Annotated in this window: 50 protein-coding genes and 1 pseudogene (1 of these 51 running past the window's edge); 19 read left to right on the top strand and 32 right to left on the bottom strand. The window is 68.4% G+C overall.

What is annotated here, in order from left to right; all coding sequences use genetic code 11:
• On the bottom strand, positions 1-10 hold the 5' end (the start) of the coding sequence (locus VF106_RS24075; RefSeq protein ID WP_330842079.1) for a radical SAM protein. 1202 nt of this gene lie to the left of the window's left edge; only the first 10 of its 1212 coding nucleotides appear in the window; it begins with the start codon at positions 8-10; its stop codon lies beyond the left edge, outside the window.
• 151 nt (positions 11-161) lie between these two features.
• On the opposite strand from VF106_RS24075, the gene VF106_RS24070 reads away from it, so the two are divergent.
• The 4 genes from VF106_RS24070 (at position 162) to VF106_RS24055 (ending at position 3643) form a co-directional block, all read left to right on the top strand.
• Positions 162-1679, top strand: a complete 1518-nt coding sequence (locus VF106_RS24070) for a helix-turn-helix domain-containing protein (RefSeq protein WP_330842078.1) — start codon at positions 162-164, stop codon at positions 1677-1679.
• 39 nt (positions 1680-1718) lie between these two features.
• Positions 1719-2798 (top strand): asparaginase, encoded by a 1080-nt coding sequence (locus tag VF106_RS24065; RefSeq protein ID WP_330842077.1) that lies wholly within the window; start codon positions 1719-1721, stop codon positions 2796-2798.
• Positions 2791-3261, top strand: coding sequence for a PPC domain-containing DNA-binding protein (locus VF106_RS24060; RefSeq protein WP_330842076.1), 471 nt, complete (start codon positions 2791-2793; stop codon positions 3259-3261). The genes VF106_RS24065 and VF106_RS24060 overlap by 8 nt, the downstream gene beginning before the upstream one ends.
• 157 nt (positions 3262-3418) lie before the next feature.
• On the top strand, positions 3419-3643 hold the full coding sequence (locus tag VF106_RS24055) for a hypothetical protein (protein ID WP_330842075.1): 225 nt from the start codon (positions 3419-3421) through the stop codon (positions 3641-3643).
• A gap of 667 nt (positions 3644-4310) precedes the next feature.
• Here the strand turns inward: VF106_RS24055 and VF106_RS24050 are convergent.
• The 4 genes from VF106_RS24050 to VF106_RS24035 form a co-directional block, all read right to left on the bottom strand.
• Complete coding sequence (locus tag VF106_RS24050) at positions 4311-4589, bottom strand: hypothetical protein (RefSeq protein WP_330842074.1); 279 nt, start codon at positions 4587-4589, stop codon at positions 4311-4313.
• Between the two features lie 658 nt (positions 4590-5247).
• Positions 5248-6111, bottom strand: coding sequence for a hypothetical protein (locus VF106_RS24045; RefSeq protein WP_330842073.1), 864 nt, complete (start codon positions 6109-6111; stop codon positions 5248-5250).
• Positions 6112-6119: 8 nt separating this feature from the next.
• Positions 6120-7157: an NBR1-Ig-like domain-containing protein gene (locus tag VF106_RS24040; RefSeq protein ID WP_330842072.1), complete on the bottom strand. Its 1038-nt coding sequence runs from the start codon at positions 7155-7157 to the stop codon at positions 6120-6122.
• Positions 7158-7252: 95 nt separating this feature from the next.
• Positions 7253-7588 (bottom strand): magnesium transporter CorA family protein, encoded by a 336-nt coding sequence (locus VF106_RS24035; RefSeq protein ID WP_330842071.1) that lies wholly within the window; start codon positions 7586-7588, stop codon positions 7253-7255.
• Between the two features lie 337 nt (positions 7589-7925).
• Between VF106_RS24035 and VF106_RS24030 the strand changes: the two genes are divergently transcribed.
• Positions 7926-9119: a hypothetical protein gene (locus tag VF106_RS24030; RefSeq protein ID WP_330842070.1), complete on the top strand. Its 1194-nt coding sequence runs from the start codon at positions 7926-7928 to the stop codon at positions 9117-9119.
• A gap of 15 nt (positions 9120-9134) precedes the next feature.
• Here the strand turns inward: VF106_RS24030 and VF106_RS24025 are convergent, their stop codons facing one another.
• Positions 9135-11189 (bottom strand): tetratricopeptide repeat protein, encoded by a 2055-nt coding sequence (locus tag VF106_RS24025; RefSeq protein WP_330842069.1) that lies wholly within the window; start codon positions 11187-11189, stop codon positions 9135-9137.
• Positions 11190-11288: 99 nt separating this feature from the next.
• Here VF106_RS24025 and VF106_RS50955 point away from each other — a divergent pair, with 99 nt between their 5' ends.
• The 5 genes from VF106_RS50955 to VF106_RS24005 all read left to right on the top strand — a co-directional run bounded on the left by VF106_RS50955 (position 11289) and on the right by VF106_RS24005 (position 16689).
• The gene (locus tag VF106_RS50955) at positions 11289-12047 is read left to right on the top strand and encodes an AfsR/SARP family transcriptional regulator (protein ID WP_414639051.1); all 759 of its coding nucleotides are present in this window, start codon (positions 11289-11291) and stop codon (positions 12045-12047) included.
• Complete coding sequence (locus VF106_RS24020; RefSeq protein WP_330842068.1) at positions 12014-13120, top strand: IS110 family RNA-guided transposase; 1107 nt, start codon at positions 12014-12016, stop codon at positions 13118-13120. Before VF106_RS50955 ends, VF106_RS24020 begins: the two co-directional genes overlap by 34 nt.
• A gap of 96 nt (positions 13121-13216) precedes the next feature.
• Entirely contained in the window at positions 13217-13543 is a 327-nt protein-coding gene (locus tag VF106_RS24015) for a DUF3024 domain-containing protein (protein ID WP_330842067.1), read from the top strand.
• Between the two features lie 19 nt (positions 13544-13562).
• Complete coding sequence (locus tag VF106_RS24010; protein WP_330842066.1) at positions 13563-15257, top strand: NACHT domain-containing protein; 1695 nt, start codon at positions 13563-13565, stop codon at positions 15255-15257.
• The gene (locus VF106_RS24005; protein WP_330842065.1) at positions 15247-16689 is read left to right on the top strand and encodes a hypothetical protein; all 1443 of its coding nucleotides are present in this window, start codon (positions 15247-15249) and stop codon (positions 16687-16689) included. Before VF106_RS24010 ends, VF106_RS24005 begins: the two co-directional genes overlap by 11 nt.
• A 494-nt stretch (positions 16690-17183) precedes the next feature.
• On the opposite strand, the gene VF106_RS24000 is transcribed toward VF106_RS24005, so the two are convergent.
• The 5 genes from VF106_RS24000 to VF106_RS23980 all read right to left on the bottom strand — a co-directional run bounded on the left by VF106_RS24000 (position 17184) and on the right by VF106_RS23980 (position 22019).
• Positions 17184-18404 carry a ThiF family adenylyltransferase gene (locus VF106_RS24000; RefSeq protein ID WP_330842064.1) on the bottom strand — a complete coding sequence of 407 codons (1221 nt, stop codon included), beginning with the start codon at positions 18402-18404 and terminating at the stop codon, positions 17184-17186.
• Between the two features lie 47 nt (positions 18405-18451).
• Positions 18452-18769 (bottom strand): ubiquitin-conjugating enzyme family protein, encoded by a 318-nt coding sequence (locus VF106_RS23995; protein ID WP_330842063.1) that lies wholly within the window; start codon positions 18767-18769, stop codon positions 18452-18454.
• 202 nt (positions 18770-18971) lie between these two features.
• Positions 18972-19946, bottom strand: a complete 975-nt coding sequence (locus tag VF106_RS23990) for a nucleotidyltransferase family protein (RefSeq protein WP_330842062.1) — start codon at positions 19944-19946, stop codon at positions 18972-18974.
• Between the two features lie 92 nt (positions 19947-20038).
• A complete protein-coding gene (locus tag VF106_RS23985; RefSeq protein ID WP_330842061.1) occupies positions 20039-20890 on the bottom strand; it encodes a tetratricopeptide repeat protein in 852 nt (283 codons plus the stop codon).
• 13 nt (positions 20891-20903) lie between these two features.
• Positions 20904-22019, bottom strand: a complete 1116-nt coding sequence (locus VF106_RS23980; protein ID WP_330842060.1) for an NB-ARC domain-containing protein — start codon at positions 22017-22019, stop codon at positions 20904-20906.
• 173 nt (positions 22020-22192) lie between these two features.
• Between VF106_RS23980 and VF106_RS23975 the strand changes: the two genes are divergently transcribed.
• Both VF106_RS23975 and VF106_RS23970 read left to right on the top strand, forming a co-directional pair.
• Complete coding sequence (locus tag VF106_RS23975; protein ID WP_330842059.1) at positions 22193-22528, top strand: hypothetical protein; 336 nt, start codon at positions 22193-22195, stop codon at positions 22526-22528.
• Between the two features lie 16 nt (positions 22529-22544).
• Positions 22545-23192 (top strand): SEFIR domain-containing protein, encoded by a 648-nt coding sequence (locus VF106_RS23970; protein ID WP_330842058.1) that lies wholly within the window; start codon positions 22545-22547, stop codon positions 23190-23192.
• 119 nt (positions 23193-23311) lie between these two features.
• On the opposite strand, the gene VF106_RS23965 is transcribed toward VF106_RS23970, so the two are convergent.
• From VF106_RS23965 to VF106_RS23955, 3 genes are all read right to left on the bottom strand, one after another.
• Positions 23312-25249 carry a tetratricopeptide repeat protein gene (locus tag VF106_RS23965; RefSeq protein ID WP_330842057.1) on the bottom strand — a complete coding sequence of 646 codons (1938 nt, stop codon included), beginning with the start codon at positions 25247-25249 and terminating at the stop codon, positions 23312-23314.
• A gap of 1223 nt (positions 25250-26472) precedes the next feature.
• The gene (locus tag VF106_RS23960; RefSeq protein ID WP_330842056.1) at positions 26473-27084 is read right to left on the bottom strand and encodes a hypothetical protein; all 612 of its coding nucleotides are present in this window, start codon (positions 27082-27084) and stop codon (positions 26473-26475) included.
• Positions 27085-27144: 60 nt separating this feature from the next.
• Positions 27145-27960 carry a DUF2637 domain-containing protein gene (locus VF106_RS23955; RefSeq protein ID WP_330842055.1) on the bottom strand — a complete coding sequence of 272 codons (816 nt, stop codon included), beginning with the start codon at positions 27958-27960 and terminating at the stop codon, positions 27145-27147.
• Between the two features lie 250 nt (positions 27961-28210).
• Here VF106_RS23955 and VF106_RS23950 point away from each other — a divergent pair, with 250 nt between their 5' ends.
• On the top strand, positions 28211-29008 hold the full coding sequence (locus VF106_RS23950) for a site-specific integrase (protein ID WP_330842054.1): 798 nt from the start codon (positions 28211-28213) through the stop codon (positions 29006-29008).
• Between the two features lie 228 nt (positions 29009-29236).
• Here the strand turns inward: VF106_RS23950 and VF106_RS23945 are convergent, their stop codons facing one another.
• A complete protein-coding gene (locus VF106_RS23945) occupies positions 29237-29515 on the bottom strand; it encodes a hypothetical protein (protein WP_330842053.1) in 279 nt (92 codons plus the stop codon).
• Between the two features lie 373 nt (positions 29516-29888).
• Between VF106_RS23945 and VF106_RS23940 the strand changes: the two genes are divergently transcribed.
• On the top strand, positions 29889-30206 hold the full coding sequence (locus VF106_RS23940; protein ID WP_330842052.1) for a GYD domain-containing protein: 318 nt from the start codon (positions 29889-29891) through the stop codon (positions 30204-30206).
• 310 nt (positions 30207-30516) lie between these two features.
• Here VF106_RS23940 and VF106_RS23935 read toward each other — a convergent pair whose 3' ends face one another.
• Both VF106_RS23935 and VF106_RS23930 read right to left on the bottom strand, forming a co-directional pair.
• Entirely contained in the window at positions 30517-30708 is a 192-nt protein-coding gene (locus tag VF106_RS23935) for a hypothetical protein (RefSeq protein WP_330842051.1), read from the bottom strand.
• 248 nt (positions 30709-30956) lie between these two features.
• On the bottom strand, positions 30957-32810 hold the full coding sequence (locus VF106_RS23930) for a DNA/RNA helicase domain-containing protein (protein WP_330842050.1): 1854 nt from the start codon (positions 32808-32810) through the stop codon (positions 30957-30959).
• Between the two features lie 1398 nt (positions 32811-34208).
• On the opposite strand from VF106_RS23930, the gene VF106_RS23925 reads away from it, so the two are divergent.
• The 4 genes from VF106_RS23925 (at position 34209) to fxsT (ending at position 39835) form a co-directional block, all read left to right on the top strand.
• Positions 34209-34604: a hypothetical protein gene (locus VF106_RS23925; RefSeq protein ID WP_330842049.1), complete on the top strand. Its 396-nt coding sequence runs from the start codon at positions 34209-34211 to the stop codon at positions 34602-34604.
• Between the two features lie 3 nt (positions 34605-34607).
• On the top strand, positions 34608-35615 hold the full coding sequence (locus tag VF106_RS23920) for a hypothetical protein (RefSeq protein WP_330842048.1): 1008 nt from the start codon (positions 34608-34610) through the stop codon (positions 35613-35615).
• Positions 35612-37030 carry a hypothetical protein gene (locus VF106_RS23915; RefSeq protein ID WP_330842047.1) on the top strand — a complete coding sequence of 473 codons (1419 nt, stop codon included), beginning with the start codon at positions 35612-35614 and terminating at the stop codon, positions 37028-37030. Before VF106_RS23920 ends, VF106_RS23915 begins: the two co-directional genes overlap by 4 nt.
• A 309-nt stretch (positions 37031-37339) precedes the next feature.
• Entirely contained in the window at positions 37340-39835 is a 2496-nt protein-coding gene (fxsT, locus tag VF106_RS23910; protein ID WP_330842046.1) for an FxSxx-COOH system tetratricopeptide repeat protein, read from the top strand.
• A gap of 421 nt (positions 39836-40256) precedes the next feature.
• Here fxsT and VF106_RS23905 read toward each other — a convergent pair whose 3' ends face one another.
• Positions 40257-41084 (bottom strand): phosphate ABC transporter ATP-binding protein, encoded by an 828-nt coding sequence (locus VF106_RS23905; RefSeq protein WP_330842045.1) that lies wholly within the window; start codon positions 41082-41084, stop codon positions 40257-40259.
• A complete protein-coding gene (locus VF106_RS23900) occupies positions 41081-41845 on the bottom strand; it encodes a hypothetical protein (RefSeq protein WP_330842044.1) in 765 nt (254 codons plus the stop codon). The genes VF106_RS23905 and VF106_RS23900 overlap by 4 nt, the downstream gene beginning before the upstream one ends.
• Positions 41846-42086: 241 nt before the next feature.
• On the opposite strand from VF106_RS23900, the gene VF106_RS23895 reads away from it, so the two are divergent.
• Positions 42087-43094 carry a hypothetical protein gene (locus tag VF106_RS23895; RefSeq protein ID WP_330842043.1) on the top strand — a complete coding sequence of 336 codons (1008 nt, stop codon included), beginning with the start codon at positions 42087-42089 and terminating at the stop codon, positions 43092-43094.
• 64 nt (positions 43095-43158) lie between these two features.
• On the opposite strand, the gene VF106_RS23890 is transcribed toward VF106_RS23895, so the two are convergent.
• The 13 genes and pseudogenes from VF106_RS23890 to VF106_RS23830 all read right to left on the bottom strand — a co-directional run.
• Positions 43159-43929, bottom strand: a complete 771-nt coding sequence (locus VF106_RS23890) for a hypothetical protein (protein WP_330842042.1) — start codon at positions 43927-43929, stop codon at positions 43159-43161.
• A 149-nt stretch (positions 43930-44078) separates the two neighbouring features.
• Positions 44079-45047 (bottom strand): sortase domain-containing protein, encoded by a 969-nt coding sequence (locus VF106_RS23885; RefSeq protein WP_330842041.1) that lies wholly within the window; start codon positions 45045-45047, stop codon positions 44079-44081.
• Positions 45044-47830: a hypothetical protein gene (locus tag VF106_RS23880; protein WP_330842040.1), complete on the bottom strand. Its 2787-nt coding sequence runs from the start codon at positions 47828-47830 to the stop codon at positions 45044-45046. The genes VF106_RS23885 and VF106_RS23880 overlap by 4 nt, the downstream gene beginning before the upstream one ends.
• 1 nt (position 47831) lies before the next feature.
• A complete protein-coding gene (locus VF106_RS23875) occupies positions 47832-49415 on the bottom strand; it encodes a phosphate ABC transporter substrate-binding protein PstS (protein ID WP_330842039.1) in 1584 nt (527 codons plus the stop codon).
• Between the two features lie 22 nt (positions 49416-49437).
• Positions 49438-50520: a phosphate ABC transporter permease PstA gene (pstA, locus tag VF106_RS23870; RefSeq protein ID WP_330842038.1), complete on the bottom strand. Its 1083-nt coding sequence runs from the start codon at positions 50518-50520 to the stop codon at positions 49438-49440.
• Positions 50520-51509: a phosphate ABC transporter permease subunit PstC gene (pstC, locus tag VF106_RS23865; RefSeq protein ID WP_330842037.1), complete on the bottom strand. Its 990-nt coding sequence runs from the start codon at positions 51507-51509 to the stop codon at positions 50520-50522. The genes pstA and pstC overlap by 1 nt, the downstream gene beginning before the upstream one ends.
• 112 nt (positions 51510-51621) lie before the next feature.
• On the bottom strand, positions 51622-52014 hold the full coding sequence (locus VF106_RS23860; protein ID WP_330842036.1) for a hypothetical protein: 393 nt from the start codon (positions 52012-52014) through the stop codon (positions 51622-51624).
• Positions 52015-52188: 174 nt separating this feature from the next.
• Entirely contained in the window at positions 52189-53910 is a 1722-nt protein-coding gene (locus VF106_RS23855) for a PstS family phosphate ABC transporter substrate-binding protein (protein ID WP_330842035.1), read from the bottom strand.
• Between the two features lie 111 nt (positions 53911-54021).
• Positions 54022-54819, bottom strand: coding sequence for a phosphate ABC transporter ATP-binding protein (locus VF106_RS23850; RefSeq protein WP_330842034.1), 798 nt, complete (start codon positions 54817-54819; stop codon positions 54022-54024).
• Positions 54820-54835: 16 nt separating this feature from the next.
• On the bottom strand, positions 54836-55756 hold the full coding sequence (locus VF106_RS23845) for a class E sortase (protein WP_330842033.1): 921 nt from the start codon (positions 55754-55756) through the stop codon (positions 54836-54838).
• A complete protein-coding gene (locus tag VF106_RS23840) occupies positions 55753-56529 on the bottom strand; it encodes a hypothetical protein (RefSeq protein ID WP_330842032.1) in 777 nt (258 codons plus the stop codon). Before VF106_RS23840 ends, VF106_RS23845 begins: the two co-directional genes overlap by 4 nt.
• Entirely contained in the window at positions 56526-57461 is a 936-nt protein-coding gene (locus VF106_RS23835; protein WP_330842031.1) for a hypothetical protein, read from the bottom strand. The genes VF106_RS23840 and VF106_RS23835 overlap by 4 nt, the downstream gene beginning before the upstream one ends.
• A 73-nt stretch (positions 57462-57534) precedes the next feature.
• A pseudogene (locus VF106_RS23830) lies at positions 57535-57671 on the bottom strand (IS630 family transposase); the annotation flags it as partial.

Here is a 57671-nt window from a genome sequence, read left to right as displayed (position 1 = left end):
AGATCGTCACAAGGGGCCTCCTGCTCCTGGGGCGCATGACCGATGAGCTGATTGCCATGTGACCAGGACCACCTATGCTCACGGAACGGGGCAAACCTGCGACCCCGTGTGGTTGGACCCTGTTGCCCCCTCCGTGACACACGCAGCGCTGGGAGCTCGTGATGACCGACGACACGGCCGAGGACCCGGCTGGCGGCGAGGACGTCGAGCCCGCCGCGGCCCAGCTCGCTGAGGAGATCCGGCGTCGCCGTCTCGCCGCCGACCTCAGCCATGCCCAGCTCGGCGCGAAGATCGGGTACTCCCGGCAGTACGTGTCGCTGGCTGAGCGGCCCCGCAAGGGCCTGCCCTCGGCCGACCTGGTCCGCGCTCTCGACCATGCTCTGGCCGCCGACGGTGCGCTGCTCGGTCTGCGGGAGAAAGCCGACGCCGCCCGCCAAGCACGGCGCCGGTCCCGCACCAGTGTCCTGGAGGTGGGGATGCCGATCCCGGTCCCCGCCCCGCCCGCCGGCGTTCCCGGACTCGCCCTGGACACCGGGCGCAGCGCCGACAACGAGGTCGCCGTGCAGGCACCGGCAGGCCGATTCTTCGCGGGCACCGCGATCCCGGCCAGGGCGTACCCGGCCAGCGACGATGGCCGCATCCTTGCCGCCGTGCCGACCGGGTTCGCCGACGACCCGTTCCTGCGACGTCCCCGGCGTGGGCTGGTCGTCGGCGTTACCCAGGGGGACAAGCGCGGTCCCGGCCTGTTCGGGCTGGATAACCGGCAGGCTCGCCGCCGCCTGGCCGGCGCGCCCGGTCAGGCACGGCTGCTGATGTCGCGCGCCTACGCACTCGACGACCTGACTCTCGGCATCCTGTGGGCGGTGGCCAACCTCGACGAGGCACTGCTGGACGACGACGCGTCCCTGGACGACAGCAGGGGGCAAATGGCCGTCTACGAGCATTTGCCCCGTTCCGCGGCCGGACGGGAGATCGCTACCGACCTCGCGCCGGTGTCGCGGATGTGGCTGGGCTCGCAGTTCTGCGCCAGCCACATCCTCCGGCATACCGACACACTCACTGACGTCCCCGCGTTCTGGACCCGTGAGCAGCGCGGCGAGGAAGCCAGCACCTGGCTACTGTTCGCGCACAAGTACGCCTACCTGCGTCAATCCGGCGGTACAGGCGCTGGCCTCGACGACGCGCCCAGCCGAGCGTTCTGCGTCCCGCACTCGGCCGTGACCGACTCCAGCCGTCCCGAGCGGGTCCTGCTGCTCCTCGCGATGGCGCTGATGGAGTCCTTCGGCATCACCGTCGACGTCACCGCAGAGCCCGAATACGCCGCCGTTCCCGGCTTCGTCTTCGACGGCCACCGGCACGCGATCGTGGCGAACTGGGTCGGCACCGACGGCATCTGGCAGGTCGACGTCACTGACACCGCGCTGCTGCTGCGCGAGTTCGCCGACGCCACCGGCTACGCCCGTGCACACTCGATCGCCGCCGCCGACACGCCGGGCGAGCGGCTGCGGGCGCTGGCTGACTACCTCGACCTCGACTGGACCTGGCTGGTCCGCCGCTGCGCCGAACTCGGCGAATACGGCAGCAGCGGAATCGCCCAGCCCCGCAGCCGACTGCTGTCCACCGACGGTGTCGACCGAGCCTGCCTGTTCCTCGCTCAAGCGGCGCACACGGCCCACTAGGCTGCCGGATCATCCCAGCCTCGACGACGAAGGACAGCCGTGCCCGAACCCTCCAGCACACCGGCACGCCGCGTGGTCGTCTTCGGCCTGGGCGGCACGATCGCCATGACCTCCACCGCAGGCGGCGGCGTGGTGCCCGCGCTGTCAGCCGACCAACTCGTCGACGCCGTGCCCGGCCTGGCCGACACAGGCATCACCGTTGAGGTGGAGGACTTCCGCCGCGTGCCCGGCGCATCGTTGGCCTTCGACGACCTGGCTGCGCTGGCCGCCGCGATACAGGCGCGGCTGGTGGCCGGCGCGGACGGCGTGGTCATCACCCAGGGCACCGACACCATCGAAGAGACCGCCTATCTGCTCGATCTCACCCACCACCGGCCTGAGCCGGTCGTGGTCACCGGGGCGATGCGCAACCCGACGCTGGCCGGTGCCGACGGGCCGGGCAACCTGCTGGCCGCGGTCCAGACCGCCGCCAGCCCGGACACTCGAGAGCTCGGCGCGGTGGTGGTGTTCGCCGACGAGATCCACGCCGCCGCCCGCGTCCGCAAAACCCATTCCACCAGCGGCTACACCTTCGTCTCCGCCAACGGCGGCCCGCTGGGTTACGTCGTGGAGGGCCACGCCCGCGTCCTCAACCACCCGACTGGCCGCACCACCATCACCACGGCTGCCGAACCCCGTCCGGTCGAGGTCGCCCTGGTCACGATGGTGCTCGGCGACACCGGAACTCTCCTGCGCGCCGCCGCTGACCAGTGCGACGGACTGGTCGTGGCCGCGTTCGGCGTCGGCCACGTCCCCCACCGCGTCGTAGACACCCTCACCGAGCTGGCCGCGGCGATGCCCGTGGTGCTGGCCTCCCGCACAGGTGCAGGCTCGGTGCTCGCCCACACCTACGCCTTCCCCGGATCCGAATCCGACCTGCTGGGCCGCGGCCTGATCTCCGCGGGCTTCCTCGACCCGCTCAAGGCCCGCATCCTGCTGCACCACCTGCTCTCCGGCGGGCACGACCAGGCCGACATCCGCGCCGCGTTCGCCCAGGCCGGCGGCTACACGCGCCCCGACCAACAAACAGACCACGCCGACACCGTCATGCAGACCGTGCAGGGAGCCACCCGTGCGTAGCCACGAACTGACCCTCGGCCGCAGCTTCGCCGTCGTCTTCGACCACGGCGACGACTTCTTCACCGCCCTGGCCGACTTCTGCCGCGACAACGGGGTACGCCAGGGCTACATTCCCGGCTTCATCGCCGGCTTCCGCCAGGTCCAGATCGTCGGCACCTGCGACAAGCTCGACGACCCCAACGCGCCCGTGTGGACCAAGGTCCACCTGACCAACGTCGAAGCCCTCGGCGGCGGCACCCTCGCCTACGACGAGACCAATGACCGGGTCGCGCCACACATCCACGTCGCGGTCGGCCTCAAGGAACACAGCGCCACCGGCCACACCAGCCACCTACTCGGCGCCGAAGTCCAGTTCCTCACCGAAATGCTCGTCATCGAAGTCGCTGCACCACAAATGCACCGCGTCCGCCAACCCGACCTCTACGACGTCCCGCTTCTGCGGTTCGGACCCAACTCCGAGTAGGCGCCGTGCCCGACGGTCTACTCAGCTCGCCGTCCGCGCACCGTCGTGCCTAACGCTCCAGCCAGTCGGGCTTCTCCTCGAACACGTTGGGTCGGTGCCTAGCCACGTCCAGCGGTTCCCATTCCGGCAGACACCACATGTGATGGAGAGGGCTCACATGCGCACGACACCGCTGCCGAAGCCAGCGGTCAAGCTCGACCGCATCGAGAGGCAGCCGGGTGCCCACGATCCAACCGCCCTGGAACTCGATCGCCTCGCGCTTGGGATACGGCACGCGCTCGCCGATGCCCTTGTAGCCATACCCTCCAACCGTGTTGCGGCACCTCTGGCCCGCGTCGTCGACGGCCGCGCACCACGCGAAGCCTGCGACGAGTCCCGGTAGGTATCGAGGCGACCCGTCCCAAGCGGGTTGGCTGTCCTGACTCCCGGGACCATGTAGGCGATCAGGAGGCCGTTGAGGCTGATGATCGTCGGAAACCGCTTCGGGCGTTTCTTGCCGTCAACCGCGCCGTTCTCCCAGAGTTCGGCGGTCGCCGCAGACACGGCAGCGACGGCATCGACATCGCCGAACTCGAACCATTCGCCCTCGCTCTGCTGAGGCTCGAACCGCTTGTGCAGCGCACGCTCAAGCAGCAGGCCTCCTCCGTGCCGCCACAGCACCCGCACGCGGTGCAGAGAGCCGGTCCTGGACTCCGCCAGGCGATGCTCGGCGACTTCGAGTGCCCGATCTTCACCCGAGGGCCCTCCTCGCCACCGATCACATACACGTAGTCCGCTTGCATCGTTCAGTACTCTCCCGGCCTGGTCACCTACATTCGGTGACGACCGTAACGAGGAACACCGACAACCCGGATGCCGCAGGTCCAACCAGGGCATTGCCCTGTTGCACCTGGAGAATGCCCACGCCGGCACCGGCACGTGGGACACCGCCCACCAGTGGGTCCGCGCGATGACCCACGAGCCCGGTGACCATGACCGGGTAGACCGGACCGTGGCCACGGTGACCTCGTGCTATGTGCCGTCGGTCGTGATTGACACATGCTGGCGCGTCAGAACGGTGGGGCTGGTGTGGACACTCCGTCGTCGAGGAGATCTTCCAATTCTCGGAGCAGCACCGGGGCGTCTGCGGCGAGTGTCGCCTGCTTCGCCGCAATGGCAAGAAGTTGAGCGGTGATCTCAGCCCGTCGACTGGCCGCGCCCGACATTCCGGCTTGACTCGCATCGTGCATGGCGGTAGCGCCGAGGCTGTCCAGTTGGACTTGGGCGTAGTCCAGTCCGCTGCGTAGCTGTTCTACCGTGGCCTCATCGCGGCGGCGGACACCCATCATCTGGTTCCCCTCGGCATTGACCTCACCAGGATGGCGTTGGGCCTCCCCGGCAAGCTGGTGGGCAAGCTTGGGTTCAGAGCAGCCCTCGTGTGCCGCGCAAACGGTTCCACAGGGCCGGGTTGGGGTCCTCGTCGAGACCTTGCTCGGCAAGGAGAGCGGCGGCTGCCGTGATCGGTGTCGCTGGCGGTCGAGGCGCCCCCGTTACCAGACTCGTAGTGCCGCCCCCATGCGGCTCGCCCTCGGGCACGATTCTGCTCGGCGATGGCGCGTTCTTCCGTGGTCAGGTGTCCAGCAGGCCACGGGGTTCGGCACAGGATCATCTGGATCCGGCCAGCCCCAGTCCGCTGAATGAGGTCGGCAGCGATACCCGTGCTTGGTGCGTCGGGTGCACTTCGGATCCGTCGTTGCCATCGGCCACTCTCTCTGACGGTGACGGGGATGACCAACCGCCACGATGGCGGCTGGTGGCTCGGGCGGTTCGATTTGGCTCCACCAGGGCGGCTTGAACTGGCCCACCTTGCGGTTGGCGCGGCAGCGGCCGTTCACCTTACGTAATCATCGCGGCGAGATCGTTCGCCCAGCGAAACGTCCTCTCCTGCCGAGCAGCGGACGGCCACAGCGGTTGAGCTACACGCGAGACGGGCGTGTTCGCGAGAGGTCAATCGATCTTCGGGGGCAGTGGCAAGGTGCGGTCGAACTCGCCGGTCGCCCTCGTATCGACGCTGCATCGGAGTCTGCCTGGCAGGCACGGTGTGCAGTCGCCGAAGACCATCACGTAGCTGACGGTGGCGAGGTTCGGGAACCACTGCGCGCGGCCGGGGATGAACACCTCGCATTCGCCACCTGGAGGGGTGTCGGGCACTGGCAGCACGGCCGGGGTGAACGGGAGACTGGAGCTGACCGGCGGCCCGAGCCGGTAGAGCAGGCGATTGCGCCACGGGACGTCGCCGGCGTTGTGGAGGCGGGCAGTCAGCACGAAGAGCGCCACTTTGTCGACGTGCACGTCGAGAATCGAGGTCGAGTCGACCTGGATCGCGTCGTTTCCTTGTGGCACGGTCACCTCGGTCGTGTCGAGCAGTCGCTGTTTCGTCTGCTCGCGGTACTTCTCCCGGTTGATGCCGTGTTCGTCGAACAGCTTGCCGTAGTTGTGCCGCCATCCGCGGCCGACGACTCGATCCAGCAGGGCGGTCGGGTTCAGCCACCATCGCGTGCGGGAGATCTGGTTGACGACACGCGTCCACTGCTGTCGGCGCACCTGCGGTGTGACGGGCGGCAACGGCTCGATGATGAACTCGTCGGGCCTGAGCTCGACGACCTCCTCCGTGGCGTACCCAGCTCGCACCAGCGCGTCGGCGATCGCGTTCCAGGTCGCGGGTGTCAGGCGAGCCGTGCCCTGCTCGATGCGCCCGAGGCGTTGCCGGCTGAGTTTGCCCGGGTAGCCGTGTTCGTGGAGCAGGTCGACGAACGCCTGCAACGACAGGTCGCCGCGCACACGCCGCAACGCGTCACGTGCCCGGTCCATCCGATCGCTCATCGGACCGGCCAGTCGACAGCCGGGGACGTGAGGTCGTCCGGTGGCACGATGACCGTGACGATCAGGCCGAGCAGTGTGCTGGGAAAGCAGTACACGCCGTTCGGCCAGCCCATTTTCACGCACGCCCGGTATGTGCCGGGACGCCTCGGTGCTCGGATGGGCAAGCGGAGCTCGGCGCTTCCCCCGGGGTCTGTGTCGGGGATCGTGATCAGATGTGGGCTGGCCAGGCTCGCTTCCGCCGGCCCCTGCCCCACGCGGAAGAGCCACCGGTCGCGCCACGGTACGCGCCCGATGTTGTGGATCACCCAGTGTGCGACGAACTGGCTCCCTCCGGCGAGCACGATTCCCTCAGGCATCTCTTCTTCCGCCTCTCCCAGGTTGCCGGATGCGTCTTCGGCCGACGGTTCCCAGTCCCTCGCCTCGACTGGGGGCGTGGTAAGCCGTGGTCGAACTCGCTCGGCTTCCTCCAGCAGGAGGGCGTGGATGTGTGGCTCGAGCTCGTCGCCGGCGCTGACCAGCGGTTCGGCGAGGTATTCATACTCTTGGCCGACCGGGATGTGCTCAGGCAGGTTCCTCGTCAGGCGGGGTAGGTCGTGATCGTGGTCGGCGAGTGCGGCGGTAGCCCAGACGAACATGTCGACGAGGTAGCCGTCGGCGCCGAAGGCGTGGTCGTAGGCGCGGGCCAGCCATGCGGGTACCCGGCTGCCGTAGGTCAGGGTCTTGTCGCCGACGGCCCGGTTGGCAAGCCACCGTGGTGGGGGGAGTTGCGAGTGGTGTCCTCGTTCAAGGGCCAGCACGTACCGCTTGTCGACTAGATGCGGCTCGGATGTACGCCCGTATTCGGTCCTGCCGGGCCGTGCCTGCGGGTAGAGATCCGTGATCGCCATGTTCAGTAGCTCGATCGTGTGCGCGGTGTCGTCGCCCGCGGCGACCCGGAGCTGCCGCATCGCCGCAGTGAGCTCGCGGTTGACGACCAGGTGAAGCGGTAACTCCTTGCGCGGCCGACCGCGGAGCAGGTCTCGGGCACTGGGCACGGTTCCTCCAGGGTGAGCTTGTTACGTTGGTGGACAGAATTGGTATCGGTCCACAGTCGCCCCATGCGTCATCCAACGCCACACATCTTCATCAACTACCGGGGCGGCGACGAGCCCTGGGCGGCCGTGGCCCTCGACCAGGCCTGTCGACCCACCTCGGCGACGACGCCGTGTTCTTGGACTGGCGATCGATCCCGCACGGCATCCCGTTCGACCAAACTCTCCTCCACGCCGTCTGCGCCGCAGCCGTGCTCCTCGTGATGATCGGCGATCGGTGGCTCCAAACGGGTGCCGACGGCATCCGCCAGATCGACCAACCAGAGGACTGGGTACGACGGGAGATCGTCGCCGCCTGCGCCACCGGCACTGCGGCCATTCCCGTTCTTGCGGTCGTGTACCGCGTCGGCAACCGTTCGGATACCGGCGAGCATCCGCGGACTCCTGGCCGTGCGGGGATGAGTGTTCGACATGACTGCCTTCACACGACGATGGGGTGCCGACATGGTGCACGATGGTGCGCGCCGTTCGTTGCGGGCCCTGAGTTCTCGCTGGTCAGCGTGCGTGTCAGAGGTGCAGTCGCACGGCATGGTGCAGCGACCTTCTCGCCTTGCTGCGGCGTCCCAAGTCTGGGTGCCATGGCATCGCGCGATCAGCAAGGTCCGCACCACACCTGCAAGGTCTGGTGCAACCCCACGCGCAACGTCGTGGCGGCAATCTCGGTTACCGAACGCGGGGCAACCAGCTCCGCCTGGCGCCGAGGGAACTAGCGTGACGCGCGACGGTCGAGACTGGGAGGTGCCGGAGCTCAAGGGCATCCGCGCCGGCCTCGTGGTCGTACACACGATTCCCAGCGCCACGCGGCTGTGGCCGATCTACTGCATGCTCGCGCAGGCCAACTCCGGTGTCGTGTGGGACTTCGTCGTCGCACCCGACCGGTACAACGCTCCGGTGCTCCGGTTCCTCGCCGATCGCGGTGTCGTCGTCGTGTCATGGGAAGACCTGGTCAAGGGCGACCAACGCCGGTATGGCATCGCGCTGGCGGCGGCCAGGGACGGGCTGGAGCTGCTGAGGATGCCGGTGATCCAGATAGCGCACGGTGCACTACGCGAGAAGTGGACGCCGCTCTCGGCCGGCGCCGGCGTCCTGATGCCGAGGACGCGCTACGGCACCGGCGTGGACTTCGGCGTCCACCAGGGCCGTACCGTGGCCCGCTACCTGGTGCAGGCCCACCGCGACGAGGTGGACGCCCTCGACCCAGAACTGCGCTCGATCGCATGGACCCTCGGCGATCCGATGGTGGACCAGTTCGACGGGCACCTGGACATGCGGGAGAGTTTCCGCGCGGACCTGGACATCGGTTGCGGCCAACGCCTCGTCACGGTGACCTCGACCGCCGGTAGGCACTGCCTGTGGCGGGACTGGCCAGAGCTTCTCCACCGTCTTGTCACCGAGCTTCCCCAGCACCGCTACCAGGTCATCGCGATCCTTCACCCGCATCTGTGGTACGCCTTTGGCGAGGACCTTCTGAACGCCCTGCGACCCAGCCTGCGGCGAGGTCTGCGGGTCGTGCGTCCCGACGACGACTGGCCTGTGCCCGTGATCGCCGCGGACTGGGTCCTCGGCGATCACGGTTCGGTCTTCCACTACGCGACGCGCAGTTCAGCCGCACTGTTGACCGCGGCGTTCCACCACCCGTCGGTCTACCCCGGCTCGGCGCGGAGTGAACTTGGGCGGCTTGTTCCGTCGTTGTCACGCATGGACCAGATCGAAGCGCGGCTGATCGAGGTGGCGCATCCAGATGTACGCCGCCTCTACGCGCACGCGGGTGAGCGACTGAGCTCCGAACCGGGTGCCTTCGCCGCCAACGTCCGGCGTCTGGTGCACGACGTGCTCAAGGTTCGCGAGCCGACGGTGTCCGCGTGCCTACCGCCGCTCGAGGTGCCCCGTCTGATCACGGGCTGAGCTTCGTGGGCCTGCTCACGAGCGGCGCGCCGACCTGTTGCGATGCCACCGCGCAGCTCGTTGGTGCTCATGTTCGGCGACTTCGTCACCCCGTGAGCATGCCGACTGTGCCAGCAGATCCCGGATGCGCGCGAGCTCGTGGTCGGCGCGCAGCGTGGTCATTGTGCGCATCGCCTCGTACAGCAGCCGCTCCGCCGTGCTGCTGGCGTCCCTCATCAACTCCAGGACGGCCATCTCGACCGTGGTCCTGGCGGCGTTGTACCGGTCGGCGAGATCCTGGAACGTGTCGTGGGCGAGTTGGAGGTGCGACATGGCGTCCCCGGCGCTGCCCAGCGCGGTGCGGGTCCGTGCCAGGTTGACGCGAGTGAGTGCCGCTCCTCGACGCTCACCCAGCTCGATCTGCATCGCCAGCGCGCGCAGGAAGTAGTCCTCGGCTTCTGCGAAGCGCCCCAGCCCGTCATGGAGCAGGCCCAGGTTGTTGAGCGCCGACGCCTGGCCGGGTCTGTCGCCGGCCTCGTGGTGGAGGTCCAGTGCCTGTTCGAAGCAGTCCTTTGCCTCGTCGAACCGGCGCAGATCGAGCAGGCCGAGGCCGAGGTGGTTGAGCAGCAGGGTCTGGGCGACGACGTTGCCGTCCGCACGTGCCGCGCGCAACGCGTTGTCATGGGTCTGCAACCACTCGGGGTAGTGCTTGCGGTGCAGGAAAAGGCTCCACATCGCGTCGGCCATGGCGTAGATGTGTGTGTCGTGTTCCATGTGCGTGTTGCCCCGCACGAGGTCCAGGAGGTGCGTCAAGTGGGTTTCCGTCCAGTCCAGCGCCTGCTCAGCGGCGTCGAACACCGGGACTGTGGACTCGTCGAGCACCGGCTGGACGAGCCGGCGGCGGGTGGGCATCACGACCTTGTCGGCCGCTCGCGCCGCAGCGAGGTACCACTCACACGTCCGCCGTCGCGCGTCGGCGCGGGTACGTTCGTCGTCCAACGACCCGGCCAGTTCTCGGGCGTAGTCACGCACGAGATCATGGAAGCGGTATCGCTTGGCCGGTAGCTCCTCAACGAGGTGCAGGTCGGCGAGTTGGTCGAGCATCTGATCCGCGGCAGCGAGGGAGATCCCCGCCGCGGCGGCCGCCACCGGCGTGCTGAAGTCCGGTCCAGGATGCGAGCCCAGAAGGCGGAAGGTACGCGCTGTGGTGATGGGCAGACATCGGTAGGACAGGCTCAGTGCTGTGCGTACGGACATGATGCCGTCCGTGCTCAGGACGTCGAGCGGGCGACCGTCGAGTCGCATGTCCCCGACCAGTTCCCCGATGCCTCGCCGTGGCCGGACCACCAGTTGTGCCGCGGCCAGGCAGATCGCCAGCGGCAGCCCGCCACAGATGTCGACCAGGGTCGCTGCGGCCTGCTCCTCACTCAGCACACGGCCCACGCCGGCGATTCGTGTCATCAGGGCCAGTGCCGCGTCCTCAGGCAGCGGGGACAGCGCCAGTGTTTCCGCCCCCACGGCCACCAGGCCGGGCATCCTCCTCCTGCTGGTGACGACGAGCGTCGAGTGCGGCGGCCCGGGGACGAACGGCAGCACGTCGACCATCGACGCCGCGTTGTCCAACAGGACGACGAAGCGGCGATCGGCGGTCAGCGAGCGGAAGAGGGCGGAGCGCCCTGCCACCGTTTCCGGCAGCGCTGCGGGCAGCACACCGAGGGCACGCAGGAAAAGGCCGAGGATCTGCTGGGGCTCCGCCGGTCCATCGGGTGCGTGGCCCTGGAGGTCGGCGAACAGTTGTCCGTGCGGATACTGGTCCCGCACGCCCTGCAGCCAGGCGAGCGCGAGCGCCGTCTTGCCGACCCCGGCCGCTCCGGTGATGAGCACCATGCGGGTGGAACCCGTGGCCCGTCGTCCGGACGCGGAGAGATGAGCGAGTTCGGCCTCTCGTCCGGTGAAGTGGGCGGGCACTGCGGGCATCTGGCGCACCGGAGCTGGTTGCACGCTGGAAGGGCCGACGAGGTGCAGGTCGCCGTTGATCGTTTGGGCCTGCACCGCCGGCCCGAAAATACCGTTGTCGATCCGATTCACCATCCGGGAACCGCTCGGTGGGTGCGGCTCACCGTGTTGAGCGATCATCGGCCCCTCGTCCCCTGGAAGCGGCCCGCATGAGATTGTGTTCCCGTCGCACCAATGGTTGTCCGTGCGCGTGGGTGTCGGGTACCGCCGCGCGGGTCCGTCGAGGCCTCCCTGGTGGTGAGCGTGACGTATCGGATCTCGGTGTTCGGCCCGGTGACGGTCTTCGTCGACGACATCGCGCTGAAGCTGGAAGGACCTCAGTCGAGCCACGTGTTGGCCGTGCTCGCGATCCGACTGGGCACACCAGTGCGGCGGGCCGACCTGGTGAATGAGGTCTGGGCCACGAGACCTGAGCCGAAGACGGTGGACAGCAGGATCTCGCGGTTGCGGGACGTCCTGCGGCGAGCACCAGGACTGGAGATCCCCCGGGCAGACAGCAGCGGCTATTGCTTGCGTGCCGAGCGGGGCCGGATTGACCTGCACAGGTTCACCGACCTGGCCAGTCACGCGCTTTCGGCGGCACAGGAGAGCCGTCCCGATGCGGAGAAGCTGCTTCGCCAAGCCCTGGAGCTATGTCGCTCCAATGTCAAGATCGTTGTGCCGCCCTGGTGGCGGTGGACGGATCGGCGGTGGGCTGACTCGTTCCCGTGCTGTCGCCTGACGATGATCAATTCGGTGGTCAGCTCGCGGCCGTTGTGGTGTGCTACCGCGCGGCGGTGGGTTGACTCATTTCCGTGCTGTCGCCGCGAGGTTGACGAGGTCTTGTCATGTCGCCCACCGCCGTGTCCGGCCGACCGGTGTGACTTGATTGGAGCGTGGGCTCGCCCCCTGATTGAGGCATGTCCACCGGCCAGGCCACCCTGCCGTTGTTGAACACCACACTGGAGAACTGCCGCATGGTCATCATCGGGGTCGACCCCCACAAAGACGTCCTCGTCGCCGTCGCTGTGGACGGCAACGGCCGCCAGCTCGCGCTGCGCGACGCCCCAGCACGACCACGCGGATACAAGACACTGCTCGCGTGGACCGCGCAGTTCGAGCAACGCCTGTGGGCGGTGGAAGACGTGCGCCACGTCGCCGGCGGCTTCGTACGATGCCTGCTCGCCGCCGGCGAGTCTGTGGTGTGGGTACCGACCCAGATGAGCTCGGATTACCGCAAGAAGGTTCGCGCGTCGGGCAAGTCCGACCCGATCGACGCGCTCGCCTGCGCCCGCGCCGCCCTGGCCGAGGACCTCCCGGCCGCGGTACCGGACACCGAGGCCCGGAACGTGAAGATGCTGCTCGACCACCGCGAGGACCTGGTCGGTGAGATGGTGCGGATGTGCAGCCGGCTGCGCTGGCACCTGCATGACATCGACCCGGACTTTGCCGCCACCATCCCCAAACACAAACTGCACCGTCCGAAGTGGAACAAGAGTGTCCAGGAGTTCCTCGCCCGCCAGGCCGGCAGCGTCGCGGTGGCGATCTGCGTCGAGCTGATCGGCCGCATCCAAGAACTGGCCCAACGCGCCGCGCAGTTGGAGCGCGAGATCGCAGCTCTGGTCGTGATCCATGTCCCGCAGTTGCTGGCGTTGGAGGGTTGCGGGCCGCTGTCGGCCGCCCGGATCCTGGCCGAGACCGGCGACGTGCGCCGGTTCACCTCGGCCGCGGCCTACGCGATGCACACCGGCACCGCACCCATCCCCGCCTCCTCCGGAAACACGCATCGGGTTCGGCTCAACCGGGGCGGTAACCGGCGGCTCAATGCCGCGATCCACCGCATCGCGATCACCCAGAAACGCATGCACGAACCCGCCCGAACCTACCTGGACAACCGACGCGCCAAGGGAAACAGCAACACCGAAGCGATCCGCGCGCTCAAACGCCACCTCGCCCGCCGCGTCTACGCTCTGCTCAAGAACGGGCCCGACCACGCGCAGGCGGACACCACAGTTCAGGCCGCCTGATCGGTCGACGCCCGGCTGGCGAGCACCAACCTCGCGCCGTCGGCCGGGCCACGGCCTGACGCGTGACTGCCGACGCGGTCTGTCACGATCGCGGGCATGCCCGTCCCGGACACCCACCTGCGCCAGATCACCCGCTGGTGCGAACAGCGCATCCCCGAGCACGCCCGTGACCAGGTTCGCGTCGAGCACACCGTGCGCGGCTCGAACGTGACGATCCTCGAGGTTCGCGCGCCCTGGCGGGAGGACTTCGGACCCGACTGGACCCGCCGCCCGATCGCCCAACTGCGCCACGACGGCACCCGCTGGTGGCTCTACTGGCCCGACCGCAACACCCGCTGGCACCTGCTCCAAGACATCCCAGCCGAAACCTCGCCCGCCCCACTGCTGAACGTCATCGACGAACCCGGCCGAGCCTTCTGGTGACCAACCCCGTAGATCAAGCTTGACATTGAGGCAGGGGGAACCCTTCGACGGACTACACGGCCCGATCGTCACCAAGCAGCGTAACGGGTTGTGGCGGCTACGGCTGGACGTGTACACGGAGTACGCCAACCTGCGGATTCCCGCCGGTGGAGCGGCGGAGGTCGTCGACGAGCTGATCGAGTTCGCCGAGGCGTACCCGAAGCACTCCGGCATCCGGGACGCCGCGGTCCGTGCGCTGGAATGGGTGGGCCGCACCCAGGAGGCGGCAGACCTGCGGCCGCGCGACCCGCAGGGAGACCGAAACGCCCACGGCGGCCCCCGCGACGAACTGTTGGCGTACCTCGGCGCCCTACGCACAACACTGGGCCGCGCTCTGCGCTGGCATCCCGGTGAGGAACTGGCGGCCACGTTCTGCCGGCGCTCGGTGCGCATGGTGAGTGCCTCGACCGCGTATGACGTCGTCGCCGGTCAGCTGCATCTACGGAACCGCGGCCTGGTCCGGGGAGATGCTGACTGGGACGACGCGGTGGCGCTGCCACGTCTGATCGTGGTGCTCGGCGACGCTGGCTACGGCAAGACCTGGCAGCTACGCCGGCACGGCCAGGTCCTATGCGACCGGGCGATGTCGGCGTTGCACCACGGCGCGGACATCACAGCAGTCGACCTTCCCATGTGGCTGCACGCTTCAGCACTGGCCGAGTCGGTGGGTGGCCGCCAGTCCAGGGCTGAGCAGCTGGTGGACGGCGCCATCCGAACGGTCAGTGACGAGAACGTCGTCGTCAGCCAACTGTTGCGCGACCACCTAATCCGACGGTTGACTAGCGGAAACGGGCGACTGCTTGTGCTGGTGGACGCCTACGACGAGGTGTTCGACAGCAGGAGCAAGGACAGCGTCCAGGCGGGGCTGGCCTGGTTGGGGCGGCAAGTGCGAGCCGGCGACGGGCTACGCGTCATCCTCACTTCCCGGCCGGTGGGTTACGTGTGTCCGTTCTCAACGAGGGAGACGACAGTTCCCGTGCACCACGTCGAACTGGCTGCGCTCACCGTCGGTCAGGTCAGACAACTCTGGCAGACCTGGTTCACCCATCTGGGTGTGGAGGTCCCCGAGCCAAGGCTGCAGCCGTTGCTGTCCCGGGACTCGCCCCTCGCCGAGCACGTCCAGGTGCCTCTCATCGCGGCGTTCTGCGCGTGGGTGGCCCAGGATGAGGCCGCCAGTCGTACCAGGGTTGGCTTGTACGAGCAGGTCATTCGTCGCTTCATCGGTATGTGGTGGAAACAGGGGGACCAGAGTCCGCACGGTCACAACACCCGTCACGATCCCGTGCGCCAGCAGCAGATACGGCACGCCCTCGAACAGCTCGCCTGGCACATGGCCGCCGGTGAGGGCGAGTGGCGCGATTGGGTGGACAGCAAGGAGTGCGAGAGCGAGCTCCAGGAAGCCGGCCTGTCTCCGTTGCCGGGCTGGAGCAGGACCGCGGAGTTGGTGGACCTGCACGGCGTCCTGCTGCGCCTCGGCAACCGGCCAGCCAACTACTTCGACAACCCGATTGCCTGGGTGCACCCGAACGTGCACGAATATCTCGCGGCCAACAGCCTCGTCACCCTGCCAGCGCAGGAAGTCGAGTACTGGCTCGAACACGGTCACAACCGGCCGGAATGGGCCGCCACCGTCGTCTTCGCCGCCGAACTGGAGGCCGCTCAGGGTGACACGTGAACGCAAGGTCACCGAAGGACTGCGGAAGCTGGCCGCCGGTGACGATCTCGGCTGGTACACAACACTGCTCATCGACACTGGTGCACAGTCCGCGACCGAGCCCGAGGCAGTGGCGAGGACCATCCGGATGGGCGCCGCGGGGCTACTCGACGCCACGACCGTCGCCCGTGCGCTCGTGCGCATCGAAGGAGTCGACACCGAGCGGGTCGTTCGCCTGCTCGACCGCATGGCGGCGGCTGGCCACTCCAGACGGGAGGTGTGGCAGGCAATGTACTGGTGCGGCGAGCCGGGAGCAGCGCGGCTGGAGCGCGCCGTGCTCGAGGAACCCGACCCGGACGGTGCCGCTGGCCTGCTCGCGGAGCTAGACCTCGACCGAGCCGTGCAAGCCATACGGCTCCGGATCGTCGTCGACGATCGACCGGTGCACGCCGCTGACGCCAGGCCGCTACAACACCTGACGGACACCGACGTCGCCGTGTTGGCCGGCCGCTACGAAGAAGATCCCGCCTGTCTCTCCAAGGCGCAGATCCTGGGATGGACCGAACACCACCTGGCCCGCGACCTCCTGCTCGCGGACCGCCATCTTTACCACCCCGATCATCGGATCCGGCAGGTGGCATTGCACGGCCTGCGCGCGTACTGCGGTCGACGCGCCGAACCGGAGATCGACAAGCTGATCATCGGTCTGATCACCGACGACCCCGCTCCGGAGGTACGCCTGCTGGCCAGGGAAACCATGGAAACCAGGTCGATGATCTTCCCATGGGCCAGGGAGCTGTTGGCCACCGTCACATCACCGATGGACCTGGCCGACGCTGCCTCCACCACCCCGGGTGAGCTTCCCATCGACACCCTGGTCTCCTGGCTGACCACGACCGGACCTCGCCAACGGTGGGCATTGACCCTGGTCGAGACCATGCCGAGCATGCTCGCCGGCGACACAGGCGCTGCGGTCAGGCGCGCGATCGACACACTTGCCGAACGCACACTTCGAGGTGAACTAGGCGCGGAGATGGTGTTCTCACTGTGCGCCATCCTGGGACCTGGTTTCGTCGACCGCTGCGTGACAGCCATGAAGAACGACACCACCGGAAAGCTCCACGTGCTCGCGGTGTCCCTCTCCCGAGCGGTACCGAACGACGAGGACGTGTTCGAAGCACTCGCGATCCACGCCGGACGCCACCCGAGGCCCCTCGGCACCGGAGCACTCACCACCTACCAACTCGACCCCGTCCGACGCGCGCATCATCTGCTAGCCAGACTGGAGACAATGACCCAGTCCGCACCGGAGTCCGTGCGGGTGTGGTCCACGGCCCTGCGTGAGCTCCAATCACAACAGCTTGCCCAGGCGACGCACCAGTTGCGCGAACGGATGGCTGCGGCCGGCAATTACGTGCTGGCCCTACTCCCATCCACCGCTTCCGCTGTGTGAAGCATCTTGTCCAGACTGCGATGCCACAATCCGGTGTGATCGTCATCTGCGGCCTCCTCCACGAGATCGACATCACCCACTGATGCGCGACGGTGTAGCACCGCGACGCACCATCAGCCACCTCGTCCGACGCGTCAACATCCGCGATCCTGGCCGGTGTCCTCGTGACGGAGGAATGAATCGACGACGTCATCCGACTTCGACTCCCGTACGGTCAACGTGACGATGGGATGGGAGGACGCGCCTCGCCCCGGTCGTGTCTAGCTCGTTCGATCGGGCGTTCAGATATGGGGATGGCGCTGCTCTCCCATGCCCAAGGCCTCACCAGCGACAGCGATGTTGCACCGAAACGTCCTCTTCTGCTGCGGCGCGGTCGCGTCCAAACTTCCGAGGAGCGCGTGGGAGCGAATTAGGTGAGCAGTTTGGGAGCGAGACGGGCCACACACGAGGGCGACGACGGCAACAACCGCGTGACACGCTTCGGATGCGAACGCTCATGCCGATTTGATGTTTGCGCAGGTTGGACAACCCGGGCGCGGGGGCGGCGCAGGGTGCCACTCGACTTGGCCTGCTTGAATCAGGTCGTACGGGGGTGACCATCCAGGTTCTGGCCGGAGCGCGAGGACCGCGTGCTCGCCCGCGAACCATTGGTCATGGTGGCCCTTGCTCTGGAGGTACGTGGCGATGGCCATCTTCGCCGCGAGCTGCCCTATGAGGTGGAGATCCGTACCCACCGTGGTCATGGCGTGGTGGGTACGGTAACCGCTACCTGGTTCGAGGTCGGGTATGAGTCCACCAGTTCCCGCCAACGCGTCCAATCGGCATTGGTAGCAGCCGTGATCGGTCCACGGCCACAAGCGCATGAGATCTCCGTAGGCACCGTCGGCGAGGACACATGCGAGGACGGCGGGTACACTCGCGCGCCGGGCGAGGTGGCTGACGACGCGGCGGGGCAGGACGCCGTCCGCAGTGCACACGATCACGTCGATCTCAGTGAGAAGGTCACGAACAGAGTTCGTGTCGCGTACGACGTCGTGCTCGTGGGCGGTGACGCGGGTGTCGGTCCGGGTCAGCTCTAGGTCGGCGCGGAGCGCCTCGACCTTGAGTCTCCCGACGTGGCGGGAGCCGCAGACGTGGCGGGGCAGGTTATGCCACCGCAAGCGTCCCGGGTCCAGGAGGTGGAGGGCGCCGATGCCAGCGGTCGCCAGCGCGTGTGCTGCTGCTCCGCCGATGCTGCCGGCCCCGACCAAGAGAATCCGGCTGCGGCGAATGTCTTCGACCGGCCAGTGGGGAGCGAGCAGCGCGACCCCGGTTTGTTGAGGCTGGACGTCGATGTCGAGCGGTACGGCTCCCTCGGAGCTGACGTGCCACATCGCGAACTCGGGTGCTTTGACGTCCCGGTTCTCCGCGCCTTCCTCGGTCGCGCCCCTTGGCACATGCGTGATCGCGTAGTACGCCACTTTGCCGGGTTGCCGGAATCCGTTCGGCACCATCGAGGCGAAGTCGTGGAGACTGATCTTCGAGTACTTGATGAGAGCAAACAGCCAGTAAAGATTGGTCTCGGGGGGCACCCTATACCAGAGCGAGTTGGGGAAATCGTCTCCAGTTTGGAGGAAGTGCTTGGGCGGGATGTCCACCTGCTTCCTTGAGTCGTTGCCGTCGGACAGCGCTCGAATCACACCGGTGCGATCCGACCGCGACACCCGCAGTGTCACGTGGCCCCATGACGTCGCCCGGCGAATCGCGTCCGCTGCTGCGGCTGTCAGGACGACGCAGAACTCTGGCACGAGGCCTCCTCGACGAGATGGTCGTACGTCGAGTCGGTGACGATGCCGTTCTCGCTCATCCTGTCAATCAAGTTTGCCTTCATCAGCTCATATTCGATGCGCCAGCCTGAAGCTTTGAGCAACAGGTCTGTCACGGACTCCCTGCCTGTCCAGAGTTCCGGCAGGCGTAGAAGGCACAAGCTTCCGTCGCCGTTCAGGTGCCACCTGTGCTGTGTCCGAAGCAGGACAGGTGGCTCGGGTTCACGGGGGAACACGTTGGGAGGCACTATCGGGTAGCTCTGCGGGTAGTTCATGTCGAGCATCAGGCCGTTGCCCCCGGTCAGCTCGTCGAGACCGGTAGGTCGCGGACGTTCGAAGGGCCAGTCGGGTAGCCGACCGGACCAGCGGCCGGCGCCTACTGGCTCGAACCGCAGATCGGGAAAGCAAGTGGGTACCTCATGGCGGTCACGTACCAGTCGCTCCGGATCGGATTCCCACCAGGGCGTCACCGTCTGCTCACCCCTGCGGCCGGTTGTACATGGCTTGGGCGCTTATCAAGGCCGGTCCTGTGACTGTCGTCTTTCCACTCGCGGCTGGTGCCGGGAAGTCGGTTCCGAACACCTTCTGCCACAGGCGGAGCGCCTCGTCGGTGTTTCCTCGGTGTTCAGCCACCTGCGCCGCATGCGCGAACGCGGCGTCCTCCTCGAGCGTAGTGCGCAGCACGACAACGTCGAGGTCGGGCTGGATCGTGCCGCAGTGTCCGGCTGGGTCCTCGATCGGCTGGTTCACCCTGGTCGCGGCCGCCGTGAAGAATCGGCTCAGAGCGTCCGGCCTGGACATATCGAGTGGCAGGCACTCCAGCGCGAGCACCTCCATGACCAAAGAGTTGATCTTCACGTCCCCAGGAACACCGTGCCGCCAGTTCTTGAGCACTCGCACCATCGGCCGGTAGTAGGACCAGGCGTTGTGGCGCTGCTGGACCAGGTTGATCAGATGCTCGGGGTCAGCGATGATCCAGCCGCTGCGGTGGGCGTCCGGGATGAGGAGCGTGTCATCGGACTGGCGAAGCACGGGCATCACGTCGACGGTGAACGCCTCGAGGTCGTCGGGATCGTCGATGAAGCACTTCACGGCCCGGTTCTTGCCGGCGGCGTCGGCACGCCGGACAAGTTCGTCCACCGAGCCGCCGGGATTCCCGAGGAGGTCCTTGGCGCGGGCGCGGGCGTGCTCGATGGCTTCGGCGGCTGACGTCCCTGGATTTCCCCAGGTCGGGTGCTCGGCGACGGAGTACTCGATCACCATGTCCACGTCGTGGACGGGATCGAGCTGCGTTGATCGCCGTAGTGACCCTGACAGCCACGCGACCTCGACGTCTGGCTCTGCCTCGAACGCCTCCTTGAACGTGGTGGCGCGGTCTCGCGCCACTTTGACCAGGTTCGGGTCGGCGTCCACCACCTGCTGGTAGTCGTCGAACGCGGCTTCGATGTCCACTTCATGGCCTCCTGTCCGTGCGTAGCCGTCCAGCGCGCAGGCTAACCGGCAACACCGACAAAAGACGGGTTGACACGCTTCGAGGTTGCGTGTTAGTCGGCGTCCGCAGCGCCGGCTTCGTACGTGGCCAGCAGACGTCTGGCGATCTCGGCGTTCGCGTCGTCGGGGGCGAATAGGTCCACGCATTCGCGCAATCGCGCGGTGCCTGCGGCGAGATCACCGGAAGCGCAGAGGGCGTGGCCGAGTTCCCGGATGGTGAGGGCAGCCCCATAGTCGTCGCCGAGGTCCCGGCGTTCGTCGAGAACGCGTTCGTACAGTTCGATAGCGGCCGTGAATCGTCCCGCGTCGCGGTGGACGTTGGCCGCGTTGTTCCTGGCCCACGCCCGCCCTCGTCCGTAGCCGGTTTCCTCGAAGGCGGCGATCGCCTCCTCGGCGTGGGTGAGGGCCTCGTCGAGATCTCCGGCGTCCCGGTGGATGCCCGAGAGGTTGTTGTGCACGATGCCTGCCTCTTGAAGAGCTCCGCTTCGGTCACACGCGGCTAGTGCTCGCAGGCACAGCTCCACGGCCTCGTCGTACCGCCCCTGTTCGCGGCACGCGTGCGCGTAGCGGCCTGCGACCCAGGCCTGGCCTTCGTCGTCACCAAGTTCGGTCCAGATGGTCAATGCCTCGCGGAAGCACTCCTCGGCCTTCTCATGCTCCATCCGTTCCCGGTGGGCGATTGCGAGACGCCCGAGCAGACTGGCGACACCGTCGCGTTCTCCGGCCGCTCTAGCGGACGCGACCCCGAGGGTGTGAGTGGTGACCCAGTCGTCCCAGGCCTTCTGCCGGTAGAAGAACTCGAACAGCGCAGCGGCGATCCGCCACGCGGTGCCGTGCTCACCGGTGCCGGCCGCCCGCCGCACACAGGCCACCAGGTTAGGTTGTTCCTCCCGCAACCAGGCCATCGCAGAGGCGATATCAGCGAACGCAGCGCCTCCCCCCCTCGGCTGAGGGTGTCCCGGGGTGCCGGGCGTCCAGGACAGCGTCCGCGTTGACGGCCGTGCCGAGATACCAGACGAGCACGCGCTGCAGGGCCCGGTGGCGCTCATCCGCGTCCTCTTCTGCTTCCGCGCGCTCGATGGCGAAGATCCGCAGCAGGTCGTGCATCCGGTAACGGTCCGGCACCACCTGGTCGATCAGGTTCGCCTGACGCAATCCGTCGAGCGTCTTCCGCGCGAGGGCCCGGCTCGTTCCGACGAGTGCCGACGCCGCTTCGGAACCGATCGTCACTCCGGGTGCCAAACCGAGGATCCGAAACGCCCTGCGCTGGTCCAGCGTGAGATGCCGGTACGACACGGAGAACACCACGCGCAAGGCCGTCGTCTCGTCGTCGGTGTCGAGCACGTCGAGCACATCCGCCTCATTCGACAACTCTTCAACGAGGTCGGCGACCTGCGTGTAGTAGCCGCTGGCGATGCGTTCGCCGGCGATGCGCAGCGCCAGCGGCAGGTAGCCACAACGCCTGGCCAACTCCTCTACGGCCTGGTCGGCACCGGCACGCTCGGCGCCGATGACCCGGCTCAGCAACTCCACCGCCTCCGAAACAGGCAAGGGCACCGTGTCCAACACAACGGCTCCCTCCCTGATCGTCAACCCCCTCAACATTGCGCGGCTGGTGACCACCACCGTGCTCGTCCCGCCCGGGACCAGCGGCCTGACCTGGGCAGCATCGGCCGCGTTGTCGAGCACGACGAGCATCCTGCGAGTAGACATTGCCGTGCGGTACGCCGCCGCTCGCCCTTCCAGCGGACTTCCCTCGAACGCACCCGCCAACCCAAGGGAGGCCAGGAAGCCATCCAGCACCTCTCCAGGTTCGGCAGGTGGACCGGCCGGATCAAAGCCGCGGAGATCGGCGAACAGCACACCGTCGTGGAAGTGCTCCTTGTTCCGATGAGCCCAATGCACAACCGTGGCCGTCTTGCCCACACCCGGCAACCCGACCACGCAGTACATCGACGGCGAGCTATCCAACCGGGTGGACTCGTCGAGCCGGGCCAGCAGCGTGGTCTGGTTGACGAAGTTCGTCGCCGCCATCGGCAACTGCTGCGGCACGGGAACATCCCCGGAGCCGTACTTGACGACGACCGTCCCCACCGAACCCGCCTGCAGGACAGTCCGCGCGGAACCCGAGAAGTCGTTGCGTACGCCGTGTTCCGCCACCGAACCGCCTCATCTCTCGTAGGCTGTGCCCCAGAAAGGATGGTGCCGTGCCCGACCCGATCTTGGTATCCATCGCCGCCGCGCTCGCAGCGAAGACGGCGACGTCACTCTACGACCTGGTGAAACGACAGTTCGCCGGACGTAACGAAGCCGAAGCCGCCCTCGATGCCGCCGACGGTGCGTCGGAGGACTCCCCTGAGGTGACCGCACTCGCCGCACACCTCGCCACCGAAGAGACCGACGACCCTCGGTTCGGTGAGGAGCTGCGGCGCATATGGCAGCACACCACGGCAACCCAAGGCGGCGTGGTCAACCAGGTCACCGGCAACGTGTCCGGCAAGGTCGTGCAGGCGCGCGACATCACAGGCGACATCAAGTTCTGAGACCGTGTGGGGAGAGATGGCAGTCGACGTACCGAAAGTGTTCGTCTCGTACGCGCACGAATCCGACGAGCACAAGGCACAAGTGCTCGCGTTCGCCACGTTCCTCCGGAAGGCCGGCATCGAGGCCGTACTGGACCTGTGGTCCACGGACGCCAGGCAGGACTGGTACTCGTGGGCCATCCGGGAAATGACTGATGCGGAGTTCGTCCTCGTCGTGGCGTCCGAGCGGTACCGGGCGACCGGCGACGGCAGCGGCCCGAACACCGAGAACCGAGGCGTCCAGTCCGAAGCCGCGCTCCTGCGGGAACTCATCTACACCGACCGCGCCACCTGGCTCCCCAAAGTCCTCCCCGTCCTCCTGCCCGGCCACACCACCGGCCACATCCCGCTCTTCCTCCAGCCGAACACAGCAAGCCACTTCCCCGTGACCACTTTCGACACCACCGGCGCCGAGCAACTACTCAGAGTGATTCTCCGCCAGCCGGGCTACATCGCGCCCGACGTCACCGCCGAGCAGCTCCTGCTCCCACCCCACGCCGACGGAACAACCCGTCACACACCCAAACAGGAACCGGCCGTGAGTGGCGTGACCAACCAGATCAACGGCACCGTCAGTGGCACCGTCATCCAGGCCGAGACCATCAACGGCAACATCACTTTCTGAGCCCGTGTGCCGAAGATCTAATCGCGTCGGCACGATTTGCCACGGACATTCCTCACCGCCGTCACGACAGAAGCTGTACATCGACGCGGTGACCTAGTGGCCAATACTCCGCGCAATGACTACGCCTGGTTGGTCAGCAAAGCATCGGAGCGTTCCAACACTGCCGCTGCCTCGGGGTGCCTACCCAAGCCGCTCAGGGTATCGGCCAGGCTCTCGAGTGCAAGTGCCGTGCCCTCCCGATCTCCAACCTGTTCGAACAGGTGCACGCTCTCCTGGAGGAACTGCACGGAGTCCGCGAGCTGGCCGATCGTGCGGCATACGTCCCCCAGATCGTTGAGGACCTCGGCAACATCCTGCGGGCTGGCGGTGGTGCGGTAGATGATCAGCGCTTCGAGGAGGAAGTGGCGCGCCGACATCAGGTCGCCGAGGTCGCGGTGGGCGCCGGCCACCATGACGAGGCTGTTCGCGATCCGGTCGCCTTCCCCGGAGTGCCGCGCTTCAGCGAGCCGCTGTTCGAATGCCGTGAGCAGCTGCCGCGTAGCCCAGACCCGGCGCTCGTTATCGCGCGCATCTCTGGCGATCCGCTGCGCCGCGACCAGGCAGTCCGCAGCTTCTGCGGAGCGAGACAGGCGAATGTACAGCGCGTTCAGCTTCAGCAGAAGGTCGAAGGCGCCCCGGTGGTCGTCAGTGAGTTCGGTTACGGCTCGCAGGGCCAACTCGTGCACAGCATCCAGGTCGCCGTTCTCCCGAACCGCGTACTCGATCAACGGCACGGCGATGCCGACCGCAGCGTCCAGCCGGTGTCCTGCCGCATGTTTCAGCAGACGCAGCAAGGTTTTCGATTCGCCGATGAAGAACCCCCGGCCGCCCCGCCGGACCATGTCGGACAGGGTGTCGTCGGTGCCGGGCGGGTGTACGCCGATCCAGCTGGCCAGGGCCGACTGGGCGGCCTTCACGTACGAGTCCAGGATTTCGTCGAGCACCTGAGCGGTGGTCAACCCGTCCTCGGCGGCGACGAGTTCCTCCGCCAGCAGCCGGAACGGCACCGGCAGCTCAGCCGTACCACCGCGCCAATGCTCGACCAGCAGGCCTTCGGCGATCAAGGCGCGGCTGACACCCCTGGTCATGTCCACGTCGAAGCCGGTCACCAGTTCGAGCGCCCGCGAACTGATCGTCTCGCCCGGGAAGGGACCGAGCCTTCGGAAGGCCCGCCGGGCGGTCTCCGGGAGCCGACGGTACGACGCCAGCAGAGAATCACTCAGAGTTGCGCCGTTGAATGCCAGGGTCGACAGCGGTTCACGGCGATTGACCACCAGGTCCGCCAGCCCGCTCGGCGAGTAGGTGGTGGCCCGGAGGCGGTTGGCCACGGCGGCCAACGCCAGCGGAAGACCGCCACAGAGCACGGTGAGGCGTCCCGCGTCGTCACCGTGCCACCCGACGTCCCCGCCGGCCTCCCGCAGCAGCAAGGTAGTCGCGTCCTCCGAACCCAAGGGATTCAGAGAGAGCGTGCTCACGCGATCCGAAACCAGGGGCACACCTCTGCACGTCGCCAGCACCAACCCGGTGTTCGTGCTGAACACGTCAACCGCTGTCGGGTCGGCGACGTTGTCGAGCACGACAAGCACCCGCTTCTCCGCCAACACGCTGCGGTAAGCGGCGACGAGGTGATCGAGCTTCTCCGGAAGATAGGCGTCGCCCATTCCGAAGGAGTGCAGCACCCACCGCAGCGATTCCTCGACCGATGCCGCGGAACCACCGTTCCCTCCGAAGTCCAGGTAGATCTGGCCCTCCGGGTATTCGTCCATGATTTCGTGCGCGAACGCGACGGCGAGCGCACTCTTCCCGACCCAGGGCTGTCCCGTGACGGCAATCGCCGAAGGCTGGGCGCTGAACCGGGAACGAAGCTCGACGAGCTCGGAACTCCTACCGATCAGTGGGGCAGCGGGCGGCAGCTGCCGCAGGTGTCGAACGGGGGACCGGAGGTGCACCTCCACGCGATCGATGTGTCGTGCCTGGATGACATGCCCGTACACGGTGCCTGAAACTTCGTTCTGCATCCGGTCTACCTCTCCAAAGCGGCACTCGGATCATAGGGAACACGCATACTGACGACTCGAAGAAAGACACAAAGGAGAAGAACCCGGCTCAAAGCTGTCGGCGCCATTGAACCGCCGGTCCGAGCAACGCGTTGCAAGCGGGCCGAACCGGCGCGAACACACTGTCACGCCGCAGAGCGGTGGTGTGAATTCAGAGCAATAGTAACGGTGTGTAACTGAACTCAAGTCTGCCTCGTCGAGGCGGGGCTACTTGAAGCCGCCTGTGGCGGGGCCAACTGCAGACCGCCAGAGCTACGGCTGGCAACTGCACAATGACACAGCGGTACGACAATCCCTGACCGCGGCTGGAAAAGGCTAGGCCCGATCAGAGCGGTACAGCGAGTCCCGGAGGCGACGCGTTGGTGCTCGCTTCTGGGAACGCGGCCTCCACTCAGTAGCACCCCCCAAGCAGGGGCGAAGACCGAAGACCGCGCGGGCCCCTCAGCGACTTTGTCGCGCGGCAGCGTCTTCAGCAGGTCGAGCGCGATCATCTCCACCGGCACCCAGCCGGTGGCGTCCCGCTTGTCCGGTGCCGTGATGGTCAGCCGGATGCCGTCGGTACGGCTGGAACGCCGGATCTGCCAGTCAGTGCGCCAGGACAGGAACCCAACGTAGCCGTGGACACAGTCACGGGTTAGCCGGAAGTCCCCGTACGTCACCACGCCGTCCCGGTCGAACCTGGCCAGCAGCGCGTCCCCGACGCGTCCCCGGCACTGGCCGATGACCAGCTTCGCCGGGATGGTCTGGCGGTGCACCCCGTGGATGAGGACAGGCCAGCTCGGCGTGAGCAGTTCGAGGTACTCATGGTGTGGCCCACGCACGGGGTCCTGGCCGAATGTCAGGTCACAGTGATCATCTACGACACCGGCCAGGCCTGTGAGCCCGCCTCGCCGGCCTGGAGGCACTGCGGCTGCCATCCCCCGCCGAGCGGGAGCCCGAACCGTCCACATAGCTCGTGTGCTGGTCGGTCGTGCTCGGCTCGACCTGGCTAACGACCGCTGGGCGAACCCAGCACAACCTTGTAGGCCCTCTCACTGACCTTCGGCATCGGCATTCCCGTATTCCTGCCCAGCACACCGCCGATGTAGCAGCAGGCGGGGCCACCCACTTGACATGGGTGCCCCACCCTGGCTCGTCCTCTCCTGCTCCAACGGGGTGTTCACCCACGTTGGTTAGCTTTGGATCTAGGTCTCCGCCTGGCTGAGCTTGGCCATCAGTGCCTTCTTGCGGATCTCGTAGGCATCCCGCTCCGCGTCCGTCGCTTCGCTGCCGCGCTGGATGAGGTAGGCCGCGGTGCGGGTCAGGCTGTTCATCTCGGTGAGCGGAGTGTGCTCGGGCAGGTTGGCCGAGACCATGCGGTCTTCGATGCCGGCGTGGCGGGCGTTGTGCCGGGCGCCGTCGTTCTCCTCCAGATGCCGCAGACACCACCGGTCGAGGTCGGCGGCGGTCTCGTCGGGCTTAGTGGTGCCGTCCGGCATCCGGCTGGACAGGAACCGTCCGGAGCGTTCCCATGGCCGGTCGAGTGCGTCTTCCCACTGGTCGATCACGGCGGTGTACAGGTCGCGAGCCTGCTCGGCGGTGAGGTTGAGGGCTTCGGCGATGTCGTCCCACCGGCCGCCACGCTCGCGCGCGTAGACCACCGCCCGGGTCAGCACGTCCCGGGCCCTGGAGACCAGGCGGGCGGCGTGGTCGACGTAGTCGTAGGCGTCGCCGTACTCGTCACTGACGGTCGGCACGCCACCGGCGGCGAAGTCAGCGGCCTCCCGGTACGCGGAGGACAGCGCCAGTCGCGCCAACGCCCGTCGCGGGTGGGTGGTGTCGGCCGGACCGGGCGGGGACGGCGGGAAGCTGGGCGGTCATCCCACACCCCCTCGCATGCGCTGATCCTGGTCGACGGGTGGGATGCGGCCCTCGTTGCGCCACTGCCGCAGCACTGTGCGGCCGTAGTTGTTCGTGCCGGCCACCCGGTCCAGCTCGGCACCGGTCGGAGTCCGACCGTGGGCCTGCTCGCGCTGGAAGTGCACCCACATGGCCTCCTGGGCGGTCGGCTCGCCCGCTGCCCCGCTGTGCGGCGAGACACCGGCGAGAGTGATCACCTGCGCGGTCTCGCCGTCACTCTCGTCGCCGCTCTCGGTGCCAGCCTCGCTGTCTCCAACCACCACCGGGGCGGCCGCCCCGGTCTCGGATCCGGCCTCCACGGTCTCGACCGCAGCTTGCTCAGTCTCAGACGTGGCGGGCTCAGTCTCGATGTGCTGCCGAGAGCGCGGACCGTGGGCCAGCAACTCGACAGCCAGCAGCAGGGCCACCGGCGGCCAACCGGCCACCAAGATCGGCTGCAAGGTCAACGTCGGGGCGGCAGAGATGTTGGCCGTCAGCGACATGGCAATGCCCGCCCAGAACGACACCCACACCGCAATCCGGTACCGGCGACTGGCCTGCTGGCTGGACGTGAGCACGCCCACCGTGGCCAGCACCAGCAGGCCATCCACCGACAGCGGCCACAACACCGCGCCAGCCGCGTCGGAACCGCCTTCCCGGGCGTAGCCGCGCTGGTGCTGATACGACGCATACGCCGCCACCCCGGCCACGACCAACGTGCACGCCCGACGCACCCACTCCTCGGCCGTCACCTTCCCACGCGACGGCCGGGTTGGCTCGATCGTCGCGGCCATCACGCCCCACCGCCCTGGCCGCGACGGCGGCGTGAGATCTCGACCGTGGTGGAAACCAGCAGCTCACGACGGATGCGGTTTCGTGCGGATGCTGTACGAACCTGGCCGGGGGCACCACCCTGACCGCCGCCTCACGTGTCCGGCACGCCGCGAAGCTCTACCTGGAAGACGTGCGACGTCGCCGGGTCGGCACCACGTACGACCGGTACGAAGGCCGGGTCCGGAACTACATGCATGCATCTCCGGGATCATGCAGGTCGCCATCGACCACGACGTGCTGAGCGTCAACCCGGTCGCCTCGGTCCGCAAGATCGAAGGCGGCCCCAAGCGAGCCGCACGCGCCTATGACGAACCCGAACTTGTCGACTTCCTGGCGAAGCTCGACGCCGACAAGAAAGCCGTCAAGGCCGACCTGCCCGACCTGATCCGCTTCCTGTTCGGCACCGGCTGCCGGTTCGGCGAAGCGCTCGCCGTGCGGTGGTACGACCTCAACATCACCGACGAGGTCATCACCGTCATCGCCCCGGACGGCGTACACGTCAAACTGCCGCCGCACACCGTGTTCTTCAACGGCAACATCGTCCACGTGAAAGGCAAAGGACTGGTCCGGAACGAGGGCAAAACGGCCAGCTCCCGCGGCATCCTCTCGCTCCCCGACTTCCTACACACCCTGCTCCTGGTCCGCGCACCCGCCATGGCAACCACCGGCGCCGGCACGATGGAACCCGTGTTCCCATCCGGCCTGCTCGGCTGGCGCCACCCATCCAACGTCCAGCGGTCAGTCCGCCGACTCCGGCTTCGGATCGGCTACCCGGACTTCACCACCCACGTCGGCAGAAAGACCGACGGCACCGTCCTCGCCAAAGCCGGCCAGAGCTCCCGCCAAGTCGCCGACCAGCTACGCCAGACCAGCATCCAAACCACCGAGAAGCGCTACATCGAACGCGGGATCCTCAACCCGGCCGCAGCCAGACTCATCGACGCCGCCCACAGGCCCGCGCCGACCGCCGGACGAGGAGATGCCCCCGCCTCGGGCACCGTCGCTTAGGGTTGGCCTGGCCCGACAGCCGCAGCCGAACCACGTCCATTCAGAGTCCGCCGGCCAACATGCAAGAGGTGCTCCGTGCAGGAGCGGGGTCGCTCGGCGGCAGCACGGGAAGAGCGGCCGTGCCCGCCGGAGAGTGCGAAGGGCGGTGTGCGCCGGCCGCTGCTGAGACTTCTTGTTCCGATGTCATTGGCCATTTCTCGGTTCGTGTCAGTGGCTGCTCGCGCAGTGTCAGCCAGCGGGTGATCCGCCCTCGGCTGGTTCGGGCTCGGGCAGGATCGCGAGTCGGGCGCATGCCTGAGCGAGGTCGCGAGCGGCCCGGGCGGCGGCTTGGGTGAGCGTTCCGTGCAGCGTGGTGCCGTGGGACATGGCCGCGTCGAGGACCTCGACGCCGCGGTCGACGTCGGTGCGCGGCTGCCGGCCCTCGCCATAGTGCGCGAGCTGTCCGCCGATGACGAACCGCGCTCGCTCCGGGGCCCCGGCCACTCCGGACGACCGGGCCTCGGCCAATGACCGAGAGTCCCGGCCGGGTGATATAGCGGGTTATCACCCGGTTGGCTTGCCAATGGACTCCTTCTCCACACGGTCGCCCTCGACCACGAGCATCGGTGACCAGAACACGAGCTACCTCGTTGTGGCCGGCCAGGCCGCGCACGACGCCGACCAGGAACTGGCCGATCAGCGTGGCCCGCGCCGTGAACGCCACCTCAGCCATGTCCGACAGCGTGTGGTGTGCCGGTTGTGCGAGCCAGAACGACACGGTCCTGCGTGCCGAGGTGCTCAACTCGGATGGCTGGCGTCCACCGGTTCGAGTGGTGATCACTCGACGACGACCCTACCTTGCAGTGGGGGCTCCGAACGATTGGGAGCGACGAGGTGCACCATGGCGAAATTCCTGATTCACGGCAAGTACACGCAGGCTGGCATCCAGGGCGCGGTCAAAGAAGGCTTCACCGCGCGTGAGGCCTACGTCCGCACCCTCATGGAATCGGTCGGAGGGAAGGTCGAGGCGTTCTACTTCGCCTACGGCCAGGAGGACGTGATCGTCCTCATCGACGCCGACGCCTCGGCAGCCGCCGCGATCTCGCTCGCGGTCAACCAGAGCGGCAGCGTCGAACTCAGCACGACCCCGCTGCTGACCGCCGCAGAGATGGACGAGGCGCGGGCCAAGATGCCGGAGTACCGGGCACCCGGAGCCTGATGGCGTGCCATGCGGCCTCCGCCGGGCAATGGGTCCAGGCGCGGATGGGGTGAGTCGGCGGCGGAGCCGGCCATGATCCGGTGAAATCCATTCGCGCGGTGCGAACTCCGATGCGTAGGCGTGCCTGGATTAAGTCGGATTGACAGAGGTCCCGGTCAGGGGTTCGAGGCTCCTGACCGATGGGGAGCGTACGGCGCGTCCGTCGACGTGTGGACGTGAGTAGCCCACGGTCCCGGGCCGTCTGTTTGTCGCTTGCGGGATTTCACTAGAGTTTTACGGTTCCTCGGCTGGGCGTCTGGCGAGGATTTCGCTACCCCTGCCGACGGCGCGCTCTGCCCTTGGTGCGGGCGTGCCGGGTGTAGGTCGCGGTGCCGATCGAGCCGAGGCCGAGAGCCGCGGCCGAGAGTGGTCCCAGCAGGTGGGCCAGCAACGCGATCGACACTATCGGGAGTAACAGCAGGACTGTCGAGCGAACAAACGTTGCCCAGTCGCCTGCCAGCATGGAGTCGACGATCCGAAAGGCCAGGCGCCAGGCCGGCGGATCCTGGCTGTCCGAATGCGTCGGAGGTGTTGGTGTGACGGTGGAAGCCGTAGAATTCGGCTGCGGCGCGGGTGGCGTCGTCATTGGGTCCTCTTGTTCCTGGCAGTCGGAACGGAGAGAAGCGCGAACAGCACTGTCGCGTCTACCGCGTAGCCGCCTGAGGCTGGTGTCGACGGCTTCTCCGTACCGGCTGTGTGTCCGGTACGGAGTTACTTGTTGAGGAGCTGTCGCAGCTTGACCCGTGTCTCCGGGTCAGTGGAGTAGAGGACCGTGCCGGCCCTGCCCCGGGTGAGCAGCACCCGGTAGGTCTGCCGAACGAGCCGGTCGAAGACCTCGGCGTTGGCGCGGGCGACGATGCTGTCCTTGCTCGCGGCGCGGTTGGTGATCCAGCGGTCGTCGCGCCACACCATGTCAGGACCGATGATGACGCCGTTCCAGTCGTACTCGAATCCCTGCGCCACATAGATCGACCCCACCTGCCCGAACCCGCCCGGGTCGGTGGCCCACAGCTGGGATGGGGGTGCGCCGTTGACACCACGGTCTCCCTTGACGGGCCAAGGCTTGTGCCAGTCGCCGATGACGATGTCGTCGACCAGGGGCCGGTGTGGTACGGCGTCGCTCCAGGGCCAGCAGAACCCCGCTGTCATGCGCGCGGCGTAGCCCTGGTCGTGTTTGTCGGCCAGCAACCGTTCCATCTCGTCAGGTGCGTCGACGACCTCGAGGTCGAACCGACCGTCCGGCTCCCACGCGACCGGGCCCGCGCGTGACTCGTCGAGGCCAAGCAGACGAGGAACCCACGTCTCGTACCTGCTGCTGCCGCTCCGGAACTGCCCCGTGAGGTCGACACGCCGCACGGGAATGTCCCTGTCGGTGGCCGCGGCCATGATGTGGTCGATGGTGCCCAACTCGCCGGGCCGCAAGATCTGATCCTCGTCCAGCAGGAAGACAGGGACGTATGCAGCGTCGAGAAGCTCCGCGACCTGTTCCTTGGCACTGCGTTGGACGGCCGGCGTGTACCGGTTGTTCGACGATTGCCGAATCCGCTGAGCGTCGTCGCAGATGAGGACATCGAGCTCGTTGAGAGACGCCTGGGAGAAGCTGTTGAAGTACTGGAACACTTTCTGGACACGGGTCGAGCCCTTGCCGGCGACCTTCCGCAGCGTCGTGGTGAAGGGCTTCGAGCCGGTGGCGTGCATGACGGCGTAGCCGTTGCGGTGCAACTCGCCCAGGAGGCTCAAGCCAAGCGTGCTCTTGCCGGTCCCCGGAACCCCGGAGACGACGATGGCTTCCTTGTGGTCGGAGGCCCGGGCTCTCCTGACCGCGCGCAGGACCTGCCGGTAGGCAATATGCTGCTCGTCAAGCAACGCGAAGTTTTCTCGGTCCCGGATCTCCTCGGCCGCCACACTAATCAGCCGCGTACTCGGCGCGACCTTGCTGTTGAGCAATCGGTCAGCGGCCGGCAGTCCTGACTTCGGCGCCAAGCGGGTACGAAGGAACTCCATCATTGCGGCGTGGTCCGACCGCGTGAACAGTTGGCCGTACCGGTCAGCGGGCAACTCCAACAGCGAGGCGACCTCGCCGCGGTCGACGTTCGGGAGACAGGCGATTCCCGCCAACGCATCCGGAACGTCCTGCACGCTCGCGACGAAGTCCGCGATGAACTCGCAGTACCGGCGCACCTGTGCGATCGGGTGGAGCACTACACGACCCCCAGCCACCGTGCACAGCTCCGGGTCATCCGCCAGGACGGTCGCGTGTGTCCACTGCTTGAACTCCACAACCACGTACGACACGTGACCGGTCGTCGGGTGAAACCCCGCCAGCACAACGTCCGCGCGCAGGCTGGAGTGCGGCAAGTTGTACTCGACCAGCATGTCGACATGACCGAGCCCTGCGCCCACCAGGTCCCGCGCGAGCAACGGCACGCTGGTCTGCCACGCTCGCTGCTGATCGCTGCTGGGGCTAAACCCGACGACGAACAGGAACTGGGTGGTGAGGTCGCGCACCAGCTCGGCATCGTCCATCTCGGCCACGGCACGAGCGGACAGGCGCAGAAGCACCATCGACAAACTCCAGACATACGGGTGGCCGTGCCCGCCGCAGCGAGAGCCACAAGGTTGTATGACAGTGATGGACCCTAGCAGCCGACGACGACATTCCGTGGGAGGACGCGTCCGGACCAGCTTTGGGAGCCGCCGCCTGTGTCGGCCGCACGAGCATCGCGGCGGCCCGCAAGCCACTGGTCGAGGCTGAACCAGGCGGTCACCCGCGGTCGTGGCGGCCACGGCCGAACGCTACTTCGGAGTCGCGTAGCTACTCGGCGTTGTCCGCGCCCGAGCGGGCACACGCCACCCTGCGCCCTGGCGGACAATCGCCATCCGGGTCAACGGGCGTGGCCCTGCTCAGCCTTCTGGTGTTCAGCGTCCACGGACTGAGCGCCCAAAACGAACAACCGCGGCGGGGCCGCCCGCACCCATGACGCACCCTGACTCGGCAGATCAGGTTTTGTCCCCGCCGTCGGGGTGTAGGAGTGGGGCGTTGCCGAACACCGTGGCCATCCATTCGAAGGTGGCGTGTGCCCGGCGGATGCGAGCGGCACGGCCGACGAGGTCCAGGCAGTCCTGGGTGATGTCCGAAAGGAGGGTGATCTCGGCGGCCTGGGATGCACTGCCTGGAGGGCGGAATCACGCGACCCCGCCCCCAGGCAGGCGTCACTCACGCGTGAGCATCCCGAAGGACGACTTAACACCAGACTGCCGGTGTAGAACCGCTGGTCAGCCCAGTTCCCATCCTTTGGTGATCCCGCCGGGGCACTCGATTGGCGGACGTGTCCGCGGAACGCGCGGACCGGGATCGAGTGCTTTGTTTCCTGGGGGTGCAACCCCCAGACCCCGCCCGGCGGGGCTCCGCCCCGGCCCCCCGGCACGCGTTCCTTCGGTCGCGAGGTTCGTGCGGATGCTGTTTGAACTGCCCCTGGGGGCACTCTCTGGCCAGCGCCGACCAGCGCGTTCACCAGACCAGATGTCCTCATTCGCGATCATGTCGAGTCCGGCTGTGGGTGGCCACGTGCGGCCGGGCGCGTCCACCCACCCCGTACGCCCCCACAGCCACTCCTTGCCTGCCCGCTCAGCGTTCTCTCGGCACGTCGGCGGCCTCGCGGGTCGTGCCGAACTCCTTCGGGTGCTCGCGCGATGGAACGTGCTTCAGCTGCCGCCGGGTCGCGGCGCTCCCGGGGCCTCGGTCCACGAGGCGCCCGCGGTGGGGGCTGGCGACGACAAAGGGCATTCGTCCAGTGCCTGGACGCAGTCGGGCGGAACCTGGTACCGCCACGTCGAACGGCCGCCAACGGCATCCCATAACTCTTGATTTTTGGGGCATTTCGCCCCCAAATTCGGTCGGCATTGTTAGGCTCGCTTCGGTTCGTATCGGGACGAACACGATGTGTAGACACTGGGGGGCCTATGTCGACATCAGGCGGCTTCACCGTCCGGCTCAACGCGCTCGGGTCCTATGAGGAGGAAATTGGAAAGCTTGTCACCGAGTACGACACGATCATCAGGGAACTCGACCTCGCCGCTCTGGACGGCACCAAGAAAGCCTCTTTGGTTGGGGAACCGGAGAAGCTCATATCCGCCGGCGGGGCCGTGGAGTTCGCCGAGTCGTGCCGCACTCTGGTCGGCAACTACGCCACGTTGATCGACACGCTTCGGCAGTTGCACGTGGCGATCAGGAGCCAGTTCGCGCACGCGCAGCAGGCCATCGGCGATTCGCGTGCGTTGTACGCGAAGGTCGACGACGACCACGCGCTCGTGTTCGAGAGCCTGCTCGGCGACCGCTCGTCCGGACAGGAGCGCTGACCCATGGCACCTCCGGACCGGAGCGACACGCCACGCGACACCGGCATTCTCGAGGAAGCGGGCATCCAATCGGACTCGAACATGCGGCACAACGCCGAACGCCTGGCGTCCTGGCTCGAGTTCCTGCTGCATCCCGAGGAGCACGAGTACGACCGGACAGTCATCTACGGCACCGAGTTCGGCGGCGAGGGTCACAAGAAAGAAGAGCCCGGGCCCGTCGCGCCATCTTCGTCCGACCAGCCCGGCACCGTGCCCAGCGACGCGCAGCTGCCGTTCGAGTCGGTGCTCGAGGGCTACCAGATCTCGCAGTTCATCCACGGCATGTCGGCCGTGGCCAGCCCCGTCGTGGAGAGCGCCGACAATGCCCTCGCACCCGGCGCCGCCGCGCTGAGCAACATCTGGTGGATGGGCGACAAACGGGTCCCGTCGCTCGTCGACCAATTCCAGCAGCTCGGCTGGGAAGGCGACGCGTCGACGGTCACGTTCGACTTCCTGCTTCGCCTCCAGACCGTCACCGGACAGGTCCACAAGCTGGCGGAACAACTCCACGACGTGATCCCCAAATATGCCGTGGTCATCAAGGGAGTCCGGCACAACCTCGACGAAGCCGCGGCCGGGTGCGTCCGGGCGTTCGAGAAGAAGTTCGCCGAGAAGCCGGCGACCGAGCTGTCGGTCGACTGGGGCGCGGTCATCCTGGCCGGGATCGCCGCGGCGGCGGTCACCTACATGACCGCGGGCACCGCCCTGATCCTGGAGGCCGCGATAACGTCGGCATGGTCGACGGCGTTCACCGACGCCGCGGGCGACCTGTTGAAACCCTCCGGCGGGGCGGTCAGCGGCTACTGGTGGCGCGACCTGGCGCACTCGTACCTGCGCAAACAGGCCGACATCCTCGAGGACGGCAAGAACGAGATCGACCAGCTGAACCGGAAGGTCGACGGCCTGATCAAGTACTTCAACAACGACCAGGACATCCAGAAGTTCCTGGCCGACTACGGACCACGACCATGACTTCGCGGGTAGTCGCGGTCGCCGCCTGTCTCGCGGCACTGGGGTTGGCCGGATGCACGACACCCGAGGCTCCGCCACCCACCACACAGTCCACAGAGAACCAACCAGTGGCGCGGCCGAAGGACCGCGACAAGGACGCCGTCCTGGCCGCGGTGCGCCAGCTCGACCTGTGTGCGTTGTTGGACAAGGCAAAGACAGTCGGCCCCTTCGCCGGCGCGCGGCCAGTCGCGCGGCAGCCGTTCGAATGCACGCTCACCGGAGCGGCCGGCCTCGTCACGGTCACCGCCATCGGGATCGGTCACCAGAACCGCATCGAGTCGGCGATTCGGACCATCGGTGGCGCCAAGGCATACGTGAAAGAAGGCGGCGGCTGCTATGTCTCCTTGCCCGTCAGCTTCACGACGGCACTCGAGTTCTCGCAGGCTCCGGCGCCCGGCTGCGCAGACGTGACGACCCTCGCGGCCGCCGCTGCCGATGCGCTGGCGGATCCCGACTCACTCCAGACGAAGCCAGTGTGGGACGCCTGCACCGCGCTCGCCGACGCGCTCGACGCCGACGAGACGAAGCTGTCGGGAAACGGCTTGGCCGACTGCACGAGCGCGCCGGCCACGGCGTCGATCTCGTTCGTCGACGACCTCCCGCCATCTGACGAGCAGCAGCCAACTCAGACGACCATCGGCGGCACCCAGGTACGGGTGTACGACGAGGAGGACTGCGTGGTCTCCTGGCGCCAGGAGCCGTTCGACGTTCGGTATGCCTCGACGCCCGACTACCCGGTCGTCGTCCGCACGCCCGACTGTGACACGTCGAAGGACCTGGCCGAGTCGCTGATGGCCGTGCTCGAGAAGGCGCCACCGTCCGACGTCGCGCCGCAGCGGCCTTTGCTGTACCGGCCGGACGAGCTGGACAGCCCGTATCCGGGCGCGTGCGCGTACGTCGACGAGCTGGACCCGAACCGTTGTGAGCCCTATGTCGAGGTGATGGTGCCCGACGATCCAGCCGAGATCCTGCGTGCCGCCAACGATGACGCCGACGTCCAGTGCGCGATGGCAGTGCGGTCGGTTGGCACCCGCTTCGGCTCGAAGCTGGTGCCGGTGGCGGACTCTGAGGCAGGTACCCGATGCTTCTTCGTGGAGCCGGAGCGGCGGCTCCAGCTCACGTTCTCGCTGTCGCACGGCAAGGTCGTCAACGACTTCGACGGCAAGCCGGTGACCATCGCCGGGCATCCTGGGTTCGTCACGACCGACAAGGCGTCGATCACGTACGAGCTGTCGACCGCCACCAAGCTCGACGGCGAAGGCACCGTGGCGCTCTCCGTGTCGGCGGGGCCGGCCACCGCGGAGGTCCTGGCGCCGGGAACGGACGAGAACGCCGAGTCCGTGCTCACCGATGTCCTGAGGGAGTACTTCTCCTGAGCCAGGCGGGCAGGCTGCCCCTTCCACCAGCGGTTGGGTCAGCGTCTGGTGGCTCGCAATCCGAAGGCTGCCACGACGGAGACGGGAACACACAACAACATCAGCAGTGGAAAGCCGGCGAGAATCCCGAGAATGCCGACGATCGGGGATCCTACGAGGACGTACCACCACACCCTGGCGCTGCTCGACATGTCCGGCAACCTAGCCGGACCGACGACCGCCACGGGCGATGCCGGTACACGTTCGCGCAGGTCACGGGCGGTTTTCCTGGCTCCCGGTCCGGGCCGGTCCGGGGACTAGACTTCCCCGGTGGACCAGGACCCTCGGGCCGCCTTCGCGGCGGCGCTCGACCGCCTCCGGCGGCGTGTGCCCGACGTGTCGGACGAGGCGTTGGCCAGGCACGCGAGCGCGCTCGTCCTCCCGTCCGGGCGGAAGGTCACCGTGAACTCGCGGCGGCTCGGCGAGTGGCTCAACGGGCAGGCGGTGCCACGTCAGTTCGAGCCGATCATGGCTGTCGTGCGGGTGATCGAGAAGGCGGTCGGTGGGCCGCCCTCGGCTACCGAGCTGCAGCGGCTGTGGCGTGCCGCGCGTGAACAGCCCGCTCGGCCCTCGAAGGCTCTGGTGCTCGGGCGCCCGCCCAGCGACGCCGCCGCCCTGCGGCAGCGAAAGGAACTGGCGGCAGCGGTCGACGAGGCATTGGCCGACGACGCGGTCGATCGCGTCCTGCTCACCGGTGCCGGCGGGATGGGCAAGTCACAGCTGGCCTCGGCGGCTTTCGACCGTGCATGCGGCGCGATGGACGTCCTGGTCTGGGTGCCCGCCGCGACGCGGCAGTCGGTGTTGTCGGCCTACGCACGTGCCTGGCGTGCCAAGGCGAACGGCGCCGGCACCGACGACACCGGATGGGACGACGAGACACACGCGGACCTGTTCATGGCATGGCTGCGATCGTCCACCTCCCGCTGGCTGGTGGTTCTCGACGACGTCGACGAGTCCGCCGAACTTTCCGGGCTCTGGCCGACCGGTAGCACCGGCAGGTGCCTCGTGACCAGCAGGCGCCGGGACGCGGCGCTGTTGCGGCCCGGCACCGCGGTGATCCCGGTCGGAACGTTCAGCCCGGACGAGGCCACGGACTATCTCGCCGACCGGCTGGCGCATGCCGACCCGGTGTCCGCCGACGACATCGCCGCGCTGGCAAAGGCTTTGGGGTTCTTTCCGCTCGCCTTGTCCCAGGCGGCGGCGTTCCTGATCGACACCGGGTTGGGCCTGCCGGAGTACCTGGAGTTGTTGGCGGACCAGCGGGAGAGCATGACCGACCTGTTGCCGTCCTCGTCCCCGGCGGACGAACACGGCGGCACGGTGGTCAGCACGGTTCGGCTCGCACTCGAACGGGCGGAGGCACTGGCGCCGGCGGCACGTCCGATGCTCGAACTGATCTCGATGCTCGCCCCGGACGGCATCCCAGAAGAAGTGGTGCTGGGCGCGGAAGCCAGCAGGTGGCTCGGCACCGGCGCCGCACGCGCGAACCTGTTGGGCCTGCGGGCTTTGCACCGCCTCAGCCTGGTGACCCATGACGCCTCGATCACGGCGCATTCCCTGGTCCAACGGGCGGTCCGGGACCTCGTCCCGGAGGAACGGCGCGACCCGCTCGCGGTGGCGGCCGCGGACGTGCTCGAAGAAGCCTGGCGTGCACCGGGCAACGCCGACATGCTCTACCGCAGCGCGCAGGTGCTGCGTGCCGTCGCCGGGACCCGGTTGTGGGGCAACGGGATGCATCCCGTGCTCCGGCGACTCAGCCGACACCTGCGGACGATCGGCCGCGCGGAGTCCGCGAAACAGACCGCCGAGGAGCTGCTCGGCCAGGCAGGCGAACCGCGGGACATGCTGTTCCTGCGTGGACAGGTCGCCGCGGCGGTCGGCGAGCTGGGTAACCACACCGAAGCCGCACGGATGTTGCGGGCGGTGCATGGTGAGGCGCGGGACGCTCTGGGCGCGTCCGACGAAGACACGTTGCTGCTGCGCTGGCTCGAGGCGCACTACCGCTATGAGTCCGGACTGGTCGAGTCCGCGGTCGAGGACCTCCGATCCCTTGTCACGGAAGGACTGTCCGTACTGGGCGGCACGGATCCGCTGGTCGTCAACGCGCGAGAGGACCTGGCGTTGTGCCTGGGTCTTTCCGGCGACGCGGAAGGCGCGCGGGACACCTACGCCGAGCTCGAACGCGAGCTGCACCGCGAACGTGGGCCACTGGACGCCTCCCGGCTACAGGTCCTCAGTGGACTGGGGCGGTGGGTCGGCGAGACCGGGGACGCGGCCGCCGCCGTGCGAACATACGAAGAGGCGGTGCACGGACTGGACCTGATCTTCGGCCGGTTGCACCACGAAACCCTGGTGGCACGGCACAACCTGGCCTACTGGCGCAGTCTCGCCGGCGCCGTCGACACCGCGATCGCCGAGTTCGAGACCGCCGCACGGGACGCCGAACTCGGCTTGGGCTCCGAACACCCCACCACGCTGACCTACCGCGTCAACCTGGCTTTCTGGCGCGGTGTCGCCGGCCCGACGGATCAGGCACTGGAAGAGCTGAACCGGCTGCGTGAGCCGGTCCTTCGGGTGTTCGGCGCCGAACACCCGAGGACGTTGCGGTTACGCCAGCAGTACACGGTCATCCTCCACCGGTCCGGCGCCACCGAGGAAGCCGTGGCGCAACTGACGGACCTGCTGGCGGAGATGGTACGGGTACAGGGCGCCAACCATCCCCGCACCAGGGAGGCCGCGGACCTGCTCGCCGAGTGGACAAGCTAGAAGCGCAGCCCGGGATCGCTCGCCAGTGCGGTCAGCTCCGCGCGGCCCGCCAGCAGTTGGTCCCGCCCGGACAAGGCCGCCTCGGTGACCATCCCGTCGGTTCCGAACCGCACCACGACGAGGATGGTTCCCTCGCCGCCAATGCCCCGAGCAACGTCGCACGCACGCCCGCCTGCTCGTGCAGGGTCCCCGGACCGGCTGTCTGATCGACCGGCTCGGGCGGCGTGCCGTCATGCCGCTCGGCACGCCGCCACGGCCGTCGCCGCTCGTCCAGCCAGTTGCGGAGCAGGATCCTGCGCGCGTAGCTCACCGGCTGGCGCTTGCGTACGACCCGCGGCCAGGTGCCAGTCGCCGCACAACAGGTATGCGCTGCGGCGCCGCCTGCCCACGCGCGAACGGTGGCGAAAGGGTTGCAACGAGTTCAGCCGAAGCGGCCGTTGACGTAGTCGTTGGTGCGTGGGTCCACCGGGTTGTTGAAGATGACCTCGGTCGGCCCCGCCTCCACGATCTGGCCGGGCGTGCCCTGTTCGGCGAGGAAGAACGCGCACTGCTGGGAGACCCTGGCCGCCTGCTGCATGTTGTGCGTGACGATCACGACCGTCACCTCCTCGCGGAGGTGGTGGATCGTCTCCTCGACGCGTCTGGTCGAGGTGGGGTCCAGCGCCGAGCACGGCTCGTCCATCAGCAGCACGTCCGGGCGGACGGCGAGTGAGCGGGCGATGCACAGACGTTGCTGCTGACCGCCGGACAGCGCGCCGCCCGGCTGGCGCAGCCGGTCCTTGACCTCGTTCCACAGGCCCGCCCTGGTGAGGCACTCCTCGACCAGCGCCGCCCTGTCCCGGCGGGCGACCCGGGTGCCGGTGAGCTTGAGCCCGGCGGTGACGTTCTCCTCGATCGTCATGGCGGGGAACGGGTTCGGCTTCTGGAACACCATGCCGATCCGCTTGCGGGTGTCGGTGATCCGCCGGCCCGACGCGTAGATGTCGGCCCCGTCGAGGCGGACCTCACCGGCGAGCGACGCGGACGGCACCAGCTCGTGCATCCGGTTGAGGATGCGCAGGAACGTGGACTTGCCGCAGCCCGACGGGCCGATGAGCGCGGTGACCTCACCGGCCGCCATCGTGAGCGACACGCGTTCGAGGACCTTGTGGTTGCCGAACCACGCGGACACGTCGTGTGCGGACAGCGTCGACCCGCCCGGCAGCGGGTTCACGTCGGGCAGGGCGGGGTTCAGGTCCAGCTGGGTCATGACTGGTCGTCGTCCCTGGTGGCCCAGCCGCGGCGGGTCATCCGGGTGAGGCCAATGCCGTTGAACAACAGCACGGCGCCTGCGCCGACGAGCACGAGGACCGCGACGCCCGTCTTGGCGAGGCCGCCGCCGTTGGTGCTGGACGCTGCGGGTGTGACCGCACCGGTGGTGGTCGTCGTCGTGGTGGGCAACGCGAAGTCGCTCGTCGTGGTGCTGGTCGGTGCGGTCCCGCTGGTCGTCGTGGTGGAGGTGGTCGGCCTCGTCGTCGTGGTGGTCGTCGTCGTGGCCGCGGACGTCGTGGTGGTGGTCGTGGTCGTCGTGGTGGTCAGGCACGGGTTCACCGCGTTGGACTCGCCCACCATCGAGAACCCGGCGTCCGCGTCGAAGAAGACCGCGCGCCAGCTCGTGCTGGTGCCGGGGTCGACCGGGGTGAAGTCGTGGGTGAAGGTGCCACCGGCCGCGACGCTGCCCTCGCCCTCCTGCACGCCCTGCAGCGGGTCCGCCGTGGATGCGAGGTGGAAGGCGAAGTTGAACGCGCCCGACTTGGGATTGGCCATGGAGACGCGGAACGTGGCCTGGCCGCCGGCACACGTCCCGGTCAGCGTGGCGATGACCTGGGCCTGCGCGCTCGCCCGCGTCGGGTGGCCGGTGGCGATCGCGAGCGTGGCGAGCACCATCAGGAACGCCGCCAGCACCACCGCGAGAGCCTTGCCGCGCCAGGAGGTTCTACCGGTCTGTGGCGGTGGCTGCTCGGCGTGCACTGGCGATCTCCTCCTGCTGGTTCGTGGCAGGTGCGACTGTCGTTGTCCCGGGCGAACATCGCCGGGCGACGGGGTGAACGGCAGGTTCTCTGGACACGGAGTGTTGACGGCTTTGAGCCTCGTTCAACTGATCGCCGTGTCCCGCTCGCTGCCTCGCGTTGAGTGCGTCGTTGGCAAGGACAAGGTTGGTGGATGCCCCGACCGGGGCAGTGGAAGTCCTTGACCCACAAGGAGAATGTAGATGCGTTCCACCCTGCGCAAGGGTGCCGTCGCCGTGTTCGTCGGCGCGTCGGCCATCCTGAGCCTGGTTCTTGGCGGTACGGCCGCGGCCGACCCCAACCTCAACAACCAGGGCGCTTCCCTGCCCGGGTTCGTGCCGGACGCCACCGACGTGGTCGGCACGGGCTCGGACACCACGCAGTACGTCATCAACACCGCTTCCCAGGCCCAGTCGTCGTCGAACCCGGCCGTCCGCGTCGCGTCGTTCAACGCCTTCAAGCCGGGCACCGAGGCCAGCCCGGTGACCGGTGACCAGATCGTCGTCCGCGACCCGGACCAGGTGGCCGGCTCGGGTGACGAGGCCACGATCGCCCGCCCGAACGGCTCCTCGGCCGGCATCACCGCGCTGATCAACAACACCTCGCTCGACTTCGCGCGGTCGTCCCGCTTCCGCGGTTCGAACGTGGCGGAGCAGAACCTGTACTTCATCCCGGCGCTCACCGACGGCCTGAGCTACGTGGTGGACAAGGCGGCCACCGCCGACATCCGCAACCTCGACACCGCTGAGCTCGCGGCCATCTACCGCTGCACGGACACGCGTGGCTTCGCACCGAAGCTGCCGCAGGCCGGTTCGGGCACCCGCTCGTTCTTCCTCAGCCAGATCGGGGTGGCGGAGAACGAGATCGGTACCTGTGTCGACCAGACCGTGCAGGAGCACGACGCGTCCCCGGTCGCCGGCAACCCGCTCGCGCTGGCGCCGTTCTCCACCGCTCGTTTCGTGAACAACCCGCCGAGCCCGGCCAACCCGCCGAGCGCGACCGTGGACATCGCAGCGACCTCCGCCACGACGGGTGTCTTCTTCACCTCGCGGACCGTCTACAACGTGGTGCGCAAGGCCGACTTCGACCGCGCGGGCTCGCCCCTGCCGGCGATCTTCGGCGCGGGCGGCTTCTTCTGCAACCGGTACGCCACCAGCGGCATCGCCCGCCAGGGCTTCGGTGTCGCGAGCAACTGCGGCGCGCTGCTCTGATCCGTCCGTCTCACAAGGACGGGGCCGGGAGGCTGCATCCTCCCGGCCCCGTTCTCTTTGTGTATCAGGCGCACTGGCCGATTCTCGCGCCCTTCACCTTGTTCGTGCCGACTTCCGGCGCCGGGTCGTTGCCGGTGCAGCTCAGGTCGCGCCGGACGGTGTTGCCCGCGATGGCGACGTACGCGGCGTTACCGTCCACCACGACGCTGCCGCGAACCTCGTTGCCGGCGCAGGAGGCCGAGCCGCCGACGAGCACGGCGCCGCCGCTGTTGACGGCCTTCACGCCGCCGTACACCTGGTTCCCGCACAGGTTGGCGCCGCTGAACGCCTCGTTCACGGCCAGCGAGCCGCCCACGTGAACGCCGGAGACGTCGAAGCGGCTGACCGTGGTACCGCTGAGGCCGCCGCCAACGCCGCCACCGCTGGCGGTGAAGGTGGTGGTCTCCCCCTGCACCGTCACGTCGCCGACGACACCGGAGTCGACGAGCCGGACGATGCCCGTGCCGGTGGTGCCGACACCGCCGTACACGATGCTGTCCGCCGCGCTCACGCGGCCGCTGCCGGTGGCGGTCACGCTCTTGTAGACGGTGGCGTTCGACAGGTCCAGCGCGGCGCCAACGCCGACCGTGATGCCGCCCTTCACCTTCGTGCCGTCCAGCACGCAGGCGGTGCCGTCCGCGACGACGACGTTGCCGACGGTGGTCGCGCCGATCGTTCCGTTGCAGGTGACCTGTCTCGTGCCGTGCGCCTGCGCCGGTAACGCCATCGCGAGCGATGCGCCGACCGCGAGACCCGTCGTGAGAACCGCCCGTGCCACGTTCCGATTCCTGGTCATGTCACCAACTTTCTGTTGCCCTATCAGGGAAAGCCCCCGCGAGAATCCTTCACGTCCGACCGTCGGCACGGGACAACTGCCGCGGAACTGACGGTTGAGGAGACATGTCCGGCACGTGATCCACGCTTACGCGCGTGTTTGGCGACTGTTCAGGTCAGGTTCGGGAGCAGGCGCGCGCCCGTCTCGTACACCTGCCACAGCACCGCGAGCGCCAGCGGCAGCCCGACGAGGTGGGTTTCCCAGCGGCCCCAACGGATCCGCGCCCACGCGAGCGCGACGGCGACCAGGACGAGTACCTGCATCCACAGCACCAGCGGCAGCAACGCGGGCAGGTCGGAGGCCAGCGACCGCTCTTGTTTGGGAATCAGTCGCGGGCGGCTCGCGGCCGGTTGCGGGTCGCCGCGCAGCAACGCGTCGACGAACACGAGTCGGTTGGGCTGCAACGGGTTGTCGCCCTCCGCGGTGACCAGCGTGAGGCGGCTGCCGCCGTTCTGGACGGGCTTCATGGACGGGCGTCGATCACCCGCGTGGCGCACGCCCTCCACGCGGTAGGTGAACTCGCCCTGGAACGTGACCACGGTCAGCTCCTGGCCGCGCCGGAGGGTCGTCAGGTCCGCGAACGGACCACCGAACGTGGTGGCACGACCGTAGATCAGCGACACGCCCTCCTGCCCCGGCAGGGGTGTGTCGCGGCGGTGGCCGGGACCGGCAGCCAGATCGCCGGAGCTGGTGCCCTCGACCACGACCTGCCGCAGGCCGATCGCCGGGATCTCCAGTACCGCGATCGGTGCGCCCGCGGGGATCGCGCTGTCCTCCCCGTCGTCGTAGATCGGGGGCACCTCACGCACGACCGCGCCGTCCGCGTCCTCCGCGCGGCCGGCGTACGGCGGAACTCCCTCCGCGAGCGGGCCGCGCACCTGCGAGTACAGCACGTCCTGGTTCGCGCTCTGTTCCAGCGGGCTCAGCAGGACCAGGTACCCGACGAAGCCGAGGACGCCGACCGCCAGCAACGACAACGCCCGCGTCGCCACCCTGGCCCGGAACGGCGTCGGCCGCGGCGGTGGTGGCGCCGGCAGGACCTCCTGCTGCTCGGCCACCGGCGTCAGCTGCAGCGTCATCGGCGGCCCACCGCCCGCAGCAGGCCGTCGAGCCCGCGACGCAGTGGGTGGTCGGGCCGCGCGCCGACCTGGACGCAGAACGCGACGAGCGCGGCGAGCAGGCCGAAGCCGATCAGCAGCGGTATCGACCAGCGTGCGAGCCAGGAGCTGGCGTCCTCGGTCTTCGCCAACCGCTCCGGGTCGGCGTCCTTCGCGTCGTCGGCGTTCTGTGCGTTGACCGGGAGGCCGCTGCCCGGGTTGGCGGCCGGCGCCTGCTGGTCGACAGCCGGTGGCGTGTCCTCGCCGACCGGGTCGTCCAGTGCCGCGGGCACCTCGCCACGCTGTGCGCGCACCGCCGCCGCCGCGTCCTTCGCCTGCCGCACCAACGAAGGCGGCAGCGGGTCGTAGCCGGGCGGCAGGTTGGCGAGCGTCGGGCCAGGGACCTGTCCGGTGGTGGCCATGAACTCGATGAAGTCGGCGTAGCGCCCGGCGGTCGCGAGGTCGAGGCCCGACGTGGGCACGGCCGTGTACGCCACCATCGTGCCGGGATAGCCGTCGGCGCCGACCCGCGTGTGGTCTATTTGGACAGTGCCGGTCACCGGGTCGACGGTGGCCGCGTGCAGTGCGCTGCGCATGGTGCCCGGCGCCGGACCGATGGCCTGGCCGGCCGAGTTGACCAGTCGCGCGGTGGGCAGCCCGTACAGGGCGGCGTGCGCCACGGTCGTCAACGCCAGCTGCGCCCGCTTGCCGTAGTCGACCGGCGCGATCTTGGTCTCGTTGAACCGCACATCCTGGGTGACGTCGTCACCGGGGAACTGCGGCTCCGCCGCCTGCTGGCCCGTCGGCACCGGCGCGATGGTCTGCGTGCAGATCGGCGTGGCCGAACCGCGCCGGTCCAACAGCATCAGTGCGGTCGCCTTCGCCGCGTTCGCCACGTTCGCGACCTTGGTCAGGTACTCGGTCCCGTGCACCTCGTCGCAGGTGTCGCCGCCGCCGTACACGAACTGCCGGTCGGTGAGGACACCGATCTTCGACTCGAGCCAGCCTTCCTTGCGTGGCATCGCCGGCCGCACCCAGGTGTCCAGCAGCGTGTAGATCTGCGTCGGCTCGAGGTTCAGCCAGGCAGGGTTGACGCGCATGCCGTACGGGTCCGGCTGCCCGTCGAGCCACGCACGAGCGGCCGGGTCGCCGGTGACGTACCGGGTGATGTCCATCATGATGTCGGACTCGACCGTGAAGACCATCGGGTTGATGGTGTTGCGCAGGTGGGGCGCGAGAGCGTCGGTTCCGCTCCGCAGGGCGAAGTCCGGGTTGAGGTCGGCGAACTCCGGGTCGGCGAACAGGCTCTGCGGGTTGTTGAACAACGCCGGGTGCGCCACGTAGTACCTGGCGGCGGTGGCGGCGTCCGGAATGGACTGTGTGCCGTCGTAGGGTTTCTTGCCGTCCCGGGCGGCGGGCGGCACGATGATCGGGTTGTAGCTCTGGGTGATCAGCTTGGCCAGGAGCCGCGGCGACAGCGTCATGTTCTGCACCTGGGCGCCGTTCCCGTCGTCGACGACGAACGCCACCGCGAACCCGGTGATCGCGGTCGGCGCGTGTGCCACGGGTCGCGGTGACTCCGTCACCGGTTGGCTCGTGAACACGGCGTTCTGCTGGTAGGCGGCGCCGAGCTGGGTGGTGAGCTGCCGCCGCGCGAAGTACTCGCTGCCCTGCGTGTACACGGGTAGGTAGTCGGCCCGGCGGGCTCCGGTGCAGTAGGCCGCGCCCCACCGTTCCTGTGCCACGGCCACCAGTTCCGAGCCGTACGCCGGGAGCGGGGGCCGGGAGTCACGCACGTCGCAGGACTGCAGGTCCGGCGCGAACGAGATCGGGACGACGAACCGGTTGCGCCAGTTGGACTCGGCGTGCCACTGCTGTGAGGCGGCGAACGGGTTGACGTCGTCGGTCGCGCCGGACTCGCCGGGTGCCGGTCCCCTGCCGGGCTTGCCGCAGTTCAGGGCCTCGGCAGGCAGGGGCTTGTCCTCCGACAGCTCGTCGAGGCACGCCATGTCCATGATGGGTACGACCACGATCGAGCACGCCTGGGTGTCCGAGCACCCCAGGCTCGACTGTGAGGCGCGCTGCCGGACCTCGAACAGGAACGCGTTGGTCCCGTCCGGCCGGATCGGGATGTTCCTGGTGTTGATCGTGGCGGCGCCCTCGCTCGTCACGTCGGTCGGCGGGAAGCTCTTCAGGTTCGGCTCGTCGATGAACGGCACGCCGTCGGACCGGGTTTCCAACCGCCACAGGTACGAGGTGCCGTTCGCGGCGGCGAACGGCAGCTGCTCGGCGCGGAAGAGGTTCGCGTACTGCTCGTTGAGGTCCGCACCCGGGTATACGCTCGGGTCGCCCGGCCGACTCTGCCGCTCGGCCACCGCGCGCTGCGAAGGCGTCGCGTTGACATCGAAACCGGCCTGCCACTGGAGCCGTTCCTCGTTCGCACACGTGGTTGGGTCGGGATCGACGCCACGGCACTGCATCACCACGACCGGGTACTGCAGCCGGGTGCCGTTGACCGCGGTGTTGTTGGCGTTCCACGTTGGTTCGAAGCCCGCGAGGTCGACCCGAACCTGCTGGCGGTCGAACAGGTTGGCCGTCCGGCTCACCCGGACCGTCGCGTTCCTCGTGGTGTCCTTGCCGTAGTTGGTGATCTCCTTGGTCTGCTCGACCGCCGAGTCGTCCTGCGCGGACGCGGTGGGCGCCGGCAACACCACCGGCAGGGCCGCGATGACCACGGCCAGGCCGAGCCGGGTGATCCGTGACATCTCACTGCTCCCGATTCTGGCGCCGCCGCACCGCACGCGCCACGAACGGCGGCACCAGCAGCACGAGCAGCAGTTGCACACCGACCAGCACGCCGAGCGTGGTGGTGATCCCCTCCGAGCGGTACGCCGCGAGCTCGGTCGGGTTGCCCGCGAGATCGGTCCCGCTGCCGTCCGCCTCGTCGCCGACCACCATGCCCGTCTCCGGGTCGACCTCGGCCGCAGCGGTGTCGCCGCCCGTCGGGTCCTCGGCCGCCGGGCCGGCGTCGCCGCCACCCCCGTTCTCGGGACCGGCGCCGGCACTCGTCTGTTCCGCGCCGCACGGACCCTGCCCGACCTTGTCGCACGGCGCCGGTTGCGGCGCCTCACGCACCAGCTTGTTGCTGTTCAGGTCGCCGGGGTCGAACGTCGGGTTGCCGCAGCTCGCGACGTCCTGGTCCGTGGTCGTGGCGTGCGGGATCTTCTTCACCTGTTCGAACCCGGCACGCACCAGGTTCGCCGGCAGGGGCGAGTAACCGAGCGAGGGCATCGCACTCTGGCCCTGGCACAGGAAGTAGTACATGAAGTCCGACATCGTGCGGCCCTTGCCCGCCGTGATCCGGAAGTCCCCGGTGCCCACCACGGGGATGATCGCGTACGAGTAGGACGACAGCGGGTACGCACGCGGATCGTCGTGCCGGTACACCCCGTCCAGGATCTGGGTGAGGTAGTTCTGGTCGTTCGGGTTCTGGTTGATCTGCGCCCTGGTGAGCGCGACCGCCACGTTGAAGTGCGTCGGCTCGACGTAGAACCCGCCGCGGTTCTGCACCTTCGCCACCGGGAAGTTCCGTGCCGTGGCATAGGAGTACTCGACGTAGGTGATCGAGCCGTCCCCCGCCGCGGCCGCGACCGCGCCGGCGACCCGGTCCGAACCGGTCTGCGAGGTCATCAGCGGCGCACGGCCCTTGTTCACCGGGTAGTACGAGGTGAGGCCCGTGCAACCGCAGTAGGGCCGCCAGATCCCGGGGTACTCGGTGTCCAGCCAGCGGGTGAACTGGGCGCTCGTGCCCGAGCCGTCACCACGCACGATCGGCACGATCGGCTTGCTGGGGAAGCTCTTCCCGTTGTTGTCCCGCGTGATCGCCGGGTCGTTCCAGTTCTGGATGGCGCCGGTGAAGATCTTCGCGATCGTCTCGCCGGACAGGCGAAGGCCGCGGTGGATCTGGCCGCCGACCCGCAGCTGGTACATGAACGACGTGCCACCGGCGACGATCGGCATGTAGGCGAACTTGCGGTTGGGCGAGGAGTCCGGCTGGCCGCGGTCGGTGCCCTGGAAGGGGATCTCCGAGACACCGAAGTCGTTCTGGCCGTCCGCGAACTGCCGCCGACCGGCCGAGGAGCCGACACCGGAGTAGGACACCGTCATGCCCCTGCTCCGGACGTCCTGTACCCACTGGTCGAGCGCGTTCTGGCTCCACGTCGAGCCGGAGCCGGTGACGGGCTCGTAGGCCGCCTGAGCTGACTCGGCCGCGGCCGGGATCACCGGCGTGACCGTCGCCGCGACGGTCGCGACGACCAGCGCGCGTCGCCAAGTGGCGATGCGTCCCATTGTCCTTCTCCCTCTTGGGTTTCTACCGGTCGCGCCGCTGCGCGGCGGCCATCCGTGCGATCAGGAACACCAGCAGCACGAGCACCATCAGCACCGCCGCGGCGCCGAACGCCCTGGTCTGGAACAGCGGCTCCGGCGAGCGCGCGAGTGTGTAGGCGAACAGGGGCAGCGACACCATCGGCCCCTCGAACGGGTTGGCGTTCAGGAAGGTCGTGTACCCGGCGGTGATCAGCACCGGCGAGGTCTCACCGATGCCGCGGGCGACGCCGAGCACCATGGCGGTCGCGAGCGCCGGTCGTGCGGTGGGCAGCACGACCTTGCGGACCGTCTGCCACTGCGACGCGCCGAGCGCGAGGCTCGCCTCCCGCAGTCCATTGGGGACGACGCGCAGCACGACCTCCGCGGACCGCGCGATGATCGGCAGCATCATCACGCTGATCGCGAGCGATGCCGCGAAACCGTTGCGCTGCACGTCGAACGCGAGCAGGAACGCGATGTAGACGAACAGGCCGCACACGATCGACGGCAGCGCGGTCATGGCCTCCACGACCGTGCGGACGATCCGCGCGAGCTTGCCGCCGACCTCGGTCATGAACACCGCGCAGCCGACACCCAACGGCAGGGTGATCGAGATGGCGATGCCGATCTGTATCGCCGTGCCGACGATGCCGTGCAGCACGCCGCCCGTCGTGAGCGGGTCCTGCGGGCCGGCGGTGAGGTCGTCGGTGACGATGTTGAGGTGCCGCAGGGCCGGGAAGCCGCGGATGAACACGTACACGATCACCGTCGCGAGCGCGCCACCGACGACCAGGGCGCTCGTCCTGATCAGCACGCCGGCGACCCGGTCCGCCACCGCGGGCGCCGGATGGCGGTACCACGACACGAGCGCGTACATCACGACGAACGTGAGGTACCAACAGATGAGGAAGCCGAGCGTGCCGGACAGCGGCAACAACCGGTCGTACACAAGGGAAACCAGGCCGAGCGCGCCGAGAGCCGCGCCGAGCGGAGCGACCCGGTCGTCGACCGTACGGCCCCGCAGATCTCGCCGGACCTCCGGCGCCTCGGGTGCTTCTGTCCGTTGTGGAGTGAGGGTGGCGGTCATCAGATCTCCGTCGAGGCGCCGCTGCGGCTGCGGGTGACGATGACCGCCGCGATGCTGTTGGTGATGAGGGTGATCACGAACAGCACGAGGCCGGCCGCGAGCAGCCCGGCGAGCTGGATGCCCACCGACTCGCCGTAACGGGTGGCGATCAGCGAGGGCACGGTGATCGTGCCGTTCTCCAGGATCCGCACCTTGACCTCGAACAGCGGCGCGATGATCAGCACCACGGCGATGGTCTCACCGAGCGCCCTGCCGAGCGCGAGCATCGTGCCGCCGATGATCCCGCCCCGGCCGAACGGCAACACGACCGCGCGGACCATGCCCCACCGGGTCGAGCCGAGCGCGTACGCGGCCTCGCGTTCACCTTGCGGCGCCTGGTCGAACACCTCACGCATCACCATGCACGCGTACGGCAGCACCATCATCGCGACCACGATCGCGGCGATCAGCGCCGACGCGGTGTACCGCGACTGCGCGAAAACCGCCGCGTCCGGGTCGGTGTCGACCCGGAAGACGGGGATCCACCCGAACATGTCGTGCAGCCAACGGGAGACGTACACCATCTCCGGCTGCAGCAGGTACGCGCCGACGAGCCCGTAGATGACGCTCGGCACCGACGCCATCAGGTCGACCATCGCGATCAGCCACCGCTTCGCCTTCGGCGCCGCGTACTGCGAGATGTACAGCGCGGTGCCCAGCGCCAACGGAAAGGCGATGACCATCGACACGACCGCGACCGTCAGCGTGCCGACCAGCACGGCGGCAAGGCCGAGGACCCCGTTCTCCGGGTTCCACTCGGCGGTGGTGAAGAAGTCCCAGCCGAACTCGCGGAACGCCGGGATCGCCTCGATGGTGAGGAAGACGCCGATGCCGCCCATGACGGCGAGCACCGTTACTCCGAAACCCCGTGCCGTACCGCGGAAGACGCGGTCGCCGAGGGTCCGGCCGACGCGCAGCCGACGCGGCCGGTCGTTGTCGACGGTAGTCACGAACGCCTTTCCGACGCGGTTTTCCATTGCGGCGTCAGCCAAGACGGTCCGAGTGGACGGACAAGAGCCACGCGGTGAACGAGGAACGAACGCGTGCGCACCGAGCTTGCGGTCACAGGGTGCCGGTCCGCGACGGTCCCGGCCGCTGCCGGACCCGGTGCGGCATCGCCACAACGCCGAGCTGCACCTGTGCGGCGGTCGCGGCGCGGACGAACCGACCGACGGCACGCTGCGCGTCGAGCCGCCGCGCGAACCCGGACGCCGACATCGCGATGTGCTCCCCGCCGTCGTGCATTCGCCAGTGCCACAACCGATCCACGGCCACGGTGTAGGTGACCTCCGCCGTCCCCGCCACCGCCCGCGCCCGCTCCGCACCGAGCACCGCACGCCCCACGGTCGGCGCACCTGCCGGGGCGATACCGATCAGCCGGTTGTTACCGCCGAGCAGCATCCACCCGAAGCCGCCGTCCGATAATCGGCGGAACCTGAACCGCGACGCCAACATGTCCTCCCATCAGCCAAGGGGGGAAGAAAACGCGACGTGAGGTGGCGATGGTTTCCTTCCCACCTATGGTTCATCGCGGTGAAGGGCAACCTGGGGCGATTTCGCGTTTAACGAGACACGGCGCTCGGGTTAACCAGGGACACACGGAACAGGAAATCACGTTCCGTCAGGACGTTACCTACACAGGAGATAGGTCTGGCCGTCCGTGGTCACGCACGGGGTGTAGCCGGCCTCCACCAGCTCCGCGTACACCGTTTTCGTGCGTAGGTAGGCGATCAGCGACTGGAGGACGGTGTCCTCTTCCGGGCTGCCCTTGGTGTAGAGGTACTCGATCGTCCAGAACGGGTAGCCGGCGGCCGCGGAGCTGACGTCCGGATACTGGCCGTCCAGTTTCTGCACGGTGACCGGGAGGTGGTCGCGGGTCGTCTGGTTGGCGGAGGCCAGGTCCACGTAGCCGATCGCGCCGGGAGTGGCCGCGACCTCGTCCACGACGCCCTCCTCCGAGTTCCGTTCACACCGGATCACCGGAGCGCCGACCACGCGGTCGGCGGTTTCGCAGGAGTCGGAGGTGAGCTCGCCCTGCGACGCGCCGTCGAGCATGGTCTGCTCGAACGTGCGCCGTGAGCCGGACTCGCCACCGCGGCCGACGACGCGGATCGGCATCGACGGGCCGGCACGCAGTTGGTTCCAGTCCTGGTAGCGACCGGCGTAGATGTCCTGGACCTGCCTGACGGTCAGCTGGTCAACGCCAACGGCCTCGTTGACGATCACGGTGTAGACGATCACCGCTATCGGTCGTGCCGTCATGTCCTGGGTGGCCTCGCCGGATCTGCCGTCCGACATCGCCGCCAGCTCGGCCTGGTGTGCCGGCTCGACACCGGCCACCTGACGCACGCCTTCGGCGCTGCCGTCCGGTGCCACGGTGATCTCGGTTCCGCAGGCGGCGGTGTACTCCTCCGCGATGTCCTTCATGGTCGGGGCGAACGCGGTGGAGCCGACGATCGTCAGCCGGCCCTCGGCACAGTCGACGGCTGGGCCCGGGGTGTCGATCGGGAGGATCACGACGGCGGCGATCCACAGGCCGGCCAGTAGCACGCCGAAGGCGGCCGTGACCAGCGGCCACAGCGCGCGGCGCACGTTCCGCTCGTCCTTGATCCGCTTGTGGCCGACCGGTCCGCTCACGCCCTTGCTGACGTGGCCCGCGCGCTTTCCGGCCGGTTCGCTGAGCACCACGATCAGCTTGAACCTCTCGCGGGCCTTCAGGTGCAGCGACGGCTTGAGCCGGATGCCGTGCCACACCGGCGGCGGGGACTCGGGTTCCGGTTCGGCGACCGGCGCCGAACCGGTGGGCACCGGGCGGAACGCGTCCCGCAGCCGTTGCGGGAGAGTGCGGCGGACCTCGGGCAGTGTGGCGGGCCGCGTGCTGGGTCGCGCCGCCGGCGACACGGGATCGGTGGAGAAGAACTCCAACCCGTCGGCCAACTTCCTGCGATCGTCGTCGTCGGCGCGGTGGCTCGGATCGGAGACCCTGTCGTTCCAGATCACCCGGTCGGCGAAGACGAACTCGACCGGCTCACCGAGATCGCCGACCGACACGTCGCCACCGGTGTTGCGGATCCGGATCACGACGGAGCTGAGCCCTTTGAACATGGTGGACACGTCGGCGAGATACGGATCCGCGTACAGTGGCTGGTCGCCGTCGAGGTCCACGTCGAGCCCGATCTTCGAGTCGCTCTGGACCCGGTAGAGGACCCGCTTGCGACGCGAGGCGTACCGCTGCACGAACGGGGTCACGATCGCGGCCAGCGCCACCGTCGCCGCGATGGCCGCGACGAGCGGGTTCTCACCGGAGAAGCTCTCCAGGAGGCGGTACAGCAGGTCGCCGATGAAGCCCAACAGCGCCGCCCTCCCGTGCCGTAGACATCCAGCGTAGAAGTGGATCACGCTGTGGCGGCACGGGAAATCCAGATGTTAACCGCGGGTTCAGCGACCGGTCAGTGACGACACTCAGCCGAACCGGCCCTGTACGTAGTCGGCGGTGCGCTGGTCGACCGGGGCGTCGAAGATCCGCACGGTGGCGCCCTGCTCGACGATCGCGCCGGGGGTGCCCTGCTCGGCCAGGAAGAAGGCGCACTGCTGCGACACTCTGGCCGCCTGCTGCATGTTATGCGTGACGATCACGATGGTGACCTGACGGGACAGCTCGGCGATGGTCTCCTCGACGCGGCGAGTTGAGCTCGGGTCCAGCGCCGAGCACGGCTCGTCCATCAACAACACCTTCGGACGCACGGCCAGCGCCCGGGCAATGCACAGCCGCTGTTGCTGGCCGCCGGACAGCGCGCCGCCGGGCTGGCGCAACCGGTCGCGGACCTCGGTCCACAGGCCGGCCTTGGTCAGGCACTCCTCGACCAGACCGTCGCGGTCGCCTCGGGACACCTTGGTGGCGGTGAGTTTCAGACCCGCGGTCACGTTGTCGTAAATGGACATCGCGGGGAACGGGTTGGGTTTCTGGAACACCATGCCGATGGCACGCCGGGCGTCGGTCAGCTTCCAGCCAGGGGCGTAGATGTCCGATCCGGACAGTCGGACCTCACCGGCGAGGCTGGCGCCGGGCACCAGTTCGTGCATGCGGTTGAGGATCCGCAGGAACGTCGACTTGCCGCAGCCGGACGGACCGATCAGCGCGGTCACCGAACCGGACGGTATCTCCAGCGACACCTGGTCCAACACCTTGCGCTCACCGAACCAGGCGGAGACGCTCCTGGCCTCCATTGCTCCCGGTGTCTCCAACAAGGTCGCGGTCATGGTGATTTCCCTTCGCTCACAACAGGTTCGGCAGCAGTGCGGCGGCGGCCTGGTCGGCGACCTGTGCACCGATGGCGATCAGCACCGGCAGCCCGATCACCCACGACTGCCACCCGCCGACCCGGTGGCGCACCCACACGAGGGCGACCGCGGCGGCGAGCAGCAACTGTGCCCAGAGCACCAACGGGACCAGCGCCGAGGAGTCCGTGGCCAGCGTCTCCTCGGCGGCGGGCAGCGCGTCGGACGGCAGCCGTGCCGGCGCCTGCTGCGCCGGAGTGATCAGTTGGGCGTCCACGCGCACGACGTCGGTCGGCAGGAAAGGCGGGCCGTCGGCCGTCATCAGCGTGAGCCGGCCCTTGCCCGCGGCGAGCGCGGCCGGCAGGGGGTCACCGGCCCTGCGTACGCCGAGCACCCGGTAGACGTGCCGGCCCTGTCCGGTGGTCACCACGATCTGGTCGCCGCCGCGCAGCAGGCCGATCGAGGCGAACGGTCCCCCGTATGCCGCGCGGCGCCCGGCGATCACGCTCACCCCGGCCTGCCCCGGCAGCACGGTGTCCCGGCGGTGTCCCGGGCCGGACATCAGCACGCCGGCGCTCGTGCCCTCGCCGACCACCTCGACCACGCCGAGGCTCGGGATCTCCAGCAGCGCCACGGGATCGCCCGAGACGAGCGGTCGACCGTCGACGTCCGTCGGGCCGACCGGCGCGGTGGCCAGGGCGAGCTCACTACGCAGTTGCTCGTGCAGTGCGGCCTGGTCCCGCTCGTGCTGCACCGCCCCGATCAGTCCGATGTGGACCAGAAAGGACAGTCCCACGACGGCGAGGATCCCGATCCACTGCCCGACGAGCCGCATGGCGACGTCGTCCGGCCGGTCCACCGGCGGTGCCGGCGTCTCGACGGACGTCTCGGGCTCGGGCGGCGCGATCGTCGCGGTCACAGCCTTCTGGCCCGGCGTTGGCTGGCGAGTACGTAGATGACGCCGAGCACGACCAGGAACAGCCCGGCGATGAACAGCCAGCCGACCGGTGCGCCGGTCTGCGCCAGTCCGGCGGTCGGCGTCGAGCCCGCCAGAGGCTCGGTGGGTGGGCCGGTGGTGGTGTCGGTCGTCAGGTCGGACGTCGTGGTGGTCTCGGTGGTGTTCGTCGTGTCACTCGTCGTGGTGTCCGTTGTGGTCGATCCGCTCGTGGTGGTCGTCGTGGTCGTGGTGGTGGTCGTCGTCGTGCCACCGCCAGGAGTGGTCTGGTAGGCGGTCGGGCTGGTGAAGGTCAGTGACGTGGTGAACGTGCCCTTGACCTCGCCGGTGAACTCGTCGACACAGCGCGCCACGACCGGGTACTCCCCCGCCACCAGCGTGGTGCCGAGGTCGGTCGCCGCGTCCTTCATGGTGACGCCGAAGTAGATGTCGAACGGGTCGGTCTTCGAGAACCCGGCCGCGCCCGTGGTGGTGATCAGGTAGCCGTCGGCGAACGCGCCAGGACCCCGCACGAGCACGTTGTAGGCGTCGGAGTCCGCCGAGCAGCCGGCAGACGTGGTCACCCGGATCGCCACGATGTCCGACCCGGACGCCGGCGACACGGTGAGCGTGCCCAGGGTGCCGGCCGGCGGCGCGGCGGCCGCGCCGGTCACGGTGAGCACCGACGTGGCGGCGGCGATGGTGAACGCGGTCAGCAGTGTGGTGATGCGCATCGCGAGCTTTCCTTCGTGGGTCATGGCACGTTGGTCGGTCGGCGGCGGAACGCGATCGTCACGGCGGCGCCGGCCACGACCAGCGCGAGTCCCGCGGCGAGCAGGACGCCGACCGGGCTGCCGGTGTAGGACAAGCCGCCGTTCGCGGCGGGTGGTGGCGCACCGGTGGGTTCCGCCCCGGTCGGTCCAGTCGGCATCGGCGGCTCGGTCGTCGGGGCGGTGGTGGCCGGCGTGGTCGTCGGGATCACCACGCCGATGGTCATCTGCGGCTGACTGGCCTCCGCCGCCGCCGCGGGGCGGGCCGTGGGAGTGCCGACGATCGCGGCCGTCGCCGCGAGCAGCAGCGTGATGGCGCCGGCGGCCATGGAGCGGCGCCGCCAGCGCCGGACGACCGCCACCACGACGAGCCCGCCGAACACGATCGCGGCGACCAGCAGGATGGGGAGCACGTTGACGTCCTCTGGCGAGTCGCCAGGGCCCAGCCCCGGCGCGGCGGCGTTCGCGTCTCCCGACGCGCCGGGCGCGGGCGGCACCTCGCCACCACCACTCGGGATCGGCACCGGCTCCCCCGCGCCGATCGGCGGAGGCGGCGTGCCGGTGGGTTTCGCGTCGCCGAGCGCGGAGTACGCCGTCGGCGTCGTGAACTCCAGCGCGCCGGTGAACTCGCCGTAGCTGGTGAGGGTGAACGAGTCGACGCAGTAGACGGTGACGTCGTAGCGGCCGGACAGCGTGGTGTTGTTGTCCGCCGCGAAGTCCTTCATGGTCTGTGCGAAGTAGACGTCGAACCCGGCGGTGTGGGACAGCCCGGCGGAGGTGTTCGGCGTGACGAGCTGCCCCTCGGCGGGGAATCCGTGACCCACAGCCCGCGCGTAGTAGGCGTCCGCCTGTGCCGGACAGCCGCCGGAGGTGCGGACCCGGATGGCGGCGAGGTCGCTGCTGTCACCCGGCACGATCATGATGTGACCGATCGGCGAGGCGTGCGCCGGGCCGGCCAGCAGGAGCAGGAACGCGACGACCGCCGCGGCGGCGCTAGTGTCCCGAGTCGTTAATTAGGCCGCAGTATGCCGCGAGGGTTTCGAGGATCTCGTCGGCGGTTTTGGTCCAGACGAAGGGTTTGGGGTCGGTGTTCCATTCGTTGATCCATGTGCGGACGTCGGTTTCGAGTT

Source organism: Actinophytocola sp. (genome assembly GCF_036378875.1).
Taxonomy (GTDB): domain Bacteria; phylum Actinomycetota; class Actinomycetes; order Mycobacteriales; family Pseudonocardiaceae; genus Actinophytocola.
This window is presented reverse-complemented; position numbering and strand designations above follow the sequence as displayed.

What these genes read in the sequence shown, in the direction of transcription:
- VF106_RS24070 (WP_330842078.1), top strand. Translation starts at nt 162, where the DNA reads ATGACCGACGACACGGCCGAGGACCCGGCTGGCGGCGAGGACGTCGAG.
- VF106_RS24055 (WP_330842075.1), top strand. Translation starts at nt 3,419, where the DNA reads ATGCGCACGACACCGCTGCCGAAGCCAGCGGTCAAGCTCGACCGCATC.
- VF106_RS24050 (WP_330842074.1), bottom strand. Translation starts at nt 4,589, where the DNA reads ATGATGGGTGTCCGCCGCCGCGATGAGGCCACGGTAGAACAGCTACGC.
- VF106_RS24045 (WP_330842073.1), bottom strand. Translation starts at nt 6,111, where the DNA reads ATGGACCGGGCACGTGACGCGTTGCGGCGTGTGCGCGGCGACCTGTCG.
- VF106_RS24035 (WP_330842071.1), bottom strand. Translation starts at nt 7,588, where the DNA reads ATGCTCGCCGGTATCCGAACGGTTGCCGACGCGGTACACGACCGCAAG.
- VF106_RS24025 (WP_330842069.1), bottom strand. Translation starts at nt 11,189, where the DNA reads ATGGTGAATCGGATCGACAACGGTATTTTCGGGCCGGCGGTGCAGGCC.
- VF106_RS50955 (WP_414639051.1), top strand. Translation starts at nt 11,289, where the DNA reads ATGGTTGTCCGTGCGCGTGGGTGTCGGGTACCGCCGCGCGGGTCCGTC.
- VF106_RS24020 (WP_330842068.1), top strand. Translation starts at nt 12,014, where the DNA reads ATGTCCACCGGCCAGGCCACCCTGCCGTTGTTGAACACCACACTGGAG.
- VF106_RS24015 (WP_330842067.1), top strand. Translation starts at nt 13,217, where the DNA reads ATGCCCGTCCCGGACACCCACCTGCGCCAGATCACCCGCTGGTGCGAA.
- VF106_RS23995 (WP_330842063.1), bottom strand. Translation starts at nt 18,769, where the DNA reads ATGAACTACCCGCAGAGCTACCCGATAGTGCCTCCCAACGTGTTCCCC.
- VF106_RS23985 (WP_330842061.1), bottom strand. Translation starts at nt 20,890, where the DNA reads ATGGCCTGGTTGCGGGAGGAACAACCTAACCTGGTGGCCTGTGTGCGG.
- VF106_RS23980 (WP_330842060.1), bottom strand. Translation starts at nt 22,019, where the DNA reads ATGGCGGCGACGAACTTCGTCAACCAGACCACGCTGCTGGCCCGGCTC.
- VF106_RS23970 (WP_330842058.1), top strand. Translation starts at nt 22,545, where the DNA reads ATGGCAGTCGACGTACCGAAAGTGTTCGTCTCGTACGCGCACGAATCC.
- VF106_RS23965 (WP_330842057.1), bottom strand. Translation starts at nt 25,249, where the DNA reads ATGCAGAACGAAGTTTCAGGCACCGTGTACGGGCATGTCATCCAGGCA.
- VF106_RS23955 (WP_330842055.1), bottom strand. Translation starts at nt 27,960, where the DNA reads ATGGCCGCGACGATCGAGCCAACCCGGCCGTCGCGTGGGAAGGTGACG.
- VF106_RS23950 (WP_330842054.1), top strand. Translation starts at nt 28,211, where the DNA reads ATGCAGGTCGCCATCGACCACGACGTGCTGAGCGTCAACCCGGTCGCC.
- VF106_RS23940 (WP_330842052.1), top strand. Translation starts at nt 29,889, where the DNA reads ATGGCGAAATTCCTGATTCACGGCAAGTACACGCAGGCTGGCATCCAG.
- VF106_RS23935 (WP_330842051.1), bottom strand. Translation starts at nt 30,708, where the DNA reads ATGCTGGCAGGCGACTGGGCAACGTTTGTTCGCTCGACAGTCCTGCTG.
- VF106_RS23930 (WP_330842050.1), bottom strand. Translation starts at nt 32,810, where the DNA reads ATGGTGCTTCTGCGCCTGTCCGCTCGTGCCGTGGCCGAGATGGACGAT.
- VF106_RS23925 (WP_330842049.1), top strand. Translation starts at nt 34,209, where the DNA reads ATGTCGACATCAGGCGGCTTCACCGTCCGGCTCAACGCGCTCGGGTCC.
- VF106_RS23920 (WP_330842048.1), top strand. Translation starts at nt 34,608, where the DNA reads ATGGCACCTCCGGACCGGAGCGACACGCCACGCGACACCGGCATTCTC.
- VF106_RS23915 (WP_330842047.1), top strand. Translation starts at nt 35,612, where the DNA reads ATGACTTCGCGGGTAGTCGCGGTCGCCGCCTGTCTCGCGGCACTGGGG.
- VF106_RS23905 (WP_330842045.1), bottom strand. Translation starts at nt 41,084, where the DNA reads ATGACCCAGCTGGACCTGAACCCCGCCCTGCCCGACGTGAACCCGCTG.
- VF106_RS23895 (WP_330842043.1), top strand. Translation starts at nt 42,087, where the DNA reads ATGCGTTCCACCCTGCGCAAGGGTGCCGTCGCCGTGTTCGTCGGCGCG.
- VF106_RS23890 (WP_330842042.1), bottom strand. Translation starts at nt 43,929, where the DNA reads ATGACCAGGAATCGGAACGTGGCACGGGCGGTTCTCACGACGGGTCTC.
- VF106_RS23885 (WP_330842041.1), bottom strand. Translation starts at nt 45,047, where the DNA reads ATGACGCTGCAGCTGACGCCGGTGGCCGAGCAGCAGGAGGTCCTGCCG.
- VF106_RS23880 (WP_330842040.1), bottom strand. Translation starts at nt 47,830, where the DNA reads ATGTCACGGATCACCCGGCTCGGCCTGGCCGTGGTCATCGCGGCCCTG.
- VF106_RS23875 (WP_330842039.1), bottom strand. Translation starts at nt 49,415, where the DNA reads ATGGGACGCATCGCCACTTGGCGACGCGCGCTGGTCGTCGCGACCGTC.
- pstA (WP_330842038.1), bottom strand. Translation starts at nt 50,520, where the DNA reads ATGACCGCCACCCTCACTCCACAACGGACAGAAGCACCCGAGGCGCCG.
- VF106_RS23860 (WP_330842036.1), bottom strand. Translation starts at nt 52,014, where the DNA reads ATGTTGGCGTCGCGGTTCAGGTTCCGCCGATTATCGGACGGCGGCTTC.
- VF106_RS23850 (WP_330842034.1), bottom strand. Translation starts at nt 54,819, where the DNA reads ATGACCGCGACCTTGTTGGAGACACCGGGAGCAATGGAGGCCAGGAGC.
- VF106_RS23840 (WP_330842032.1), bottom strand. Translation starts at nt 56,529, where the DNA reads ATGACCCACGAAGGAAAGCTCGCGATGCGCATCACCACACTGCTGACC.
- VF106_RS23835 (WP_330842031.1), bottom strand. Translation starts at nt 57,461, where the DNA reads ATGATCGTGCCGGGTGACAGCAGCGACCTCGCCGCCATCCGGGTCCGC.